Origin of the sequence: Streptomyces sp. KMM 9044 (assembly GCF_024701375.2) — a bacterium.
Lineage (GTDB): Bacteria > Actinomycetota > Actinomycetes > Streptomycetales > Streptomycetaceae > Streptomyces.
Map to the genome: position 1 here is coordinate 3,277,162 of NZ_CP113910.1, position 56,153 is coordinate 3,333,314.

The 56,153-nt window shown below is 68.8% G+C and carries 53 protein-coding genes and 8 pseudogenes (2 of these 61 only partly in view); 31 read left to right on the forward strand and 30 right to left on the reverse strand.

All coding sequences use genetic code 11. The features are described 5' to 3' along the window. Positions 1-193, forward strand: the 3' portion of a protein-coding gene (locus tag HUV60_RS14655; protein ID WP_257850817.1) for an inorganic diphosphatase. Its footprint begins 299 nt before the window's first position; the window shows 193 of its 492 coding nt (coding positions 300-492); the start codon falls outside the window, past its left edge; the stop codon is at positions 191-193. A gap of 151 nt (positions 194-344) precedes the next feature. Then, positions 345-2,054: a threonine/serine ThrE exporter family protein gene (locus tag HUV60_RS14660; protein ID WP_257850816.1), complete on the forward strand. Its 1,710-nt coding sequence runs from the start codon at positions 345-347 to the stop codon at positions 2,052-2,054. 96 nt (positions 2,055-2,150) lie between these two features. Here HUV60_RS14660 and HUV60_RS14665 read toward each other — a convergent pair whose 3' ends face one another. After that, positions 2,151-3,149 (reverse strand): DedA family protein, encoded by a 999-nt coding sequence (locus tag HUV60_RS14665; protein WP_257850815.1) that lies wholly within the window; start codon positions 3,147-3,149, stop codon positions 2,151-2,153. Positions 3,150-3,285: 136 nt separating this feature from the next. Here HUV60_RS14665 and HUV60_RS14670 point away from each other — a divergent pair, with 136 nt between their 5' ends. Next, positions 3,286-3,651: a YbjQ family protein gene (locus tag HUV60_RS14670; RefSeq protein WP_257850814.1), complete on the forward strand. Its 366-nt coding sequence runs from the start codon at positions 3,286-3,288 to the stop codon at positions 3,649-3,651. Between the two features lie 61 nt (positions 3,652-3,712). Here HUV60_RS14670 and HUV60_RS14675 read toward each other — a convergent pair whose 3' ends face one another. Beyond that, positions 3,713-4,474 carry a MerR family transcriptional regulator gene (locus HUV60_RS14675; RefSeq protein WP_257850813.1) on the reverse strand — a complete coding sequence of 254 codons (762 nt, stop codon included), beginning with the start codon at positions 4,472-4,474 and terminating at the stop codon, positions 3,713-3,715. Positions 4,475-4,875: 401 nt separating this feature from the next. Between HUV60_RS14675 and HUV60_RS14680 the strand changes: the two genes are divergently transcribed. Beyond that, positions 4,876-6,285, forward strand: coding sequence for a glutamate decarboxylase (locus HUV60_RS14680; protein WP_257850812.1), 1,410 nt, complete (start codon positions 4,876-4,878; stop codon positions 6,283-6,285). Between the two features lie 186 nt (positions 6,286-6,471). Here HUV60_RS14680 and HUV60_RS14685 read toward each other — a convergent pair whose 3' ends face one another. From HUV60_RS14685 to HUV60_RS14710, 6 genes are all read right to left on the reverse strand, one after another. After that, positions 6,472-7,200: an ABC transporter permease gene (locus tag HUV60_RS14685; protein ID WP_257851723.1), complete on the reverse strand. Its 729-nt coding sequence runs from the start codon at positions 7,198-7,200 to the stop codon at positions 6,472-6,474. An 89-nt stretch (positions 7,201-7,289) separates the two neighbouring features. After that, complete coding sequence (locus HUV60_RS14690) at positions 7,290-8,306, reverse strand: ATP-binding cassette domain-containing protein (RefSeq protein ID WP_257850811.1); 1,017 nt, start codon at positions 8,304-8,306, stop codon at positions 7,290-7,292. 119 nt (positions 8,307-8,425) lie between these two features. Beyond that, positions 8,426-9,067 (reverse strand): PadR family transcriptional regulator, encoded by a 642-nt coding sequence (locus HUV60_RS14695; protein ID WP_257850810.1) that lies wholly within the window; start codon positions 9,065-9,067, stop codon positions 8,426-8,428. Between the two features lie 49 nt (positions 9,068-9,116). After that, positions 9,117-9,641, reverse strand: coding sequence for a DinB family protein (locus HUV60_RS14700; RefSeq protein WP_257850809.1), 525 nt, complete (start codon positions 9,639-9,641; stop codon positions 9,117-9,119). A gap of 125 nt (positions 9,642-9,766) precedes the next feature. Next, positions 9,767-11,227 (reverse strand): aldehyde dehydrogenase family protein, encoded by a 1,461-nt coding sequence (locus HUV60_RS14705; protein WP_257850808.1) that lies wholly within the window; start codon positions 11,225-11,227, stop codon positions 9,767-9,769. A gap of 129 nt (positions 11,228-11,356) precedes the next feature. Beyond that, positions 11,357-12,181: a helix-turn-helix domain-containing protein gene (locus HUV60_RS14710; protein ID WP_257851722.1), complete on the reverse strand. Its 825-nt coding sequence runs from the start codon at positions 12,179-12,181 to the stop codon at positions 11,357-11,359. 343 nt (positions 12,182-12,524) lie between these two features. On the opposite strand from HUV60_RS14710, the gene HUV60_RS14715 reads away from it, so the two are divergent. Further along, positions 12,525-13,025, forward strand: coding sequence for an ATP-binding protein (locus tag HUV60_RS14715; RefSeq protein WP_257850807.1), 501 nt, complete (start codon positions 12,525-12,527; stop codon positions 13,023-13,025). 144 nt (positions 13,026-13,169) lie between these two features. Here the strand turns inward: HUV60_RS14715 and HUV60_RS14720 are convergent, their stop codons facing one another. Then, positions 13,170-13,469 carry a DUF397 domain-containing protein gene (locus HUV60_RS14720; protein WP_257850806.1) on the reverse strand — a complete coding sequence of 100 codons (300 nt, stop codon included), beginning with the start codon at positions 13,467-13,469 and terminating at the stop codon, positions 13,170-13,172. A gap of 283 nt (positions 13,470-13,752) precedes the next feature. On the opposite strand from HUV60_RS14720, the gene HUV60_RS14725 reads away from it, so the two are divergent. Beyond that, a complete protein-coding gene (locus HUV60_RS14725; RefSeq protein ID WP_331461988.1) occupies positions 13,753-13,971 on the forward strand; it encodes a hypothetical protein in 219 nt (72 codons plus the stop codon). A gap of 94 nt (positions 13,972-14,065) precedes the next feature. Next, the gene (locus HUV60_RS14730; protein WP_257850805.1) at positions 14,066-14,605 is read left to right on the forward strand and encodes a DUF4232 domain-containing protein; all 540 of its coding nucleotides are present in this window, start codon (positions 14,066-14,068) and stop codon (positions 14,603-14,605) included. 271 nt (positions 14,606-14,876) lie between these two features. Here the strand turns inward: HUV60_RS14730 and HUV60_RS14735 are convergent, their stop codons facing one another. Next, positions 14,877-16,073: a DUF2786 domain-containing protein gene (locus HUV60_RS14735; protein ID WP_257850804.1), complete on the reverse strand. Its 1,197-nt coding sequence runs from the start codon at positions 16,071-16,073 to the stop codon at positions 14,877-14,879. Between the two features lie 94 nt (positions 16,074-16,167). Between HUV60_RS14735 and HUV60_RS14740 the strand changes: the two genes are divergently transcribed. Beyond that, on the forward strand, positions 16,168-16,947 hold the full coding sequence (locus HUV60_RS14740) for a Clp protease N-terminal domain-containing protein (RefSeq protein WP_257850803.1): 780 nt from the start codon (positions 16,168-16,170) through the stop codon (positions 16,945-16,947). 102 nt (positions 16,948-17,049) lie between these two features. After that, positions 17,050-17,621: pseudogene (locus tag HUV60_RS14745) on the forward strand (bifunctional 3'-5' exonuclease/DNA polymerase); the annotation flags it as partial. A gap of 81 nt (positions 17,622-17,702) precedes the next feature. Here the strand turns inward: HUV60_RS14745 and HUV60_RS14750 are convergent. From HUV60_RS14750 to HUV60_RS14770, 5 genes are all read right to left on the reverse strand, one after another. Continuing rightward, complete coding sequence (locus HUV60_RS14750) at positions 17,703-18,989, reverse strand: TIGR02679 family protein (RefSeq protein WP_257850802.1); 1,287 nt, start codon at positions 18,987-18,989, stop codon at positions 17,703-17,705. Then, positions 18,979-23,112: a TIGR02680 family protein gene (locus tag HUV60_RS14755; protein WP_257850801.1), complete on the reverse strand. Its 4,134-nt coding sequence runs from the start codon at positions 23,110-23,112 to the stop codon at positions 18,979-18,981. Before HUV60_RS14755 ends, HUV60_RS14750 begins: the two co-directional genes overlap by 11 nt. Next, positions 23,109-24,539 (reverse strand): TIGR02678 family protein, encoded by a 1,431-nt coding sequence (locus tag HUV60_RS14760; protein WP_257850800.1) that lies wholly within the window; start codon positions 24,537-24,539, stop codon positions 23,109-23,111. The genes HUV60_RS14755 and HUV60_RS14760 overlap by 4 nt, the downstream gene beginning before the upstream one ends. 13 nt (positions 24,540-24,552) lie before the next feature. Beyond that, positions 24,553-26,100 (reverse strand): TIGR02677 family protein, encoded by a 1,548-nt coding sequence (locus HUV60_RS14765; RefSeq protein WP_257850799.1) that lies wholly within the window; start codon positions 26,098-26,100, stop codon positions 24,553-24,555. Between the two features lie 188 nt (positions 26,101-26,288). After that, positions 26,289-26,690, reverse strand: coding sequence for a hypothetical protein (locus tag HUV60_RS14770; protein ID WP_257850798.1), 402 nt, complete (start codon positions 26,688-26,690; stop codon positions 26,289-26,291). Positions 26,691-27,476: 786 nt separating this feature from the next. On the opposite strand from HUV60_RS14770, the gene ltrA (HUV60_RS14775) reads away from it, so the two are divergent. The 3 genes and pseudogenes from ltrA (HUV60_RS14775) to HUV60_RS14785 all read left to right on the forward strand — a co-directional run bounded on the left by ltrA (HUV60_RS14775) (position 27,477) and on the right by HUV60_RS14785 (position 30,149). Then, complete coding sequence (gene ltrA / locus HUV60_RS14775; protein ID WP_269441185.1) at positions 27,477-28,931, forward strand: group II intron reverse transcriptase/maturase; 1,455 nt, start codon at positions 27,477-27,479, stop codon at positions 28,929-28,931. Between the two features lie 139 nt (positions 28,932-29,070). Beyond that, a pseudogene (locus HUV60_RS14780) lies at positions 29,071-29,418 on the forward strand (RICIN domain-containing protein); the annotation flags it as partial. Positions 29,419-29,846: 428 nt separating this feature from the next. Beyond that, positions 29,847-30,149 carry a DUF6342 family protein gene (locus HUV60_RS14785; protein WP_257850797.1) on the forward strand — a complete coding sequence of 101 codons (303 nt, stop codon included), beginning with the start codon at positions 29,847-29,849 and terminating at the stop codon, positions 30,147-30,149. Positions 30,150-30,182: 33 nt separating this feature from the next. Here the strand turns inward: HUV60_RS14785 and HUV60_RS14790 are convergent. Next, positions 30,183-30,347 (reverse strand): annotated as a pseudogene (locus HUV60_RS14790) (IS30 family transposase); the annotation flags it as partial. An 84-nt stretch (positions 30,348-30,431) separates the two neighbouring features. Between HUV60_RS14790 and HUV60_RS14795 the strand changes: the two are divergent. Next, positions 30,432-31,445, forward strand: a pseudogene (locus tag HUV60_RS14795) (IS3 family transposase); the annotation flags it as partial. 62 nt (positions 31,446-31,507) lie between these two features. Here the strand turns inward: HUV60_RS14795 and ltrA (HUV60_RS14800) are convergent. After that, on the reverse strand, positions 31,508-32,785 hold the full coding sequence (gene ltrA / locus HUV60_RS14800) for a group II intron reverse transcriptase/maturase (protein WP_257847794.1): 1,278 nt from the start codon (positions 32,783-32,785) through the stop codon (positions 31,508-31,510). Between the two features lie 587 nt (positions 32,786-33,372). On the opposite strand from ltrA (HUV60_RS14800), the pseudogene HUV60_RS14805 reads away from it, so the two are divergent. The 3 genes and pseudogenes from HUV60_RS14805 to HUV60_RS14815 form a co-directional block, all read left to right on the forward strand. Next, positions 33,373-33,576, forward strand: a pseudogene (locus HUV60_RS14805) (integrase core domain-containing protein); the annotation flags it as partial. A 56-nt stretch (positions 33,577-33,632) separates the two neighbouring features. After that, entirely contained in the window at positions 33,633-34,406 is a 774-nt protein-coding gene (locus HUV60_RS14810) for a hypothetical protein (RefSeq protein ID WP_257850796.1), read from the forward strand. Between the two features lie 79 nt (positions 34,407-34,485). Next, the gene (locus HUV60_RS14815) at positions 34,486-35,688 is read left to right on the forward strand and encodes a cytochrome P450 family protein (protein ID WP_257850795.1); all 1,203 of its coding nucleotides are present in this window, start codon (positions 34,486-34,488) and stop codon (positions 35,686-35,688) included. 51 nt (positions 35,689-35,739) lie between these two features. Here HUV60_RS14815 and HUV60_RS14820 read toward each other — a convergent pair whose 3' ends face one another. Continuing rightward, the gene (locus tag HUV60_RS14820) at positions 35,740-36,216 is read right to left on the reverse strand and encodes a hypothetical protein (RefSeq protein ID WP_257850794.1); all 477 of its coding nucleotides are present in this window, start codon (positions 36,214-36,216) and stop codon (positions 35,740-35,742) included. A gap of 365 nt (positions 36,217-36,581) precedes the next feature. Between HUV60_RS14820 and HUV60_RS14825 the strand changes: the two genes are divergently transcribed. The 8 genes and pseudogenes from HUV60_RS14825 to HUV60_RS14860 all read left to right on the forward strand — a co-directional run bounded on the left by HUV60_RS14825 (position 36,582) and on the right by HUV60_RS14860 (position 41,791). Next, entirely contained in the window at positions 36,582-37,055 is a 474-nt protein-coding gene (locus tag HUV60_RS14825; protein ID WP_257850793.1) for a hypothetical protein, read from the forward strand. 130 nt (positions 37,056-37,185) lie between these two features. Beyond that, positions 37,186-37,605, forward strand: coding sequence for a head decoration protein (locus HUV60_RS14830; protein ID WP_257850792.1), 420 nt, complete (start codon positions 37,186-37,188; stop codon positions 37,603-37,605). An 11-nt stretch (positions 37,606-37,616) separates the two neighbouring features. Beyond that, a pseudogene (locus tag HUV60_RS14835) lies at positions 37,617-38,678 on the forward strand (major capsid protein). 92 nt (positions 38,679-38,770) lie between these two features. Further along, positions 38,771-38,992 (forward strand): hypothetical protein, encoded by a 222-nt coding sequence (locus tag HUV60_RS14840; protein WP_257850791.1) that lies wholly within the window; start codon positions 38,771-38,773, stop codon positions 38,990-38,992. Positions 38,993-39,058: 66 nt separating this feature from the next. Further along, complete coding sequence (locus HUV60_RS14845) at positions 39,059-39,385, forward strand: hypothetical protein (RefSeq protein ID WP_257850790.1); 327 nt, start codon at positions 39,059-39,061, stop codon at positions 39,383-39,385. A gap of 132 nt (positions 39,386-39,517) precedes the next feature. Next, positions 39,518-40,210, forward strand: a complete 693-nt coding sequence (locus HUV60_RS14850; protein WP_257850789.1) for a DNA replication terminus site-binding protein — start codon at positions 39,518-39,520, stop codon at positions 40,208-40,210. Positions 40,211-40,266: 56 nt separating this feature from the next. Next, on the forward strand, positions 40,267-40,491 hold the full coding sequence (locus HUV60_RS14855) for a hypothetical protein (protein ID WP_269441186.1): 225 nt from the start codon (positions 40,267-40,269) through the stop codon (positions 40,489-40,491). Between the two features lie 295 nt (positions 40,492-40,786). Then, a complete protein-coding gene (locus tag HUV60_RS14860) occupies positions 40,787-41,791 on the forward strand; it encodes a hypothetical protein (protein WP_257850787.1) in 1,005 nt (334 codons plus the stop codon). Positions 41,792-41,840: 49 nt separating this feature from the next. Here HUV60_RS14860 and HUV60_RS14865 read toward each other — a convergent pair whose 3' ends face one another. Both HUV60_RS14865 and HUV60_RS14870 read right to left on the reverse strand, forming a co-directional pair. Continuing rightward, on the reverse strand, positions 41,841-42,554 hold the full coding sequence (locus tag HUV60_RS14865) for a S1 family peptidase (RefSeq protein ID WP_257850786.1): 714 nt from the start codon (positions 42,552-42,554) through the stop codon (positions 41,841-41,843). Between the two features lie 91 nt (positions 42,555-42,645). Then, complete coding sequence (locus HUV60_RS14870; RefSeq protein ID WP_257850785.1) at positions 42,646-43,398, reverse strand: phosphotransferase family protein; 753 nt, start codon at positions 43,396-43,398, stop codon at positions 42,646-42,648. Between the two features lie 89 nt (positions 43,399-43,487). Here HUV60_RS14870 and HUV60_RS14875 point away from each other — a divergent pair. Continuing rightward, positions 43,488-44,500: pseudogene (locus tag HUV60_RS14875) on the forward strand (IS3 family transposase); the annotation flags it as partial. 62 nt (positions 44,501-44,562) lie between these two features. Here HUV60_RS14875 and ltrA (HUV60_RS14880) read toward each other — a convergent pair. The 4 genes from ltrA (HUV60_RS14880) to HUV60_RS14895 form a co-directional block, all read right to left on the reverse strand. Next, positions 44,563-45,840 (reverse strand): group II intron reverse transcriptase/maturase, encoded by a 1,278-nt coding sequence (ltrA, locus tag HUV60_RS14880; protein WP_269441187.1) that lies wholly within the window; start codon positions 45,838-45,840, stop codon positions 44,563-44,565. 643 nt (positions 45,841-46,483) lie between these two features. Further along, complete coding sequence (locus HUV60_RS14885; RefSeq protein WP_257853091.1) at positions 46,484-47,263, reverse strand: transposase; 780 nt, start codon at positions 47,261-47,263, stop codon at positions 46,484-46,486. Beyond that, entirely contained in the window at positions 47,260-47,601 is a 342-nt protein-coding gene (locus HUV60_RS14890; RefSeq protein WP_257853090.1) for a transposase, read from the reverse strand. The genes HUV60_RS14885 and HUV60_RS14890 overlap by 4 nt, the downstream gene beginning before the upstream one ends. Then, entirely contained in the window at positions 47,589-47,942 is a 354-nt protein-coding gene (locus tag HUV60_RS14895; protein ID WP_257853088.1) for a hypothetical protein, read from the reverse strand. The genes HUV60_RS14890 and HUV60_RS14895 overlap by 13 nt, the downstream gene beginning before the upstream one ends. Before the next feature lie 246 nt (positions 47,943-48,188). On the opposite strand from HUV60_RS14895, the pseudogene HUV60_RS14900 reads away from it, so the two are divergent. Then, positions 48,189-48,392: pseudogene (locus tag HUV60_RS14900) on the forward strand (integrase core domain-containing protein); the annotation flags it as partial. On the opposite strand, the gene HUV60_RS14905 reads toward HUV60_RS14900, so the two are convergent. Beyond that, positions 48,370-48,654 carry a transposase gene (locus HUV60_RS14905; RefSeq protein ID WP_257850784.1) on the reverse strand — a complete coding sequence of 95 codons (285 nt, stop codon included), beginning with the start codon at positions 48,652-48,654 and terminating at the stop codon, positions 48,370-48,372. The pseudogene HUV60_RS14900 and the gene HUV60_RS14905 overlap by 23 nt on opposite strands. A gap of 212 nt (positions 48,655-48,866) precedes the next feature. Between HUV60_RS14905 and HUV60_RS14910 the strand changes: the two genes are divergently transcribed. After that, a complete protein-coding gene (locus HUV60_RS14910; protein WP_257850783.1) occupies positions 48,867-49,295 on the forward strand; it encodes a hypothetical protein in 429 nt (142 codons plus the stop codon). A 260-nt stretch (positions 49,296-49,555) separates the two neighbouring features. After that, positions 49,556-49,786 carry a hypothetical protein gene (locus tag HUV60_RS14915; RefSeq protein WP_257850782.1) on the forward strand — a complete coding sequence of 77 codons (231 nt, stop codon included), beginning with the start codon at positions 49,556-49,558 and terminating at the stop codon, positions 49,784-49,786. Between the two features lie 382 nt (positions 49,787-50,168). On the opposite strand, the gene HUV60_RS14920 is transcribed toward HUV60_RS14915, so the two are convergent. Both HUV60_RS14920 and HUV60_RS14925 read right to left on the reverse strand, forming a co-directional pair. Continuing rightward, positions 50,169-50,969, reverse strand: coding sequence for an HARBI1 family protein (locus HUV60_RS14920; protein WP_443047520.1), 801 nt, complete (start codon positions 50,967-50,969; stop codon positions 50,169-50,171). A gap of 362 nt (positions 50,970-51,331) precedes the next feature. Beyond that, on the reverse strand, positions 51,332-51,502 hold the full coding sequence (locus tag HUV60_RS14925; protein ID WP_257850781.1) for a hypothetical protein: 171 nt from the start codon (positions 51,500-51,502) through the stop codon (positions 51,332-51,334). A gap of 205 nt (positions 51,503-51,707) precedes the next feature. Here HUV60_RS14925 and HUV60_RS14930 point away from each other — a divergent pair, with 205 nt between their 5' ends. Both HUV60_RS14930 and HUV60_RS14935 read left to right on the forward strand, forming a co-directional pair. Then, positions 51,708-52,088 carry a transposase gene (locus tag HUV60_RS14930; RefSeq protein ID WP_257853085.1) on the forward strand — a complete coding sequence of 127 codons (381 nt, stop codon included), beginning with the start codon at positions 51,708-51,710 and terminating at the stop codon, positions 52,086-52,088. Next, complete coding sequence (locus tag HUV60_RS14935; protein ID WP_257853086.1) at positions 52,039-52,812, forward strand: IS3 family transposase; 774 nt, start codon at positions 52,039-52,041, stop codon at positions 52,810-52,812. Before HUV60_RS14930 ends, HUV60_RS14935 begins: the two co-directional genes overlap by 50 nt. On the opposite strand, the gene ltrA (HUV60_RS14940) is transcribed toward HUV60_RS14935, so the two are convergent. Next, positions 52,761-54,038, reverse strand: a complete 1,278-nt coding sequence (ltrA, locus tag HUV60_RS14940; RefSeq protein WP_257847794.1) for a group II intron reverse transcriptase/maturase — start codon at positions 54,036-54,038, stop codon at positions 52,761-52,763. The genes HUV60_RS14935 and ltrA (HUV60_RS14940) overlap by 52 nt on opposite strands. A 554-nt stretch (positions 54,039-54,592) precedes the next feature. Here ltrA (HUV60_RS14940) and HUV60_RS14945 point away from each other — a divergent pair. Next, complete coding sequence (locus HUV60_RS14945; RefSeq protein WP_443047521.1) at positions 54,593-54,829, forward strand: integrase core domain-containing protein; 237 nt, start codon at positions 54,593-54,595, stop codon at positions 54,827-54,829. Between the two features lie 523 nt (positions 54,830-55,352). Here the strand turns inward: HUV60_RS14945 and HUV60_RS14950 are convergent. Further along, positions 55,353-56,012, reverse strand: coding sequence for a hypothetical protein (locus HUV60_RS14950; protein ID WP_257850780.1), 660 nt, complete (start codon positions 56,010-56,012; stop codon positions 55,353-55,355). A 68-nt stretch (positions 56,013-56,080) separates the two neighbouring features. Continuing rightward, positions 56,081-56,153 carry the 3' end of an ISKra4 family transposase gene (locus tag HUV60_RS14955; RefSeq protein ID WP_257848170.1) on the reverse strand. The gene runs 1,463 nt beyond the window's last position, so 73 of the gene's 1,536 nt are visible here — the last part of the coding sequence; its start codon lies off the right edge, out of view; it ends in the stop codon at positions 56,081-56,083.

Below are 56,153 nucleotides of genomic sequence, written 5' to 3' on the forward strand. Positions count from 1 at the left end.
GCGCGTGGAGCACCTGCGGGACATCCACCACGTGTCGGAGTTCGACCGTCTGGAGATCCAGCACTTCTTCGAGGTCTACAAGGACCTGGAGCCGGGCAAGTCGGTGGAGGGCGCCAACTGGGTGGGCCGGACGGACGCCGAGATCGAGATCGAGCGGTCCTACAAGCGTTTCAAGGAGACGGACGGCCACTGAGCCGCCTGGGCACGAGACGCGAAAAGGGCCGCACGCATGGGCGTGCGGCCCTTTTCGCTGTCCGTGCGCATACTGATCCGTGGGGCCCGCCGGCCAGGCCCCACGGGGGTGCACGCAGCAGGGACATGTCGTAGCAGGGAGCGCAGCGCAGGTGACGGACGCGGAGGACCGCAAACGCCGGTCGGACGAGGCGAGGAGCGCCTTCGGCTCTCGGGTCGGACTGGCGACTCCGGTGGACACGGAGTCGTCGACGACGTCGGAGTTCGCCGTTCCGGAAGGGCTGGCGCTCATGAGGACCCAACGGGTCCCCACCGAGTCGGAGACGACGTCGGAGTTCGCCCTGCCCAAGGGCCTGGACGCGGCTCCCCATCCGCCCGCCGAGGCGGAGGGGTCGGCGTTCAACCTGCCGAACACGTACCAGGCCAAACATGCTCCGCCGGCGTTCCCCCCGCCCAACGGGATCCCGTCCGTCTCCCTGCACCGGGACGCGCCCTGGCAGGACCGGATGCGCACCATGCTGCGCATGCCGGTGACCGAACGGCCGGCGCTGGAGCAGGTGCACCGGCACGACGACGACGCCGGGCCCGCCGTGCCGCGCGTGCTCGACCTGACGCTGCGTATCGGGGAGCTGCTGCTGGCGGGCGGCGAGGGCGCGGAGGACGTGGAGGGGGCGATGTTCGCCGTCTGCCGCTCCTACGGCCTGGACCGCTGCGAGCCGACCGTCACCTTCACCCTGCTGTCGATCTCCCATCAGCCGTCGCTGGTGGAGGACCCGGTGACCGCGTCGCGCACGGTGCGCCGCCGGGGCACCGACTACACCCGCCTGGCGGCCGTGTACCAGCTGGTGGACGACCTCAGCGACGACGAGACGCACCTTTCCCTGGAGGAGTCCTACCGGCGGCTCGCGGAGATCCGCCGCAACCGGCACCCCTATCCCACCTGGGCGCTGAACGCGGCCAGCGGGCTGCTGGCGGGCTCGGCCTCGGTGCTGGTCGGCGGTGGTCTCCTGGTGTTCGTGGCCGCGGCGGTGGGCGCGATGCTCGGCGACCGGCTGGCCTGGAAGTGCGCCGACCGGGGACTGCCGGAGTTCTACCAGTTCACGGTGGCCGCGATGCCGCCGGCCGCGATGGGCATCACGCTGACGCTGGCGCACGCTGACGTGAAGGCGTCCGCGGTGATCACCGGTGGGCTGTTCGCCCTGCTGCCGGGACGGGCACTGGTGGCGGGTGTGCAGGACGGCCTGACGGGCTTCTACATCACCGCCTCCGCGCGGCTCCTGGAGGTCCTGTACTTCTTCGTGGGCATCGTGGCCGGCGTGCTGGTGGTGCTCTACTTCGGCGTGCAGCTGGGCGCCGAGCTGAACCCGGACGCGGCACTCGTCCTGTCCGAGCGGCCGCTGCTGCAGATCCTTGCGTCGCTCGGGTTGTCGCTGGCCTTCGCGGTGCTGCTCCAGCAGGAGCGGTCCACGGTGCTGCTGGTCACTCTCAACGGCGGCGTCGCCTGGGTGGTGTACGGCGCGATGCACTACGCGGGCGGCATCTCGCCGGTGGCCTCCACGGCCGCGGCGGCGGGGCTCGTGGGACTCTTCGGACAGCTGCTGTCCCGGTACCGGTTCGCTTCGGCGCTGCCGTACATCACGGCGGCGATCGGGCCCCTGCTGCCCGGTTCCGCCACGTACTTCGGTCTGCTGTCGATCGCCCAGAGCGAGGTGGACGCGGGTCTGCTGTACCTCTCGAAGGCGGTGGCGCTCGCCATGGCCATCGCGATCGGGGTGAATCTCGGTTCGGAGATCTCCCGGCTGTTCCTTCGGGTCGGCTCCGCCGAGAAGCGCAGGGCGGCGAAGCGGACACGCGGTTTCTGACCCCGGGCCGCCCGGTACACGCATCCCCGGGGTGCGCGAGCGGTCGCGTGCGCCCCGGGGACGTGTTCGGTCCGGGTTCGGGTTCGGAACGGCGGTTCAGTAACCGCCGTTGTAGGGCTGCTGCTGGTGGTGGTCCTGACCGTGCCCCTGAGGCTGCCCCTGCGCCCCGCCCTGGCCCTGGCCCTGGGGATACTGCTGCCCGCCGTAGTACTGGTCGTATCCGCCCCGGTCGCCGCCGTAGGGCTGCCGGGGCGGCTGAGGCTGCTGGAGGTGCGGGTAGCCCTGGTTGTCATGGGGCTGCTGGGGCTGTGGGGCCTGCGGCCGCTGCTGGGGCTGCGGTCCGTCCGGGGGGATGCGGCGGAGCTGGGTCGTGGCGTCGTCCACGACCGGCTGCCGGGCGTACTCGGGGGCCTGCCGGTTGCGGTACGCGTCGTACTCGCCCTGCTGCCCGGCGTCCGGGGTCTCGACGGCGCCGCGCTTCTTCTTGGCGCGCTCCCGCAGGTACTCGACGATGATCGGGACCACCGAGAGGAAGACGATCAGGATGAGGATCGACTCGACGTTGGCCTTGATGAAATCGATCTGGCCGAGCCAGTAGCCGGCGAGCGTGACGCCCGATCCCCAGGCCACGCCGCCGATGAGGTTGTACGTGAGGAACGTGCGGTACTTCATCCGGCCCGCGCCCGCCGTGATGGGGGCGAAGGTGCGCACGATCGGCACGAAGCGGGCCAGCACGATCGCCTTCGGCCCGTACTTCTCCATGAACTCGTGGGCCTTCTCCAGGTTCTCCTGTTTGAAGAGCTTGGAGTTGGGGCGGCTGAAGATCCTCGGGCCGAAGAACTTGCCGATCATGTAGCCGACTTGGTCGCCCAGGACGGCGGCGATCACGATCAGCGTGCACACCAGCCACAGCGGCTGGGTGATGTAGCTGCCCTCGGCCACGAAGAGGCCCGCCGTGAACAGCAGGGAGTCACCGGGCAGGAACGCGAAGAATCCGGACTCGGCGAAGACGATCAGCAGGATGCCGGGAAGGCTGAAGGTCTCGATCAGGTAGTCCGGGCTCAGCCACTCGGGGCCGAGCGCAAGGGTGGTCACGGGGCTGTGGCTCCTGCTGGTTGAGGGGGGCGGGCGGGGGCTGGGTGCCAAAGCTATCAACGCAGCCGTCCCGGCCCGGGTTCCACGGGGCGTACCCAGGATTGCACCGTGCCTCCTTCCCGGCGAAGCTGGGGCCATGGGCATAGAGGAGTACGGCGGTGGACAGGGCCCCGGGCCCGACGTCCTGGTGGTCACGACGAACGACGTCCCGGGGCACCGGGTGCAGGAAGTGGTCGGAGAGGTATTCGGGCTGACCGTGCGGTCCCGCCACCTCGGCAGCCAGATCGGCGCCGGTCTGAAGTCGATGGTCGGCGGGGAACTCAAGGGGCTGACCAAGACGCTCGTGGAGACCCGCAACCAGGCCATGGAGCGACTGATCGAGCAGGCCCGCGCGCGGGGCGCCAACGGGGTGCTGGCGTTCCGTTTCGACGTCACGGAGGCGGCGGACGTGGGCACCGAGGTGTGCGCGTACGGCACCGCGGTGGTCCTCGTACGCGAGTGACCGCGCGGTACGCCGCCCGGTCCCCTCCCCGGGGCCGGGCGGCGCGCCGCGCGGTACGGGCTCAGCCGCTGTGCCGGGCCGCGTTGGCGACGATCGCGTCGCGCAGGTATACCGCCAGGCCGGGGCGGATGTCCTCGTACGTCCGCGTGAAGCGCGGGTCGGCGACGTACATCTCGCCCAGGCAGGTGTGCATCTCGTGCCCGCAGTCGTAGTACGCGCGGGTGATGAAGAGCCGGTGCTCCTCCGCCGTGTCCATGGCCTCCCCGGAGTCGGCCGGGGTACCGGCGGACATCAGGTCGGCCATGCGCAGGTGGAGGGAGTCGAACTCCCCGGTGACGCGTTTCCAGTCGTCCTTGGTGTAGGACGCGGTCCGCTGCCGGGACTGCCGGTAGGCGTCGGTGTCGCCCCAGCGCTCCCGGACCTCGTCCTCGTACTGGTCCGGGTCGAGGTTCCCGAACACCTCGAACCGTTCCTCGGGCGTCAGACTGATTCCCATCGTGCGTGCCTCCATGGCGTGCTCCACGGCCGCCGCCATCTTCTGCAGCCTCTCGATCCGGGCGGTCAGCAGGTCGTGCTGCCGGCGCAGGTGCGCGCGCGGATCCGCCTCCGGGTCGTCGAGCAGGGCGGCGACCTCGTCGAGCGGGAAGCCGAGTTCCCGGTAGAACAGGATCTGCTGCAGCCGGTCGAGGTCGGCGTCGGTGTAACGCCGGTGACCCGCGCTGCTGCGCTCGCCCGGGGCGAGCAGGCCGATGTCGTCGTAGTGGTGCAGGGTGCGCACCGTGACCCCGGCGAAGCCGGCCACCTGCCCCACGGAGTGACTCACTTCCGCTCCCTCTTCGTTCTCGGTACACACTCCACCCTGGGTCCTCACGCCACGTGAGGTGCAAGCCGGTTTCCAGCGGCCGTTCACTCCGGCCGTCCATACAGACCGTTTCATACCTGTTTGCGTGCTTGATCCGTCTATCGTGTGCGTGTGGTCCGGGACAGCACACAGCAGGCCCCTCCTCCGCTTCTCCGCTTCTCCGCTTCTTCGCTCCTGCGCCCCGGGCACGCGGCCTGCTGCCGCCGGCGGGCGTGGGCCTGACCGCCGAGGAACTCCAGGACGTGCCGCGGCAGACCGTGCCGGACGCACTCGGGGCCCGGCGGGTACTGCGTGCCCCCTTCGCCCCGTGTCCGGCCCGCACGAACTCCCGGACGAATCCCCCTACGCCCCCGGAGGTATCCATGCCGCTGCACGATGCTCCCCGGCGCGATGAGCGCCCCCTGTCCGTCAACCCCTTCCTGGGGCCCGCCAGCCCTCTCGGGGACATGACCGAGGCGCCGCCCAAGCACCGGCTGCCCGACACGCCGATGGCGCCCGCGACGGCGTACCAGCTGGTGCACGACGAGCTGATGCTGGACGGCAACGCACGGCTGAACCTGGCCACCTTCGTCACCACCTGGATGGAGCCCGAGGCCGGTCTGCTGATGGCGGAGTGCCGGGACAAGAACATGATCGACAAGGACGAGTACCCGCGCACCGCCGAACTGGAGCGGCGCTGCGTGTCGATGCTCGCGGACCTGTGGCACGCGCCCGACCCGTCGGCGGCCGTGGGCTGTTCGACGACCGGGTCGAGCGAGGCGTGCATGCTCGCCGGGATGGCGCTCAAGCGCCGCTGGGCACGGCGCAACGGCGACCGGTACCCGTCGAAGGACGCCCGGCCGAACCTCGTCATGGGTGTCAACGTCCAGGTCTGCTGGGAGAAGTTCTGCACCTTCTGGGAGGTGGAGGCCCGCCAGGTACCCATGGAGGGCGACCGGTTCCATCTCGACGCGCGGGCCGCCGCCGCGATGTGCGACGAGAACACCATCGGCGTCGTCGGCGTCATGGGCTCCACCTTCGACGGGTCGTACGAGCCCGTCGCGGGCCTGTGCGCAGCGCTGGACGAGCTCCAGGAGCGCACCGGCCTCGACGTCCCGGTGCACGTCGACGGGGCGTCCGGCGCGATGATCGCCCCCTTTCTCGACGAGGACCTGGTGTGGGACTTCCGCCTCCCGCGCGTGACGTCGATCAACACCTCGGGGCACAAGTACGGGCTGGTCTACCCGGGTGTCGGCTGGGCGCTCTGGCGGAACGCGGACGCCCTGCCCGAGGAACTGGTCTTCCGGGTGAACTACCTGGGCGGCGACATGCCGACGTTCGCCCTGAACTTCTCCCGTCCGGGCGCCCAGGTGGTGGCGCAGTACTACACGTTCCTGCGGCTGGGCCGCGACGGCTACCGCGCGGTGCAGCAGGCCGCGCGGGACGTGGCGCGCGGGCTCGCCGGACGGATCGGGGAGACCGGCGACTTCCGGCTGCTGACCCGGGGCGACGAGCTGCCGGTGTTCGCGTTCACGACCGCGCCCGGGGTCACGGCGTTCGACGTCTTCGACGTGTCCCGGCGGATGCGGGAGAACGGCTGGCTGGTGCCCGCGTACACCTTCCCGGCGAACCGTCAGGACCTGTCGGTGCTGCGGGTGGTGTGCCGCAACGGTTTCTCCGAGGACCTCGCCGACCTGTTCGCCGAGGACCTGGCCCGGCTCCTCCCGGAGCTGCGCCGGCAGCAGCGGCCCCTCACTCGCGACAGGAACGCGGCCACCGGCTTCCATCACTGAGCGGGCCGCGGGGCCCGCTAGCCCCGTCCTCCGCAGGTCACCCGTTCGGGAAGATCAACTGATCACAGCTGGTCAGCCACCGATCAGCGCAGCGGTCCGCGGTGCAGAACCCGCCGAAGCACGATCGCTTCAGGACCGTGATCCAGCCCGGAGGCTGTGCAAAAGAGTGACCCGCGGAGGACGGAGCTAGCGGCCCAGCCGCGCGAACCGCCGTACCGACAGCGGGAAGAAGACCGCGAGCAGCGCCAGGGGCCAGACGACGGCGGCCCACACGTGCCCCGGCTCCCCGCCGGGGCTGCCGAAGAGGTCGCGTACGGCCGCGGCCGTCTGGGAGAGCGGGTTCCACTGGACGACCGTGCCGAGCCAGTCCGGCATGGACTCGGGCGCGGCGAAGGCGGTGGACAGGAAGCCGACCGGCCAGACCAGGATCTGCACGGCCTGCACCAGCTCGGGCCTCCCCGCCACCAGTGCCAGGTGGATGCCGATCCACAGCATGGCGAAGCGGAACAGCAGGAGCAGTCCCACGGCGCCCAGGAAGCCGGCCGGGCCGCCGTCGCCGCGCCAGCCGAGCGCGGCAGCGACGGCCAGGAGCACCGCGAGGCCGAGCGTCGACTGAAGCATGTCGGCGGCGGCCCGGCCCACCAGGACCGCGCCGTTCGCCATGGGCATCGAGCGGAAGCGGTCGATGACACCCTTGTCGAGGTCCTGGGTGACGGCGACCATCGTGCCTTCCAGGCCGAAGGCCATGGTGAGCGCGAGCATGCCGGGGACCAGGTAGTCGAGGTAGTCGCCGCTCACGCCCCGGCCGCCACCGACCAGGTAGCCGAACATCAGCAGCAGCATCACCGGGAAGACCAGGCCGACCACCACCGCGACCGGCTGCCGCCGCCAGCGGGAGAGTTCACGGCGGGTCATGGTCCAGGAGTCGGTCAGGGTGTGGACGGTCCGTGCGTGGCCGGCCCCCGTACGGGCGGCCGTCGTGTGCGTGAGCGGCGCGTGGGTGGTCATGCGGACCTGCCTTCTCGAGTGCGTCCTACGAGTTCGCCGGCCCGGCCGGCCCGGTCGTCGTCGGATCCGGTGAGCCGCAGGAACACCTCGTCGAGCGTGGGCCTGCGCAGGGCGATGTCCTCGGCCCGGATGCCCGCCTCCTCCAGTGCGCGCACGACCCCGGCCAGGGCCGCCATGCGGTCGGTGACCGGGGCGCTGAGCAGCCTGCGGTCGGTGTCCACGGTGATCTCGTCCTTCGGTACGGGCAGCAGGGCGACGGCCGCGCCCAACTGCCCGGCGTCGCGCAGGACGACGTCGATGCGGTCGCCGCCGGTGGCCGCCTTGAGTGCGTCCGCCGTGCCGTCGGCGACGACCCGGCCGGCGTCCACGACACAGACGCGGTCGGCGAGCTGGTCGGCCTCCTCCAGGTACTGGGTGGTGAGCAGGACGGTCGTACCGCCGCCGACCAGGGAGCGGACCGAGGCCCACACCTCCGCGCGGCCGCGGGGGTCGAGACCGGTGGTCGGTTCGTCCAGGAAGAGCACCTCCGGCTCGGTGATCAGGGAGGCGGCCAGGTCCAGGCGGCGGCGCATGCCCCCGCTGTACTGCCGTACCGCCTTGCTCCCGGTGTCGGCGAGGCCGAAGCGCGCCAGGAGTTCGTCGGCACGCGCGCGTGCCCGTCGCGTTCCCAGGTGGTGCAGGCGGCCGAACAGTTCGAGGTTCTGCCGGCCGCCGAGTTCCTCGTCGAGCGCCGCGTGCTGGCCCAGGAGGCCGATGCGCAGCCGCACGGCGTACGCCTCGCGCACCACGTCGTGGCCCGCGACCTCGATCCGGCCCGCGTCGGGCCGCAGCAGGGTGGCCAGGACGCGGACCAGGGTGGTCTTGCCCGCGCCGTTCGGGCCGAGCACCGCGTGCACCGTGCCGCGCGCGACCGTGAGGTCGAGCCCGTCCAGCGCGGGCCTGCCGCTCCGGCCGCCTCTCGCCGCGCCGTACGTCTTCCGTGCGTCCTCGACGGTGATCACCGCGTCGGTCATGGGGAGGATCCCCCCTCTCTAGTCAAAGTTGACTACATACTTCACGGTAGGCCGGGGAAGGTCATTGGTCAAACTTGATTAATATGTGGGGGTCGACCGGTGATCAGTACGCGGACGCCTCAGCGGTTGTCCCCCGGGTGGTGTTCCCCCGTCGCGTACGGGTTCTCCTGGTCCTCGGCCAGGATGCCGACGAACGGCTCGCCCTCCCCGGCGAAGGTGTAGGAACCGGCCTCGATCCGTCCGACCAGACCCCTGGCCCACTCGGCCTCGGCATCGGCCGTGTGCACCCACAGGTTCATGATCTCGCCGATGTGGCCCAGCGGCTCGGGACCGCCCTCGGGCACGTAGTGCTCGGTGACCGCGGTCCGCCACTCCTCGATGCGCCGGATCCGCTCCTTGAGCAACGCCGCCGCCTCCTGCCTCGGCAGGTCGACGACGAAGCCGATGGCCGCCGACTTCATGTCCGTCTTCTGGTCGTAGGCGACGAGGGCCTCGCGCAGCAGCGTGAAGTACTCCTCGTTCCCCGCCGCGGTGATCTCGTACTCGGTGCGCGGCGGGCCGCCGGCCGTCGAGGGCGCGCTCTCGTGCGCGTGCACCAGCCCTTGCTTCGCCATCTGTTTCAGGGCGTGGTAGATCGAGCCGGGCTTGGCGTTGGACCACTCGTGCGCGCCCCAGTACTCCAGGTCGTTGCGCACCTGGTAACCGTGGGCCCGCCCGTGCTGGCGCACCGCGCCGAGCACGAGGAGACGGATCGCTGACATGGGCTCCAGCGTAGGCCGCGGGCGGTCACCCCCAGGAGTTGCCCTGCTCCTACGCGACCAGCTCGAACGCGGTGGCGCCGTCCAGGGACTCGCGGACGATGTCGGCGTGGCCGGCGTGCCGGGCGGCCTCGCGGATCAGGTGGGAACACAGCCAGCGCATCGAGAGCCGCTCGTCCTTCGGGTTCCAGGACGTCCTCGCCAGCAGGAAGGTGCCGTCGAGGCTGGGCACCGCGCGGAGGAACGACTCCGTCTCGGCGGCCACCTTCCCGTAGGACGCGAGGAAGGACTCCACGGTTTCGTCACCGACCAGCAGGAAGCACTCGTGCCCGTTCGACTCGTCCCGGTGGACGGCCGGCGGCTCTCCCCTGGCGCGGGCGACCCAGCCCTGCTCCATCTCGGCGACGTGCTTGAGCAACCCGGCCGGGGACAGCTCACTGACGCTGGGGCGCGACGCGGCCTGCTCGTCGGTGAGGCCGAGCACCGACCGGCGGACGCCCCCGCGCTGCTCCTCGATGGACGCCAGCAGCGCCCCGCGCTCGTCGCCCCGGGGCTCCGCGGGAACGTGAGTGACCATGACGGCCGCCTTCGCCGGTGAGGGCTTTCGCCCCGGTTTCCCCGACACCGACGACGCTACGGGCCCGTGCGGTCAGATGCTGTCCGCACGGGCCCGGGAGAGAGGAGCGAGTCAGAAGGGGCGGATCAGAAGGGGAACCCGCTGCGGCCGTGCTGCACCGAGATCCACTTGACCGTGGTGAAGGCGTCCAGCATCGCCTCTCCGTTCAGCCGGCCGCTGCCGGAGTTCTTCTCGCCGCCGAAGGGGACGATCGGCTCGTCGTGCACGGTGCCGTCGTTCACGTGGAACATGCCGGTGTCGATCTGCTTGGCGAAGTTCACCCCGCGCTCGACGTCCCCGGTGTGCACGGCGCCGCTCAGACCGTACGGGGTGTCGTTGACGAGGCGTACGGCCTCCTCCTCGCCGTCGAACGGGACGAGGAAGGCGACCGGTCCGAAGACCTCCTGCCGCAGCAGGGCGGAGTCTGCGGGGAGGCCGGTGAGCACGGACGGCTCGACCAGGTTGTCGGTCCGGGCGCCGCGCACCAGGGCGGTCGCGCCCTCGGCGAGCGCCTGTTCGACGACACCGGCCAGGGAGTCGGCCTGCTGGGAGTTGATCACCGGGCCGATGACCGTCCCGGGGTCACGCGGGTCGCCGGCCTTGAGGGACTTGACCTTGGTGACGAACTTCCCGGTGAACTCGTCGGCCACCGAGCGGTCCACCAGCACGCGGTTGGCGGCCATGCAGACCTGGCCCTGGTGGACGTACCGGCTGAACACGGCCGCGTCGACCGCGTAGTCGATGTCGGCGTCGTCGAGGACCACCAGCGCGCTGTTGCCGCCGAGTTCGAGGACCGAGCGCTTGAAGAGGCGGGCGCAGACGGTTGCCACGTGACGGCCGACCGCGTCGGAGCCGGTGAAGGAGATGACCTTCGGGACCGGGTGCTCGAGGAAGGCGTCGCCGATCTCCGCGATGTCCGTGATGACGACGTTCAGCAGACCGCCCGGCAGGCCCGCGTCCTCGAAGATCTTCGCGATCAGTGCCCCGCCCACGATCGGGGTGTTCTGGTGCGGCTTGAGCACCACTCCGTTGCCGAGCGCGAGCGCCGGGGCGACCGACTTCAGCGACAGCAGGAACGGGAAGTTGAACGGGCTGATCACACCGACGACACCGACGGGCACGCGGTAGACGCGGTTCTCCTTGCCGTCCACCGGCGACGGGATGATCCGGCCCTCGGGGCGCAGCGCCAGGTGCACCGACTCGCGGAGGAACTCCTTGGCGAGGTGGAGCTCGAAGGCGGCCTTCAGGCGCGTGCCGCCGAGTTCGGCGATGATCGCCTCGGTGATCTCCTCCTCGCGCTCCTCGACCAGCGCGAGCGCCTTCTCGAGCACCGTGCGGCGGGCGTACGGGTTGGTCACCGCCCACTGCTTCTGCGCGCGGGCCGCCGCCCGGTAGGCCTCGTCGACCTCGTCGACGGTGGCTGTCGTGACCGATGCCAGTTTCTCGTCGTCGTACGGGTTGAAGTCGATGATGTCCCAGGAGCCGGTGCCCGGACGCCACTCACCGTCGATGTACTGCTGGGCCAGGTCGGTGAAGTACGACGACATGTGATCCCTCAACCCCTCAATCCCTCGCCGCCGAGGCGGGCCCACCCCGCATCGGCCTCACAGCCCGGCCGCACGGGCCGGTATCCGTCCGGTCCGCGCGGCCTGATCGAACATCATCGTACTTATTTTTCAGGAGAGTTGGAGGAGACCTCGCAGAAGATCCCGGCTCTCCGAGGGCCCCGGGCTGTCCTGCTGGAGCTCCTTGAGCGCCTTCTCGTACTGGGCCACGTCCTCGGCCTTGTCGAGGTACAGCGCGCTCGTCAACTGCTCCATGTACACCACGTCCGACAGGTCGGACTCGGGGAAGCCGAGGATGGTGAACGCGCCGGACTCACCGGAGTGGCCGCCGAACCCGAACGGCATGACCTGCAGCCGGATGTTGGGCCACTCGGAGACCTCGACCAGATGCTGGAGCTGCCTCCGCATCACCTCGCGGTCGCCGTACGGCCGGCGCAGCGCGGCCTCGTCGAGCACGACATGGAACTCGGGCGCGCTCTCGGAGACCAGGTACTTCTGCCGCTCCAGGCGCAGCGCCACCCGTCGTTCGACGTCGGCCTCGCTCGCGCCCGCCATGCCGCGCCGGACCACCGCGCGCGCGTACTCCTCGGTCTGCAACAGGCCGTGCACGAACTGCACCTCGTACGCCCTGATGAGTGCGGCGGCGCCCTCGAGACCCACGTAGGTGGGGAACCAGCTGGGCAGCACGTCCGAGTAACTGTGCCACCAGCCGGCGACATTGGCCTCTCTGGCCAGGGAGAGCAGTGAGGCGCGCTCCTGCTCGTCCGCGATGCCGTACAGCGTCAGCAGGTCCTCGACGTCCCTGGTCTTGAAGCTCACCCGGCCCAGCTCCATCCGGCTGATCTTCGATTCCGAGGCGCGGATCGAATAGCCCGCCGCCTCGCGCGTGATCCCCCGAGCCTCACGCAGTCGCCTGAGTTGTGATCCGAGCAGCATGCGCCGCACCACCGATCCCGGCTCTCCCGCGCTCACGTTCGCCAGCCTCCCCAACGTCTGCCAGAGGCCGAAGTCTGCCACTAAAACACTCCGAGCAGTACTCACCCGGTTACGGAAACGGAATCAGGGTCGGTGTTTTGACCAGGGGAAAGTAGAGAGCAGGCCACGGAAGTGACCGGAGGGACGTGAATATGGCGGAAAAATTGACCAACAAGCGGTACGGGAAGGCTCATTTCGGTCAGCTGCACGTGCATCTGCCCTTGCATCTGCCGTACGCATCCGAAACCATGGCCTTCGCACCACCGCCGTATCGCTACGACCGCGAATCCCGGGAGTGCCTCGCATGGGGACGAATGGATCGACCATGCTCCAGCCGTTACGGCAGGGCCTTCCGCCACTGGACCCCGCGGCCGTGTCCGACGCCGTCTCCTGCTCCCTCCCCGCCCGCTACGAAGCGGTCCGCGAGGCGCGGCAGTTCACCCAGACGACCTGCGACCAGTGGGACGCGGGCGACCGCTTCGACGACGTGTGCCTGGTCGTCTCCGAACTGGTCACCAACGCCCTGCGGCACGGCCTGCCGGTCCGCGCGTCGCGGTCGGCGGAACAGGAAGCTCCGGTGCGGCTGCATCTGATGCGGTGGACCGGGCGGCTGGTGTGCGCGGTACGCGACCCGAGCCACGACAGTCCCGTCACCCGCGAGACGGACGACTTCTCCGCGGAGTCGGGCCGCGGGCTGCTCCTGGTCGAGTCGTTCAGCGACGGCTGGGGCTGGCAGCCGATGCGCGGCGGACGCGGCAAGGTGGTCTGGGCCCTGTTCCTGCTGCCGCCTCCCGGTGGCGCATGACGAGAACCGCAGGAACGACGGGAACACAGCATCTTGGCACGCCGTGTTCTACGCGCGTCACACGGGGTGCGGGGCCGCCGGGCGAGGGAGCGGCGGGCGCGGCGGCACCTTCAGGCGCGTTCGGACGCGTGGTGCGCGATCGGGTCAGCCGACGACCAGGTGGTCGAACTCGCCGTCCTTGACGCCGAGGAGCATCGCCTCGATCTCCGCCCGGGTGTAGACGAGCGCGGGCCCCTCGGGAAAGCGGGAGTTGCGCACCGCCACCTCGCCGCCCGGCAGCCGGGCGAACTCCACGCAGGAACCCTGCGAGTTGCTGTGCCGGCTCTTCTGCCAGGCCACGCCGTCCAGCCCGGCGGCAGCCATGCCGTTGTACACGCGGGACGCGTCGGCGCCGCCATACACGTCACCGTCGTACACATCGCCCTCGTACACGTCGTGGTCCACAGGTCGCTCCCCGTTGTGCACTGGCTGGTGTTGCCATCGATGCAGTGGTCAACTGACCCGGATCATAGCTTTGTTCAAATGCAAATGCATGGGCAGATGCACGTGCACGCGGGGTGTTCCCACAGTTACAGCCCTGTGGGCCGGCCTGCCGGGCCCCACGTGAGTGGAGACGCGCACGGAGGCCTTCCTGTTCCCTGATCGGAGCCCCCACGTTCCTCGTTGCCCCGTCTGTCCTCACGCGGCCCCCTCAGAGCAGGCCGCCCTCTTCGCCACGGACGGCACCGTGTGCAGTGGCACGGCAGAGGAAGATGCCGGAATCGCGACGACGATCAGCCTCGACTGCGCGGACGGCAACGAGGACCGGGCGAACGGCACGGTCGACCCGGTGAGCGGGTCCGCCCTGAAGGTCACCTGGGAGGGCTCCCTCGGCACCGAGACGTACACGAAGGCCGAGGGCGGCCGGCTGCCGTCGGGTCTTCCGACCGCTGGGCTCGGCTCGTAACGCCTGCCTCGAGGGCCCGCCCTCCGGGGGCGCCGGGAGGACTTCCCGGGGTGTGATGATCTGTGGGCCGCTCCACGAACCCAGGGGAATCCTCATGCGCTCCATGCCGATCGCCGTCACCGTCACCACCGCCCTCCTCCTGTTGACCGCCTGCGGCGGCGAGGGCGGTGGTGACGGGGCGGAGGACAAGAACGACGCGAAGCAGGAGAGCGGGGCCTGTTCGAGCGCGACGGTGAGCCTGGAGGCCGGTCCCGCGAGCGAGGCCCCGGCCGCCGGCGACACCGGCGAGGTGCCCGTGAACCTCGTCGACCAGGGCGGCGCCTGCGTCCTGGACGGCTTCCCCGAGGTGAGCCTGGTGGTCGGGGGCGAGCCCGTCGCGCTGCCCCCGGCCGAAGGCGCCACGGCGCGGGAACTGACCCTGGCGGAGGGCGAAGCGGCCTCCTTCACGATCACCTACGTACGCGGGCCGAAGGGCGCGGACGGGAGCCTGGACGCCACGTCCCTGCGGATCGGCCTCCCCGGCGACTCCGCCACCCGGGACTTCCCCTGGATGTACGGCCCGGTGGCGGTCAAGGAACCGGCCGAGACCGCGGCCGACGCGTCCGTGAGCACCTTCCAGCGGACGGGCGACTGACTGACCGGCAGGCGGGCGGGCGGACAACCGGCCTCCGGGCAGGACGACGACCCGCGGCCCTCTCGGGCCGGAGACAACCCCCGGCGCGCGACCCGCGCGGGCTCCTGACCGGCCGGTGCAGCCGGTACAGCCGGTACAGCCGGTACAGCCGGTACAGCCGGTACAGCCGGTACAGCCGGTACAGCCGGTACAGCCGGTGCAGCCGGTGCAGCCGGTGCAGCCGGTGCAGCCGCAGAGTGCGGGCTTCCGGGCTGTGGCTGCGGGCCCCGGTTCAGCCGAGTCGTCGGCGGGCTTCGACCTGGGCGTCGTCCGCCGCCCGCGCGCCCTCCTCCCACCCCGCCGCGTCGCTCACCCCGCGCAGCCTGGTGGTCGTCGTCTCCGGGAACAGGCGGTCCAGCCGCTCGGTGACCGCGACGTCGCGGGAGGCGAGCACCGGGAGCAGGTCGTCGCTCAGCCCGCTCGTCCGGCCTTCGGCGGCAGCCGCCAGACGTGCGCCCACGCGGTGGGCGTAGGCCGCGAGGAACGACTGCCGGAAGGTCTTGGTCCGTTTGCGTCCGCCCGCCTTCTGGGCCGCCTCCGCCTTCGTCATGGCCGTACCGGCCTGCACAAGCAGTGAGGTGTAGAGCAGTTCGACCGCTTCCAGGTCGGCGGCGAAGCCGACCACGGTGGAGAAGCCGAGGGCTTCGTTCCACACGGCCCGGCAGTGGTTCGCGGTGGCGATCGCGTCGAGCAGCACGGCCTTGGTCTGCGCATAGGGGGCTTCCACCCCGATCCGGCACGCGCCCGGCGCCGTCGCCGCGTGCGTCCGCACCGCGAGGAGGGCCTCGTCGACGCTGTGCCGCGCCATCAGTTCCTGCGCCTTGGCGGTGAGTGCCTCCGCCTCCTCCGGGAAGCCGGTCGCCTCCGCCTTGGCGAGCAGCGCGCGGATGCGGCCGAGCATGCGGGACTCCGGACGCCGGTCATCTTCCCCCGAGCCCGCCCCGCAGGCCGTCCCGGCGCTCCCGGCAGTGCCGACGGCCGCCTCGTCGAGGGACTCCAGCGCGGGCAGGCGCAGCAGCAGCCGGTACAGCTCCAGTACGGCCGTGGCGTGCGAGAAGCGGTCGGCGCGCGGCGGGCGCGAGGGCGCGGGAGCGGCGCCGGTTTCACCGGTGGCCTCGAGCGCGTCGAGTTGGGCGGTCCAGCGGGGCCCCCGGGGCCGGTCGTGCGGCGCCTGCGCACGGATCAGCGCCGTGACGAGCCCCAAGTGTACATCGTGCAGTTCACGCCGGACGACGCGTACGACGTCGGCGGGCTGCCAGCCGCGCCGCCAGGCGTTCGCCACGAGCTCCTCCCCCCGCCGGGCGAGTTCGGCGTCCGCCGCCGGGTCGGCGGCGAGCAGGGACGCGCCGGTGTCGAGGGCGTCGTCGGCGGTGGCGTACAGGGTGACCCGGAAGGCGCGTTCGACGGTGCGGGACGTACTCGTACTCACGGGCCGATCGTGCCATGCCCCGGAAGTCCGTCACTTCACCCCCAAGTGTCAACTCGTGGTTGACACCCGTCTATTGTCAACCTATCGTTGACGCATGACGACGAACCCCGGCATCAAGTCATCCGTACGTCTCGACGACCTCATCGCGGCCATCAAGAAGGTCCACGAGGAACCCCTTCAGCAGCTCCAGGACGCGGTGCTCGCGGGCGAGCACCTCGGCGACGTGGCGGACCACCTGATCGGCCACTTCGTGGACCAGGCCCGGCGTTCGGGCGCCTCCTGGACGGACATCGGCAGGAGCATGGGCGTCACCCGGCAGGCGGCCCAGAAGCGTTTCGTGTCCAGGGAGTCGGCCGCCCTCGACCCGAACGAGGGCTTCAACCGCTACACACCCCGCGCCCGGGCGGTGGTGATGGCCGCACACCACGCGTCCAAGGCCGCGCGCAACGCCGAGGGCCTGCCCGAGCACCTGGTCCTCGGCCTGCTGGCCGAGCCGGGCGGCCTGGCCGCGAAGGCGATCACCGAGCAGGGCGTCACCCTGGACACGGTCCGCGCGGCCGCCACCGCGGCCCTCCCGCCGGCCGTCGAGGAGGCCCCCGAGCTGGTGCCGTACGGCCCGGCGGCCAAGAAGGTCCTCGAACTCACCTTCCGCGAGGCCCTCCGCCTCGGCCACAACTACATCGGCACCGAGCACCTCCTGCTCGCCCTCCTGGAGTACGAGAACGGCAAGGGCGTCCTCAGCGGCCTCGGCGTCGACAAGACGGCCACCGAGCGGTACGTCGCCGAACTGCTGGCGCAGGTCGTGGCGGTGTCGCAGGAGGACGACCGGGAGAAGGGCGGCGACCAGGAACAGGCACCCCCACCGGAGAACTGATCCCGGCCGGCGTCGGCCCCGTGGGCGGACACCCTGGTCGAACCCCGTGGCGGGACACCGTGGTCGGACCCCATTGTCAGACCCTCCTGCCAGACTCACGTCATGGCCGACCGGTGGGCACTCGCTCCGGCCGAGGACGGTGGCGTGGACGTCGCCCCCTCGGCCCGGACGGGCTGCCCGCCGCTCCGGTGCGGCGGGAGACGGATGCCGCCGAGGCCGTGCGGGGTCGTCCCGGTGTCACGCGGTGGGTGTGGCGGTCCACCGCCGAGGTCCATCCGCGCCTGCTCGCCACGGGGGTGCGAGTGGAGCGGTGCTACGACGTCGAGGCCGCCGAGACGCTCCTGCTCGGTCACGAAGGGCGGTACGGGCAGCCCCGTTCGGCCGGGGCCGCCCTGGCCCGGCTCCGCGGCGGCCCCGTACCGCCCGATCCGCCACAGCGTTCGGCCGAACCGGGCGCGCAGTCGCCCCTCTTCGAACCCCGGGGCGCGCACGTCCCGCTGGCGGACCTCCTGGCCGTCTACGCCGAGCAGCAGCGCCGGACCGAAGCGACCGCGCACCCGGGCCGGATGCGGCTGCTGCTGGCCGCCGAGTCGGCGGGCACGCTCGTCGCCGCCGAGATGAACCGCGCGGGAATGCCCTGGCGGGCGGACGTGCACCGCGCGGTGTTGCACGACTAACCGGAATGGGGGGGACCCCCAGGGACGGCAGAGCGGAGTCGGCCTTCGGGATCGTTCTCCTCGGGCGCTGTCGCCGGATCAGGCACGGGTGAGGTCGGACAGGAGGGCGGGCAGGAGGCGTTCCTCCATGACCGTGCTGCCCGACGCCTCCATCGCGAGGGCCAGTCCGGGGTCCCAGGGGCTGGCCGCGGGCGGTCCCGCGAGCGGTGTGGACTCGCCCTCGTCGAGTGCCGCCGTGTAGTCGGCGGCCGTCATCCGCCAGAGGCGGGCGCCGTGGCGGGCCACGGCGCCCGCGGTGATGCGCAGGCCGGCCCAGTCGAAGTCGGCGCGCCAGTGCAGCCGGGCTCCCGCGCGTACGGCGTCGCCGAGCAGTTTGTGGCAGGCGGCGGACGGGACCCCCTCGGTGCACACGAGGGCGGCGCCGGTGTCCTGGAGTTCGCCGGCGGCGGCGCGCAATACGGCCGGGTTCTCGCAGACGAAGATGGTGCGGGCGGCGGGGACGACAGGGTCGGTGGCGAGTTGGTGGAGGGTGAGCCGAAAGGGAAGGCCGAAGTCCGCGGCGTCGCGCAGCCAGTCGCAGACCACGGTGTCCCCCTCGGCACCGATGTTGAGGACGAGGACCTGGCTGGCGAGGTCGTCCGCGATGGCGCCGACGCTCTCCCACAAGGCGCGCCGCCCTGCCCGCTCGCGCGGGACGGCGCACCCGTCACCGGCGCGCTGGGCGAGAGCGCGCAGGACGAGCTGTTCCAGCGGAGCGCCGGGCACGAGGGCCTTGGTATCGCCGGTGGCCCACTCGGCGAGCACCGGAAGCGGCAGGACACCGGGGACCCGGTTCGGGGAACCCGCGGAGCGGTCCCCGCCAACGGTCAGCCTTTCCAGGACGCGCACCGCCGCGTCGAGAAGCGGCGCGTCCCCCCGGCGTACGAGACGGGTGAGAGTGCCGTCGACGGCGATCCGCTCCAGCCAGGCGGCGAACCACCCCTGCCCGGCGAGCCGGCTGGAGTGGGCTGACTTCAAGGCCTGGTCGCGGCTCGCTTCCTCGTCGGCCCGTTCGGCCGGCCGGTCACGCAGCGGGCCGTGGAGACGCCCGAGGGTCTGGAGGAGACCGGTGCCGTAGCGGCCGTACAGATACCCGTCCAGATCGCTCAGGGGTACGGCGAGGCGCTTGGCGGTCTCGGGCCGGTAGCGGCCGGTGATCCCGATGACGGTGCGGCGCTCGGCCCCGCTGGGCCCGGTGAGCCCGATGTCGCCATCGAGCGCGCCGCCGGTGCGCTCCAGCCTGCGGCGGGCGGCGGCGAGCAACCGGGTCCATCCTTCGCCCAGCAACTCGTCGTACCCGTCGTCTTCGCGCCGCTCAGTTGGCAACCGGGGTCTCCTGGAGCGTCGGGACGCGCCGGGTGCCGGGCGAGCCGAGGGCGGTGGTCAGGTCGCCGGTGTCGTCGGCGAGGAGCCGGGCGCCGTCCCAGACGAGCAGCAGCGCGGAGACGGTGTGGTCGACGGCGGTGTGCGCGAGGTCGTAGTGAGCGGCGGCGGACACGGAGGCGTGCGCGGCCCACAGGTCGTAGCCGGTCATGAACAGGTCGAGGTCGAACTGCGCGGCCAGCGACATGAGTTCGCCTCGCCCGGTGTCGTCCACGCCCGCGAACGCCTCGTCCAGGGCAAGCAGACGCGGAGCGTGCGGATCGGCGGAGTTGAGCATGGCGTGCGCGGCGGCGAACAGCGGCAGGTGCAGCGACACGGACTGCTCACCGCCGGACAGGCGACTGTGCCGGGCGCGGGTGAGCCGCTCCTCGCTCTTGCCCGGGCGTACGAGCTGGAACGCGAACTGGCGCCAGCGCCGGTAGTCGAGGGTCGTGGCGAGCAGTTCGCGGTAAGGCTGGTCGCGGTGACGGGCGCGGGCGGTCTTGATCTGTGCGGCGAAGTGGACGCGCACCCGGCCCAGCCCCTCCGGGCCGAGGCGGGCGGCGTCGGCGTCGAGGAGGGCGCAGACGGCGCGCTGCTCGTCGTCGAGGTGGTCGGCGAGCAGCCAGCTCACCCCGACCGTCGTCCCCGAGGACATCGTGCGCCGTCGCATGTCGGTGTTCATCCGCCGGATCAGGTCGCGGGCGTCGACGGTGCGGTCGTGGATCTGCTGGGCGAGCCGGGTGAGCAGGGCGTCCTCCAGGATGCGCTGCTCGGACTCGGAGAGCAGTTCGGCCTGGTCACGGCGGTGGGAGGAGATCTTCTGGGCGAAGGCGGCGACGGGCAGCGGGCCCTCCTCGTCGGCCACGCGGACGAGAATGACCCCGTCGGAGCCGTCCCATTCGGGCCGGTAGTCCTGGCCCGCGGCGGCGAGTTGCGCCTGGAGGTCGTCCAGGGCCTTGGTCAGGCGGGTGACGGACTGCTTGACGCTGGTCTCGGTGGGAGTGAGGTCACGGGTCGCGGAGAGGATCGCCTCGTGCACGGCGGCCACCGCCGACGGGAGTGTCTCGCCGACCCAGTCGGCCTCCTGGGCAGGCCAGGCGAGACCCGGCGGACAGCGCAGGATGTCGAGAAGTTCACGGGCGGCGTACGGGCGCAGGGAGCGGGCCGTGTCCTTCTCCTCCGCCGCGGCGACCGCCCCGGCCTCGGCGGCGGCCGTACGGCGGGCCTCGGCCGCGGCGGTGCCCGCGATCGCGCCGTGCTGGGCGGTGCGGGCCGCCTCGGCGTCCCCCACCAGGGCGTCGATGCCGTCCTCCGCCTCCCGCACTTGGCGCATCACCTCCTGTGCCTCGGCCCCGACGGCCTCCTGAAGGGCCCCAAGTCCCGCGGCCTCCTCCGCGTGCCGACGGCGCGCCGCGCGCTCGGTGTCCGCCGCCGCCTCCTCGTCCTCGGCGGCGGCGGTGAGCCGGTCGGCGGCTGCCTCGGCCGCCTCGCTCTGGCGGGTGTGTTCGCGGCGGCGGGCTACGAGTTCGCGGACCGCCGTCTCGAAGGCGCGGGTGGCGGTCTCGACGGCGTCGACGCGGTCGGTCTCGATGGCGTGCTCGGCCGCCGTGCGGCGCAGGGCGCGCTCGGCGACCGAGCAGGCGGCCACCGACTCGTCGTACGCGCCCTGGGCTGCGTCGGCGGCGTCGCGGTGGGCGCGTAGCCTCGCCGCGGCCCGGTCGAGTTCACGCAACGCCTGTGTGATGCCGGTGGTGCGGGGCAGGGCGGCGCGGGCGGCGGCGTACGCGTCCAGGGCAGCGTCCGTACGGGCCTGCTCGCGCGCCAACTCGTCCAACTGGTCGAAGAGTTCCGTCAGCAGCGCATCGCAGGCGGCGATCCGCGCGGCACGCCGCCGGGCGCGGGCGGTGGCGCCGACGTACTCGGCGTGCTCCTTGGTGTGGGCACCGACCAGGACACCGGCCGCGTACCGGCCGTCGGGGCTGATCTGCGGGGTGCCGGTGTCGAGGTCTCCGGTGACGGCGACCGAGCGCAGCACGGCGGTGATCCGGGCGGCGGTCGGGATCGCAGCGGCGCCCGCCGGGTTGCCGGGGTTGCCGGGATTGTCGGGCCGCAGGAGATCGGCGAGGCTCGGTCCGCTCACCGGGGCGCCGGCACGGAGGTAGCCCTCGCTCTGCCCGGCCGCCACGGGGGTGTCCTCGGCGGTGACCAAGGCGTCGAGGAGGCCCGAAGCCTCCAGGGCCGCTTCCAGGTCCGCTCGTTGACGGGCTGTCAGTGCGTCGTCGAAGTCGACGAGCCGCCACAGCGGAACACCGTCGCCGGGAACCCGGTCTGCGGTGCGGCCACGAGCCGGCGGCGGGGCGTCGTCGTGCTCGGCGGCGATCCGGTCGCGTTCGGTCTCCGTCTCCGCACGACGGTGCTCGATGTCGGCGCGCCGGGCGCGCAGGGCGGCGAGGGTGTCACGCAGTTCCTGCACAGCGGGGGCGGTGACCTCGGAGAAGGCGTCGGCGAGGGTGACCGCCTCGGCCTCGCCGATGAGTTCGAGGGCTTCGGGGAGCCGACCGACCCCCTCCTCGGTCAGGAGTACCCCGTGCGCCTCCCCCCACTGTCGTAGCGCCTCACGGACCTGCTCTCGGGAGGACTCGACAGCCGACTCCGCTGCGGTTTCCGCAGTTTCCGCCGCGGTGACGGCCTCCTGCGCGCGGTCGAGCGAGATGCGGGCGAGGCCGCGGGTCTGCTCGGCGCCGCGTGCCGTCTGCTGGGCGGCGCGCACGGCCCGGACGCCGTCGTGACGGGCGGCGGCCAGCGCGGCGGAGCGTTCGGCGAGGCGGATGGGGTCGGCGTCGGCCGGGGTCCAGGGCAGGCCGGCGGTGTGGGCGTGGTCGGCGACGGTGGCGGCGTCGCGGGAGACGGCGGCGTCGAGTTCGGCGGCGAGCCGTGCGGCGTGTTCGGCCTCGGCGCGGGCGCGGCCGGTGGCGGTGCTGCGGCGTTCGCGTTCGGCGCTCGCCTGCCGGGCGGTCTGCTCGCAGGTGCGTACCAGGCGTTCCAGGTCGGCCAGTTGCTCGACGGCCTGGTAGGCGGCGGAGGAGCGCAGCTGGTCGAGCCGGGAGCGCTGGGCGGCGAGCGCCGCGTCGGCCGCCTCGGCGCGCGTCTCGGCGGCTGCCTGCCGCTCGCGGGCCGCCGCCAGGTCCGCGGTGGCGGTGCTCAGCGCGGCGGCGCGCTCGGCGGTCTCGGTACGGCGGGCGGTGAGCCGGTCCGCGGCGGCACGGGCGTGGACCCGCAGGTAGGTGGAGTAGCTCGCGAGGAAGGCGCGGGTGGCGTCGTCGGCGGCGGCCAGCCCCTCCAGGGTGCGCTGCACGGACTCCATGTCGTCGAAGGAGCGGGCGGCCTCGGCGATCAGGTCGTCGTCCAGCGGGCGCAGACCGGCGGTGAGGGTGTCGGAGAGCTTGGCCGGGTCGAGGTTCTTGGCGAGCTGCGGGCGGCGCAGTGTGAGGATCAGGGTGAGTAGTTGCTCGTACCGCTCCGGGCCCAGGCCGAACAGGCGCTGGTCGACGGCGGCGCGGTAGTCGGCGGTGGAGGCGATCAGCTCGCGGCCGAGCTCGGCGGCGAGCTGCTTCCTCGTCATCGGCCGGTCGTCGTGGGTGAGGAGGGAGAAGTCCTCGCCGACACGGCCCTCCGCGACGAAGTGCCAGCGAGCAGGTGTGTCGCGGTGCCGCTGGGCATGCAGCCCGATGCCGCAGGTGACGGCCTGGCCGGTCTCCCGGTGGGTGAACTCGATCCAGACGTAGCCGAGCGCGCTGTCCTGCCCGCGGAAGAGCAGGTTGGACTTCATCGTGCGGTCCTCGGCAGCGAACGGGTTGAGCCGCTTGGGATCGATTCGGCCGTCGAGGACGAACGGGAAGAGGACCTCAAGGGCCTTGGTCTTGCCAGACCCGTTGGGGCCGCGCAGCACCAGCCAGCCGCCCGCGAAGGAGAACTCCTCGTCCCGGTAGTCCCACAGGTTGATGATCCCGGCACGGGTGGGGACGAACCGGGTGGCGGGGGCGCTGGCCGAGGCGTCGGCCGGAGTGGGAGCGGGCGTGCTCACGAAGTCGGATCCTTGGCGGTGGGGTCGGCGAACAGGGCGGTCTGGGCGGTTGGTCGGGGCGCCGTACGGGTCCTCACCCGCGCCGTGACTCCCCGGTAGCGGGCGAGCAGCGGGAGGGCGAGGGCCCCGCCGTCGACCCGGGTGATCAGCGACATGGAGGCCAGGAGATCGAGAGCCTGGCCGAGCAGCCGGTCCGGGTCGCCGCGCAGATCGGCGGCGAAACCCGCGCCGTACTCGGCGGTGATCTCCTTGAGCCTGCCCCGGAGCCAGGAGTCGGTGACGAAGGGGTATCGGGTCTCGCCCGGCTCCCGCCCCGCGTCGCCGGGTGCCTCGTACACCGACACCCCGTACGCCGACTCCTCGTCCTGCTCGGCGAGTTCGGCGACCAGTCCGCGTGACGGCAGGGCCGCGTCGATACGCCGGGCGCGGGCCGCGAGGCGTTCGGCGGCGGTGGGCGCAGGCAGCAGTTCGAGGGCGTGCCGTCCGGACCGCTGCACAGCGGCGCTGATCCGGGCGGCGAGGAGCAGCGCGGCCTGCGCGACGGTTCCGCCGCCGGGAAAGCGGATGTCGGACAGTCTGCCGGAGGTGTCGATGAGCGCCACGCCCTCGGCCCGCCGCTCCACCGTCAGCCCGGTCAGCCGCTCCAGGTCCTCGGCGAGGGCGGGGGCCCGCAGCTGGCCCAGGAGTTCGCTGTCGGCGTCGGCGTAGTACGCGACCGGGTTCTCCAGCACCAGGCGGCGGGCCCGGCGGGCCTGGTCACGACGCTGGGCGGCGCGGCCCGCGGACAGACCCAGCGCGCCGGAGGAGTCGAGGAGCGAGGTGACCGAGGTCAGGTGCTGGAGCACGCGGGTCGGGTGGTGGACGGCAAGGAGGATCTCGCGGTCGATGTCGTACAGGGCCTCCGCACGCTCGGGATCGCCGGCCCAGGCGGTGGCGGAACCGTCGGCGAGAGCGAGCGCGCCACGCTCGGTGAGCCAGGTGACGGCGTCGACGAAGGCGTCCCGGTCGGGTTTGCGCGCGGTGTCGAGGCCGAGTCCGTCGATGCGTACGGCGTCGGCGGCGACCGCGTCGGCCAGTTCCCCCAGCGCCACCTGCGCGCCGTGGCGGCCGAGGGCCGCGAGGGTGAGGACGAGGTAGGCGTAGCGGCGCCGGTCGAAGGGGCGGCCCGCGCGGGTGAGGGCCGGGCGGGTGGCGTCCAGGCCGTCCTGGGCGCGCTGGAGCCGGGCGGTGTCGGCGGTGGTGACCAGCCGGTACCCGAGCACCTCCATCAGATCGGCGCGCAACGGGTCGGCCCACCGGCGCACGGCCGCCAGCGCCGCCCTGTCCGGGTACCCGGGCGTGACCAGCGGGTGCCGCAGGACGAGCCGTACCGCCTTCTGATAGTCGGCGAGTTCGAGCGGGGAGACTCCCTCGGCGACACGGCTCATGCGGTGACCTCACTCATGCGGTGACCTCCAGACGCAGCCCGTCCAGATGGAGACGCCCGCGTACGGTCTCGACGGTGGTGGAGCCCTCGGCGGGGGTGAGGGTGAGCCGTACCCCGTGGGCGAAGCCGGAGGCGGCGGTGACCCGGCGGCTGGCGGGGACCCGGGCGGCGAGCGCCACGTCCAGCAGAGCCAGCAGAGCCCGGGTCTCGGGCTCGTCGAGGGTCCGACCGTACACGTCGTCCGAGGCAAGGGAGTTCGCGGCGCCCTGCCGCTCGGCCTGCTCCTTGAGCTGCTCTGCGCGGAGCAACGCCCGCCGGTCGTCGTCGCGCTCGATGCGGCCGGGGCCGTGCAGGGCGGGAGTCCGGCCGGACTGGACCAGGGTGCGGGCCAGTTCGACCGGCTCGGCCTCCCACCAGGACGTACGCCCCGGAATCCGCTCGGGGTCGGCGTACGGGACGGCGATGTGACGCGGTGCGCCGAGCCCGAAGACCGCCTGGAACAGGGCGTGCGCGTCCTCGTCGCTCTCGCAGGAGGTGAACCACTGGGCGAGATGGCGCAGTTGGCTCTCCCGGCTCACTCCGCCCCGGCGCGCCTCGGTGACCCGGCGCAGCAGGGCGAGGACGGAGCGGATCGCGGTGACGGTGGCGTCCTGCAGCCGCTCGGTCTCACTGTGCTCGCGCTCCGCGAACCAGTGGACGATGCCGTCCCACCGGTGCCGCCAGTCCGCGAGGCGCTCGGCGGGGCTGCGGAAGAGCCGCTCGTCGGCCTCGGCCGCGTACTCGATCATGCGGTCCACGCCGGTGGCCGCGGCCTTCTCGACCGCCTCGGCGAGCAGCGGAGCGTAGCGGCCGAGTTCGGCGGTGAACTCCCGCATGTGCGCGAGGAGCGTGTCCTTGTGGGCGAGGAACACCTCGGGCCGGGTGTCGTTGGTGCGCGCCAGATCGCCCAGCATGAGGTAGAAACGGGCGGCGCGCTGCGCCATCTCGTTGAGCACCGAGTCGAGACGGCCGAGCTTGCGGTACACCTCCTCGCCGTCGCCCGCGGTGTTGGCCTCGGCCAGCGCGCGCAGGTCGCCGAGGATGTCGGGGAAGACGAGGCGGGAGAGCTGGGCGTCCTCCAGGCTCGCGCCCAGCACGTCCTCCACGGCGCGGTAGGCCCGGTATCCGGCCTGAGTGAACTGGTACACGTAGTGGCGGTTGCGGTACTCGGCGAGGTTCGCGGCGCGCGTCCCGTCGTACGACCGGTCCAGGACCTGCCACTCCGCGAGCCCGTCGAGCAGCGGCTGAACGCCGGCCGACCCGCCGACAGCGCGCGCGGCGGGATGGTCTGCGGCGAGCCGCTCCAGCAGCCCCACCACGTCCGAAGCGTGCAGCAGCACCTGATAGTTGGCGCGTCCGCGGTCGAAGGCCCGCAGCAGCCACAGGTACTCGTGGCGCTTCTCGGCGGCAGCGAAGTGGAACAGCCGCAGCCGGTCGTCGAGGGAGAACGCGTCGATACCGAACGCGCCCTCGTCGACGGGGTCCGGAGCGTGGGGTTCCGGGGCATCGGGCTCGTCACTCACAGATCTTTCGGCTTCCCTTGCTTCAGCTGACACACGTCCGGCTGGAGACCATCGGATCCGCACCAGTGTGCCGTACCCCGACCGGTGTGTGTAAGCCGCACCCCGGACCGTGTCACCTGTGCTATCGTACGCACGTTTCACGCCGCTACCGGGCGGTGGCCGCCGTACAGACCCGTCCTGCGGTCGGCTCAGAGGCGGATCGCCGCGTACGCCCCGGGCCTTCCCGTCCCCAGCCGGTCCCCGCGTGTGAAGACGGCCACTCCGGTGCGCCCCGCCGACAGATCGGACGGGTCGGCGGGCGGCAGAAGCAGAGTGTTCTCCTCACCGTCGCCACTGTGCAGGGTGGTGGTCGCACCGTTCCACAGCCGGATCACCGAGCCGGGTGGAGCCGTCACCCGGGCCCGGTCCTCCCGAAGGTCCAGGCGGACGCCGGTGGCACGCTCCGCGAGCAGTGCGCGGTAGCGGTCCGGGGGCAGGGCGCAGTCGCGCGGCGGCGCTGTCCCACCCCAGTCGGGGGCGCCGACGCCACGGGCGCGGGCCGCGCGCCACATGCGGGGGACGAGGTCGGGTGCGAGCGGGGCGGTGGCCATCCGCTCGCACATCCACAGCAGCCGTCCCGCCCCTCTTCCGGGCCCCAGTGCTCACCACCGGGTGCGCTGGGCCGGGTCACCGGCGACGACGGCCGCCCACGGGTGGACCGTGCGGTTCGGAGCGACAGAGCTGCAAGGCCGCAGAGGAGAGGTCTCTACGAAACCAGGGGGTGCGCCACGAGGCGCCGTGTGATCGAGCGGAGGTGAAAGGACTCCGCCGTCTGCTCGTCGTAGCGGGCAGATGAAGCTGACGACAGCCTGACCTGGAGGAACGCCAGGAAGGGCGGCAAGCAGTCGTGACGAAGTCGGGCCGGTTCAGCATCGCCGGATGGGCCGGGCCCGGTGAGCGAGACGGGAAGGTGTACGCGAGGAACCGGTGTTGTTACGCCTCTAGATAGCGTGCCAGCTCACTCAATCCGGTGAATATGGGCTGGTTGGCGGCGCGTATCCGGCAGTCTCCCGTCCTGCCAGGACGGTGACTGTCGGTGAACTCCCGGGCAGGTTTCCCCTGCTGGGCCCGGGAGGCCACGGTGAAGGTCTACGGCGTAACCGTGGCGATGCCGCAGGGGCATAGCCGGACACCTAACCCATCGATTGATCAGCGGTGAACGTGGGAACCGTCCGCGATCCGCTCCCGACCCGAGTCGCCTCCAGCAGCACGGAACGGGATAGGCGCGTTGCCCGCCGAAGGACGTGGACGGGGCGGAGCCGCCGTAGTACTCCGAGGCCGGGAAAGCCGGCCGCACGGGGAAGGGCGGCAGCGTGACAGACAAGGAGAGGACTGCAATGTCCGAAGATGCCCTGGTGAACACCGGGGCCGGGATGGCCGCCGCTTGGCGGCCGGGTGTCCCGGTACGGAAGATGCAGCTCAAGTTGCACCAGTGGGCGCGGGCAGATGTCTCGCGCCGATTCGATGATCTGTACAACCTGGTCTACGATCCGGGGTTCCTGATCGATGCCTGGCACAGGGTCGCGGGCAACACCGGGGCGAAGACGGCTGGGATCGACGGGCTGACCGTGGCCGCGATCGAATCCGGGCCGGGAGTACAGCCGTTCCTGATGGACATCAGGGACGAGCTCAAGGCGCGGACCTACCGGCCCGCGCCGGTGCGGCGCACCCAGATCCCCAAGTCCAACGGGAAGATGCGTGATCTTGGCATTCCGACCGTGAAGGACCGGGTCGTGCAAGCCGCACTGAAGGCGGTCCTGGAGCCCATCTTCGAGGCCGACTTCCTGCCGGTCTCCTACGGGTTCCGGCCGGGCCGCCGAGCCCATGACGCCATCGCGGAGATTGTGTATCTGGCCCGCCGGGGCTACTCCGTAGTCCTGGAAGCCGACATCGAGGCGTGTTTCGACAACATCGATCACGTCGCCCTGATGGACCGGCTACGGGCCAGGATCTCTGACAAGCGCGTCCTGGCGCTGGTGAAGGCGTTCTTGAAGGCCAAGGTCATGCACCACGGCATCGCCAAGGACACCCCCACCGGCACTCCCCAGGGCGGGATCCTCTCCCCGCTGCCGGCCAACATCGCTCTGACGGCACTGGACAAGCACTTCCACGTCCAGTGGCACACCCGGATGGGCACCAGCTGGCAGCGCGAGAAGCGACGCAAGACTGGAACGGGAAACTGGAGATTGGTCCGCTACGCGGACGACTTCGTCGTCCTCGTTAGCGGCCCGGCCCACCGGGCCGAGGCCCTGCGCGAGCAGGTCGCCGAGGTCCTGGCCCCGATCGGACTGCGGCTTTCACCGGAGAAGACCCGTGTGGTCCACATCGATGACGGCTTCGACTTTCTCGGCCACCACATCCGCCGCCAGCGGAAACGCGGCACGAACAAGCTCGTCGTCTATACCCGGCCCTCGAAGAAGGCCATCAAGGCCGTCAAGGACCGAGTCTCGGAACGGACCTACAGACACACCCAGAATCAGAGTCTGGCCACCCTCCTGGAGGGCCTGAACCGGACGATGACCGGGTGGGCGACCTACTTCCGACACGGCACGGCGAAGCGGACATTCAACGCGGTCGACCACCACGCGTGGCACCGCGTCGCGATCTGGCTCCGCCGCAAACACGGCATCCCCAGCAGCCAGTTGAAGGGATTCTGTGACCAGGGATGGAGGTTCGCCGACAGCGGCACCGTGTTCCTCGGCGCATCCAGCGTCATGATCGAACGCTACCGCTACCGCGGAGCTCGGATCCCGACTCCGTGGACCATCGAACCGGCAGCCAACAACGGCTGACCGCTGGGCAAGCCACGTGGAGAGCCGGATGCGTGGCCAACACGCACGTCCGGTTCGGGTCGGCGGCCCAGAGAAACGGAACGGCAGCAATGCCGCCACCGCACTCTGGGCCGACCGCACATTGACAGTCCCTCGCCTCCCCCGGGCACACCAGCAGTGGCGGCTGATCGCGTCCGGCCAGGACGACGGCGACGTCCTGTACCGGATCGAGAACGTGCGCAGCGGGAAGGTCCTGGAGGTCGTCGGAGGAGGCACCGTCGACGGGGCGATGGTCGCGCAGCGCGCCTACGAAGGCAGCGACGCGGACCACCAGCAGTGGAGGCTGATCCCGGTCGGGTCGGTGACCGACACCCCGCGGGTGTACGAGATCGCGAACCGTAACAGCGGACTGCTGCTGCGCGTCGACACAAACGCCCCTTCGGTGATCAAGCAGTACGGAGCGCAGGGCGACCACCGCGACCGGCAGTGGCAGCTGCTCCCGGTGTGAACGCACGGATGGTCGGGGGCGCTGCCGCCCCCGACCATCCGTGGCAGATCCTGGGGATCGGTGCAACACCCGGTCTCTGACGTGTGGTGGGCAGTTTAGGCAGGTGCCGGCTGGGGTTTCCCAGCCGGCACCTGATGGTTGCGGCCAGCAACGCGCAGCGCGGCGTGGTGGTCGGAGCAGGAGTCAGCAGGTGAAGGGACGTCGCCGTCGCCGTCGCCATAAAGGTGATTCACCCGCGCCGGCTTCTCCGCGGGAGACCTTTTCCAACTTGCTGCGCAGCCACGGCTTCCGCCCGTACCGTACTGAGCGAACCCGATCGATTACGGCGTGTTCCTGCCGACTCATCGGGGGGGTAGGTGTGCCCGTGCTCTTGCACGGCACACAGATGGATGAACCGCTCACTTCGATCGCACTTCGAGGAGACGAACATGCCTGACATCGATCTCGGCGTAGCCACTGACTGGGACGAGGGCGACACCCACGGCCGCGTGAAGCTCCGGCAGAACCAGGTCTATCCGACCTCGCCGAAGAAGGACGTGCTCATCAGCTCGCCCGTCAGCATCGAGCTCTCGGTCAACACGAACTACTCCACCTCTCAGGAAGCGGACAAGATCTACTTCACCACGCACCACGGGAGCCGGAAGAAGATCATCGGCATCCTGGACTCCGAGGGCAACCTGCGCATCGCCGGGCGCCTGATCGAGGAGCAGCGCGACCTCGGCTACAACTAGCCTCACCGGCTCCGCACTCGCTGCCGCACGTGGTCACTGACGTGTGGTGGACAATCCGTGCAGGCGCTCGGCTGGGGTTTCCCAGCCGAGCGTTTTGCGTGGGCGGCCGTTCAGCGCGGCGACGACGGCGTCGAGGCGGTCGCGGCTGTGCGGCGACAGATCGGTGCCCCTGGGGAAGTAAGGCCGCAGCAGGCCGTTGAAGAGGACCGGCCGGGCCTTTCCCCCTGAGCGTGGACACCTTGGACACTGGACCTTGAGGGTCCAGAGGAAGAGATGTCACGCATGGTGATGAAGGTGTATTCGGCGGAGTTCAAGGCGGATGCTGTCGCGCTGTACCTGTCGGACCCGAAGAATACGTTCGAGGGCGTGGGCAAGGACCTGGGGATCAGCCGGGAGACGCTGCGGAATTGGGTGCGGGTCGAGCGCACCCGGCAGGGCCGTGCGGCGGCCGCGAGTCGCTCGCCGCGGGCGGTACAGGCCGTTGATGTACCCTCCGACGATGTGCTGAAAGAGGAGAACAAGCAGCTCAGGGCTCGGATCAGGGAGCTGGAGACCGAGCGGGAGATCCTGCGGAGGGCCGCGAAGTATTTCGCCGGCGAGACCAACTGGTGAGCCGTTTCCAGTTCGTTGATGATCATCGCGGCGCGTATCGGCGTCAAGCGGCTGTGCCGGGTCCTGGAGGTCTCCCGGTCCGGGTTCTACCGGTGGCTGAAGGGCGCCCCGGCCCGCATCGAGCGGGCGCGGTCCGACGCCCGCCTGGCCCGGCGGATCCGGGAGATCCACAAGGAGTCCGACGGTACCTACGGCGTCCCGCGGATCACGGCCGAGTTGTGGGACGCCGGGATCGAGGTGAACCACAAGCGGGTCGCGCGTGTGATGGCCCGGATCGGCCTGCAGGGCGTGCATCTGCGTAAGAAGGTCCGCACTACCGTCCCCGAGCCGTCCGCGACGCCGGTGCCCGATCTACTGCGGCGTGACTTCACCGCGAGCGAGCCGAACACCAGGTACGTCGGCGACATCACTTACCTGCCCATCGGCGACGGCCAATTCCTGTATTTGGCAACGGTGTTGGACCTTTGCTCGAAACGGCTGGCGGGCTGGTCGATCGCCGACCACATGCGCACCGAGCTGGTCACCGATGCGCTCCGGGCTGCGGCCCGTACCCGCGGCGGAACTCTTGACGGGGCGATATTCCACAGCGACAACGGCGCCCAGTATGCGTCGAAGGAGTTCGCGAACGTGTGCCGCGAACTCGGCGTGACCAGATCACGTGGGGCGGTCGGAACCTCGGCGGAGGTGAGTCGGCGGCGGGAATTTCACCCACCGCCGCTCTCAGAACCGTGCGTGAACCTCGCGACTCACACGGCTCCCATTGTTGAACCAGTGGGCAACGCGCCATGCTTCCAGTGAGCGAACATGCCCGGGAATGCTGAGGCAATCTCAGCCAGCCTTCTCCGGGCCTTTCTTGAAGCACGACGATACCGTTTGTACTTCCTCCGGGCCCATTTCACCAGGAACGGATTGATCTGCTGTTCCAGAAACCTGATCAACCTGGACTTGTAGAAGCGCCCATAGTAGTTGATCCATCCCGCCACGACGGGGTTGATCATCGCGGCGATCTCCTGAAAGCTCAGCTCGGTACAGCGCCCCAGTCGCCAGCTCCGGATAGTCCTCGCCATGGACTTCATGGCTGTTTCGCTCACTGCGGGAAGGAAGCCGGTCTTCAGCCTCCCATCCCGCAAGCGGGCAGCCCGAGGACGGAAGGTATACCCCAGAAACGTGAACTTCGTGACCGGGAACTCCCGTTCACGACCTTCCTGTTTGCAGTACACCACCCTGGTTTTCTCCGGATGGAGACGTAATCCGAACTGCAGCAGCCTGCCCTCGATGATGTCGCGGACGAAAATCGCCTGCTTCTCACTGGCACAGTGCACCACAGCATCGTCGCCGTACCGCTCGAATCTGATCGCCGGGTACTCCCGGACCAACCACGCGTCAAAGGCGTAGTGCATGAACAGATTCGACAACAATGGTGAAATAGCAGACCCTTGGGGAGTCCCCTTTTCCCGCCTGACGAGCGTTCCGTCGGGCTGTTGTACGGGGGCGACTAGCCACCGTTTCACATACAGCAGAACCCACGGAAGATTGGTATGCCTTTCCACTGCCGCGTTGATGGGGCCGTGCGGCACGTTGTCGAAGAAGCCCTGGATGTCAAGGTCGATCACCCAAGGATGCCTCCAGCACCGCTGCTTGCACGTCTCCACCGCATCCAGCGCGGACCGCCTCGGGCGGTAGCCATACGAGTCCTGATGGAAGATCTGCTCCACCTCAGGCTCCAATGTCATAGCCACTACCGTCTGGGCGATCCTGTCGGCCACGGTCGGAACCCCAAGGCTCCGAATCCCACCGCCGGCTTTGGGAATATCAACCGCTCTCACGGGTGGAGGGAAGTAGCTTCCCGAGGACAGCCGGTTCCACAGCTTGTACAGGTTGTTCTTCTCATCCTGCTCAAACTCCGCTAAAGACTGCCCATCCACCCCAGCCGCTCCCCTGTTGGCCTTGACCTTCAGGTATGCGTTCCAGACCAGCCGCCTCGGAATATCAAACGGCTTGTCCGCTGGCCTTGTCTCGACCATCCGATTCCTCCCATCGCTGGTTGATCGCCGATCGACACCCAACAACACGTCCCCTTCGCTCCACCCCTATTACGGAGGTTTCATCACTACTACGGGACGTTCCGCCCTCCCGACGCGCGACCGGTACTCCGGCCCTCATGACTCTTCGCCACTTGCGCCTCTCCCTCTCGCGAGCCACGTCAACCCATGGATCGCGGTTTCGCGTCGAGGAGTTCTCCAGTTCCGTTGTGAAGCCCAGACTGAGCTCGCGCCACCTTCATGCCGGACACCGCCAGACCAGTAAACAGGTTCCCGTCTGGCTTGTCCCAGGACAGCATTGAGGCCCTGGTTTTGATGTCGTCTAAGCTTTACGACACGTCATCGGCGGTTCACTTGCGTTCGCCTTCTCAGCCCACACCTGCCATATTTAGTACGGCTTTTCCATGACGCTCACCACCACGGCTCATTCACCGCAGCAGCTCATGGTGGTTTGACACCTGCACCTGCATGCCGATGCCGAAGGACCTACCTTCATCTCCACAACAGCATGGCAACTGTTCGTTCCCGTCTTCTACATCAGAACCTCACAATCACCTTCTGGACACACCAACGCCGCCGCCGAATCCTTCAACGCAAGCCTGAAACGGGAGACCTTGCAGAGAAGGAAACGCTGGTCAGGGGCGCGCGAGGCCCGCCTCGCGGTGTTCCGGTGGGTCACTCGCTACAACACGAAAAGAAGACACTCCGCACTCGGCCAGATCAGCCCGATCACCTACGAACAACGATCGATTACGCTGGCCACTGCTGCATAGCAAACGGTGTCCACGATCCGGGGTCAAGCCCCGGCCAGCCAGTAATCGCCAAGGTCATGCAGGGCCTCGACGAGCTGTCAGCGACCGACTCCGACTCCTCCTCCGCCTCCGCGACCACCGGATCACCGATCATCGGGCTCGCAGGAGCCCGGCTGCCGGTCGACCGGAAGACGGGGCAGCCGCTTCCCGTTCGCGTCCAGGCCGGCATGGTGTGGCAGCTGGATGAAGGCGGACGTATGGACGCTCTCGACACCTCTGCGCAGCTTGCCGAACTACGGTCCCGCGTCGACCACTTGCTGGACCGCATCGCGGGGAACAGCCGACTCACCTCCTCTGGCCTGGGAACACTCGACCCTGCCGCCGTTCCGTCCGGGTATGCCTTGCAACTGGCTCTCGGTCCGCTCGATTCATTGGTCAGCTCGATGCGCTTGGCGCGCGCTCACAAATACCAGCTGCTCTTCAAGATGGTGCAGCGCCTCCACCAGGCCGGCCATGCCCACGGGTGGCCTGGTGGAGAGTCCCTGCTCTCCCGACTCGCCTGGGGGCCACACACGCCCACCGACCGGGCCGCCGTCCTGGAGGAGGTGGTCAAGGGCTTCACCGCGGGCGTCCTTTCGCTGGAGACGTCCATCCGCATGCTGATCGATGCGGGTTATCCGATCGAGGACGCCCAGGAAGAGGTCGAGCGGATCCAAAAGCGCGCCTTTGATGCGGCGGCTCGCCTGGCCGACGCCACCGGCGACAACGACGCGGTGCGCGCGTATCTGGGCTTGCCGAAAGCCGACTCCGAGGTTCCGCCCGTGCCGCTCCTTCCCGCGGGCGGGCGATGAGCGGACCCCATGGCTGGGCGGCGGCGGTCGGCCTCGGGCTCTGCATGGCGGAAGGCTCCGTCTGTTTAGGGTGGAGGCCATGTCGACCACAACGCCCAGTGAATCGCCCCTTGTTGACCGTGCAGAGCTGATCGCGGACCCGTACGCGGTGTATGCGCGGCTTCGCGAGGCCGGGCCCGTCCACCGCATCACCGGAACGGACGGGCTTCCGGCCTGGTTAGTCACGCGTTACGACGACGTGCGCCAGGCCATCGCCGACCCCCGGCTCTCCCTCGACAAGCGCAACGCGAAGCCTGGCGGCTACCACGGGCTCGCGCTGCCGCCGGCGCTGGACGCGAACCTGCTGAACATGGACCCACCGGACCACACCCGCATTCGGCGCCTGGTAACCAAGGCGTTCACCCCGCGCCGTGTCGAGCTTCTGCGGGAGCCCGTCAGGAAGACCGCCGACGGGCTGCTCGACGCCATCGCACCGCTCGGCCGCGCCGACCTCATCGCCTCGTACGCCGCGCCGCTGCCGATCACCGTGATCTGCGATCTGCTGGGCGTGACCCCAGACGACCGGCAGGACTTCCGCTCCTGGACCGACGCCCTTGTCGCCCCAGACCCGGCCCACCCCGAGAAGGCGAAGGAAGCCGTCCGGGCCATGCTCGGCTTCTTCACTCAGCTCCTCGCCGCCAAGCGAGCCGCTCCCGCCGACGACCTGCTCTCCGCCCTGATCGCCGTACGCGACGACGAGGACCGGCTGACCGAGGACGAACTCATGTCCCTGGCCTTCCTCATCCTCTTCGCCGGGTACGAGAACACCGTCCACCTCATCGGCAACGCCACCCTCGCTCTGCTCACCAACCCTGGCCAACTGGACGCGCTCCGCGCCGATCCCGGCCGACTGCCCGGCGCGGTCGAGGAACTGGCCCGCTACGACGGGCCCGCGCCCCTGGCCATCCGCCGCTTCCCCACCGAGGACGTCACCATCGGCGGGGTCGGCATCCCGGCAGGCGAGACCGTCCTGTTGTCCCTGGCCGCCGCTCACCGAGACCCGCACCGTTTCACCGATCCCGACCGCCTCGACATCGGCCGCGACGCCACCGGTCACCTCGCTCTCGGGCACGGCATCCACTACTGCCTGGGCGCACCCCTGGCCCGTATGGAGACCGAGATCGCTCTTGCCGCGCTCCTCGACCGATTCCCCGAACTTGCCCTTGATGCACAGGTGGACGAACTGCGCTGGCGGCCTTCCATGCGAGCCCGCGGCCTGCTCAGCCTTCCCGTGCGCTATTGATTGTGGGCGTGGTGCGTCAGCCGACCAGGAGCTGGTCATGTCCGGAAGACGCTAGATGGTCGGCTGGCGTGCCTGTCTGAAAGCCTCGTAGACCTCTCGGCAATCCCGTGCGATGTGCCGCAGCGATGCTGACGACGTGATCTGGCTATCCGCCAGAATCTCGGCGAGATCGTCAGGGAAGCGTTCCTTGCTGAGGTGCATGACTTGCCGACTGCCAAGGAGCCACCAGCGATCACGCAGGCGGGTTGAGGCTGGCGTGGGCGGAGGTTGCCAGCCGTCAACGAAGTCGGTCGCGTGGAAGTCCTTGTTGTTCGGAGGCCGAGTGAGAAACTCCGCCAGCAGACGGACATTTACGAAGAACGACTCAGCGCAGGCCGCGCGCACGATATCTGACTGCTCCGACTCGGCGGAAGCCAGATCGACCAGCGCCTCAACCTGATCGATCGCGAACTCAACAGACCACAGCGCGCGTTGTTGCGGAGGCAACGCTTCGTTCCACCACTCAAGAGAGGGACCGTCAGTCGGCATGGGAGGAGCCTATGCCCCTCTGCGGCTGTACCCACCGCCTCAAGGCACAACGAAATGCTGTCCCTACCCAGTGAGTAAAGCCGCCCGAGGCATGTAGCCGTGCACGTTGCCGGTTTGTCTCGGTAGACTGCTGTCCGGCGCGGGGGCGTTGGAGACCACTGGGTGGTTCACGCATGACGCGCCATTCGAATCCTTCACCGCTCACACCGGTTGGGTATCGTCGCGATGGGCGGCCGGTCTACCCGATCGCTGGGGCTTCGGGTGACGATCCGTCCAACCAGCAGCCGCCCGAGGCGAAGACTTTCACGCAGGAGCAGGTCACCGCCCTGCTAGCTCGGGAGAAGCAACAGGGCGGCCGGACTGCGGTGAAGGAGCTGCTGGAGCAGACCGGGTTCCCCGATGCCGCTGCCCTGGCTGCCTTCATCCAGGACAAGAAGCAAGCAGAGGCAGACGCGCTGTCGGAGCTGGAGCGCCGCGAGCAGGCGGCCACCGACAAGGAACAGGCCGCCATCGCACGGGAGTCAGCTGCGGCGGCACGCGAGCGAGCGGCACAGTGCAGGGCCGCCCTGGTGGCCCTGGGCGCGACGGGCGCGGACCTCGCGGACGCCGAACAGTTGCTGGCGGTGCCGGACGACGCGGACGACCAGGCACTCACTGAGGCCGCCAAGGCCCTCGCGGCCCGGCGGCCGGAACTCTTCGGCACCCCGCGCGAGACTGCCCCAGCCGCGCCCGGCGGCTCTCCGGCCGGCGGACCGCCGCCGCGCAGGACCGCTCCGGCCAAGCCCGGCGCGGCCGGGCTGGAGATGGCCCGCAGGCGCGGCTACGTCACCTCCGACTGATCCACGCTCCATCCCACCGGCGGGACAAGGCCGGACAGGGGACCACGCCCCGACCCTCCTCCCGTGGACGGCACCACCAGCCCGGTGAGTGCGCGAACCTCTGCGCTCCTCATCCACGGGAGGACTGGCTGTGACCCTTCAGCCGTTCACTTCGTCGCGGTCGTACACCGCCGACCGGGCCTGGCTCGGCTCGCTGCACGGCACCGACCAGACCGAGACCATCACCCTCGACATCAGCAAGTTCACCAAGGACACCCACTGGGTGGCGTCGACCGATCCGCATCAGCCTTACAGCCGGGTCCTGTCCGGCGTCCCCGTCGGCAAGATCGGTGCGTCCGGCCTGTACGGGCCGTACGACGAGGCCGCCGTCGACGGCCGGCAGGAACTCGCCGGGGTCACCTTCGCCGAGGCGCTGTTCGCGCCCACCGCCACCCGGGTTCCGGCGGCGCTGCTGTGGCACGGCGTCGTCAAGACGTCCGCAGTACCCGGCGGCATCGACCCCTCCACGGTGATCCCGTCCTCCACGGGCGCCCAGATCCGGTTCGTGTGAGGGGCTGACCGATGACCATTCAGGACCTCGTCGAAGGCGTCACCGCCCACGACCTCACCGCATTCGCCCGAACCATCCCCACCCCGGCGGACTTCCTCCTCACCAGTACCGACGGGATCTTCCCCACGCTGGAAGTCCAGGACGTCAAGTGGCGGGTGCGCGACAACGGCCGCTATGTCAACGCCGCCAAGTACCGCGCCTACGACGCGAGCGTGCCGTTCGCCACCCGCGCGGCCTGGGAGACCACCCGCGAGGGCATGCTGCCCCCGCTCGGCCAGAAGCTACTGGTCGGCGAGCAGGAACAGCTTCTCCTCGAAGCGTCGCGCGGGGCCGACCAGGATCGGCTGATCGAGCTGCTGTACGACGACGTGGAACGGCACGTTGAAGCGATCCGGTCCCGCCTGGAACTCGCCGCCGGCGACGTGCTCACCGACGGCAAGTTCTCCCTCGTCAACGAGAACGGGCTGACGATCGAGGTCGACTGGGGTGTCCCGGCCGGGAACATGCCGACCGTCTCCGTGCTGTGGTCGGACCCGACCTCTGATCCCATCCGGGACGAGCTGGGCTGGATCGCCTACCTGGACGACCTCGGGGTGCCGGAACCGGAGTTCGTGCTGACCAGCCGCAGGGCGTACTCGTTCCTGGCGTCCAACAACGCCTACCGGGCCGCCTACTACGGATCGGTGTCCCCCTCGTCGACGCCGACCGCGTCTCTGAACCCGGAGCAGGTCAACGTGGTGCGCGGGAACTAGAACTACGGCCTTCCGCCGGTCCGCTTCTACAAGGCCCAGGTCCGTGTCGACGGCGTGCAGACGAAGGTGCTGCCCGAGGACCGCTGGATCCTCATTCCGCCGGACCGTACGAAGTGGGGCCAGGCGCAGTACGGCACGACCGTGGAGTCCCTGGTGCTCAGCCGCGGGACGAACCCGGAGATCGCCAAGGAGGACGCGCCGGGCGTCATCATCACCCGTGGTACTCAGGACGACCCTCCGCAGATCTGGACCAAGGGCGCCGCTGTCGCCATGCCGGTCCTCCACACGCCGGACGCCCACCTCGTGGCGAAGGTCATCTGATGGGCGCGCGACTGGCTGCGGCCGTACACATTCAGCACCCCGAGACCCGAGAACCGATCGTGCTCCAGCCTGGGGAGGAGCCGGAGCCGGAAGTGGCCGAGCTCATCACCAACCCGGACGCGTGGGAGGACGGCATCCTGCCCGAACTCCCCGTGCCCGAGGAGCCGGACGCTGCTCGTGCGCCCGAGCCCCAGGCCGTCGCCGAGCCAGTGCAGGAGCCAAGCCCGGCAACCGTCGACACCCCGAAGCCTGAACCGGCACCCACGCCGGCCGCAGTTCCGAGGACCCGCACCCGCAAGACCGCGCCCGAGTAACCACCCCCGAGGCCCGCCCCGTTGGAAGCAGCAGGGCGGGCTTCCCCCGCCCTGGAGACGTTCCGCATGGACCAGCCCGTCCTGTCCTGGCTGCTCGCCCAGCTCGGCACCAGCACCGACATCGCCGACCTGGAGGCCCGCTACACCAGGCTCGGCTCCGCGCGCGCCGTCGCCCTGGAAGTCCTGGCCGAACGCCGCGCGAAGCTCCTCGCTGACCCCCTGCGCCTGACGGTCGACGGGGTCGTCACCATGGACAACACGAACAACCTGACCGGTACCGAGCGGCAGATCACCGCCGTCTCGGCCGCCGTCGCTCCCGATGACAGCGCCCCGGCAGACGGGACTGCCGTGCTGGCCACCGCCCCGCTCCTGCCCGCACGGCGTACCCGGTAGCGGGGAGGCATGGCGTACGAGTGGCCACCGCTGACACCCGGAGACACGGACGAGGTCGCGCAGCGAGTAGCGGCTGTCCTGGAGGAGGCATGGCAACGGCTTGAAGCCCGTCAGCAAACCGTCATCGCGACGATGGGGAGCAACACGCGCGCCACGTACATCCTGGCGACGCTGGAGGAGTTCAAGCAGGCGATCACCGCATTCCGCGACCGCGTGGACGCCGAGGCCCGCGCCTTCGTCCAGCGCCAGCTTCCCTGGCTGTACCAGCAAGGCGCCGAGGCCGCAGCCACCGCGATCGGCTCGCCGTTCACCTGGACCCAGATCCACAAAGACGCGCTGCAGACCCTCGCCTCCGACTCCTACGCCGACCTCCTGCGCCGCTCCCAGGAAGCTGGGCGCATGGCTGAGCAGTTCTACCGCGCCGCCCGTTCGGCCGCCAGGATCGAGTTGCCGCTCCTGGCCGTCGCGGGCACGACCGACCGCCAGGCCGCGAAGGACCTTGCCAACCGACTCCTCGCCGATCACCAGCTCGCCTACGTCGTCTACCGCAACGGCGCCCGCGTCCCTGTCCGGGCCTGGGCGGAGGCGGCGACCCTCGCGAAGAGCGCCGTGGCGTACAACGCCGGAACCCTCAACCGCACCGCCGAGGCCGGCATTCGCCACGTTGAGGTCTTCGACGGGTTCGACTGCGGTTGGCTCACCCACACCGACCTCGACAAGGCGAACGGCACCGTACGGTCCGTGGACGATGCCGCCGGCGCTCCGATCTCTCACCCCCGTTGCCGAAGGGCCTTCGGTCCGCGGCCGGATCTGACGTCGGCCTGACGCGTTGGAAGGCTCACCGCGCCGCTCGCCGGTGTGCGCCGTCGTCAACCGCGTGAGTGATACCAGGGGGCAAGGCGCAGGAGCAACAGCAGGGTGCGGCGAGCGGCGTCACGGTGCTCGGCTCGGCTGGCGAAGGCGGCCCCCAGGGCCAGGACGGCCACTACTACGAGGAGCAGCCCAAGGGCAGCGGAGCACACCACCACGGTGGTGCGCCCGGCAGCGGTCGAGGCGACAACAGCCGCGACGGTCACGGTGGTGGCCGCCGCTCTGCGGCGGATTGAACGGGGCTGTGCCATTGCGGGTGCAGGTCCCTTCTCATGTGCACGGACCGGTGGCGGATGCCATCCCGGCCAGACACCCAGTCAGCCAGAGACGCGTGGCGCGTTTTGGGGACACTTCGCGGGGTTCTAAAATGGCCGTGTGACCAGGGGAAAGACGAGTGGCGCGGACCAGGAATTAATCGAGCGGCTTGCTACGCGAGAGCTGGTGGTCTCGGCGGCGCAGCTGGAACGGTGGCGCCGTGCGGGACTTTTGCCCCCACATCCGCGACGTTGGCCCGGGCGCGGTCAGGGGTCGGTGTCGGTCCTGGAAGAGCGGACGGTGGAGGTCGCCGCAGCTCTGGCCAAGCACGCGCGACAAGGACGCGACCTGCGCTGGACGGTTCTGGCCTGGTACGCCAAGGCAGGTCTGCCACAGTTGCCGGGGCGTCTGACGATTCCCGAGCCGCCGTGGTCGGCCGTACGGGAGGCGTTGCTGTGGGCGGAGGCGCGAAGCCCGGTGCAGCGCCTGCTCGACCAGGCCCGCCAGGCCCGTACGGACGCCGCTCAGGACGACTTCTACGCGAGCGCCGACCGGGTCCTGTCCCGCACCAGCGGCGGTCTTCCCGATCCGAATCAGACGCGGCAGGCCCTGCTCACGGACACCGACCTGCCGCGCTCACGCTGGGCAGGCCGGGCCCGGTTGCTGGTGCATGTGATTGCGGCCTCCGGCATAGGGGCCGAGGAGTTGGGCGGCCAGGCGGTAGCCGCGGCCCTCGCGGCTTGGATGCCAGGGCTGCCCGCCTACGCTGACCCGAAGGTATGGGCCGAGGCTCTCGAACAGGCGGAACGGGACGGCCTGTTGGCGGAATGGCTGGCCTCGCTGGAGTCATTCGACCCGCTCGCGCGCCTGGCCAAGGCGAGCGAGGCCGAGATGGCCCGGGCCCGGGAGGTGGCGCTGCGGTTGGCCGGCTTCGGCGGCTTCTACGTGATGTACGGCCTGCTCATGCCCGACACGCCTGCCCTGGCCGCCCTGCGCCAAGGGATGGATGACACGGGCATGGGCGAGTGGTTGCAGCTCATGTGTGCCGTGATGGTTCGCCCCCAGAACATCTATCAGTTCCTCGCGCCGTGCTTGGACGAGGACATGGCCGCTCTGAATACGCACCTGGAGAACTTGATCGTCGACCAGGGCGCGCGCCTTTTCCTGCGTCCTGGCCACCCGGACGATACGGCGCAGTACATGCGAGACTGGATCGCCGCCATCGAAGCTCTCGCCAATGCGCCGTCCGGCCCCGCTGGCAGCACCGACGACGCTTCGTAGGCCGGGCCGCCGGTGACGCGGCATTTTCACTGAGCTACCTGCCGTGCCGTCATGCGAAGAGAGCCGACCAGCTCTCCGCATCCTGGTCGATGTCGGCAATCCGCACCCCGTAGCCGACGAACAGGTCTCCCGGCTGGGAACGGCGTTCGCCGACATAAACGCCCACGACCTGCCAGTCGGGGCCGCCGAAGTGCCCCTGGGACCGGGCAATGAGCGGTGCGCCCGAGCAGCCCGGCCCGGCGGGTGTGCTCAGTTCGAAAAAGCGGGAGCCATGGATGCCGGGAAGGCGGTCGCTGATGCGTCGCCGAACGTGACCTTCGGAATAGATCAGGTCCGGACGCTGCAAGGCGATGCCGTCGTCGGAAACGGATTCGTAGAGCACGGCTGCGGGATAGCCCCAGAGCATGTACTGCAGCGAGGCGTGCGCCTCGCGGCGGCTGAGCACGCAGTGCGCCACGTATGTGCCGGGCTCCAGGCGCAGGAGCGCGACGTCCTGTGTGGGGTGCAACTCAATGCCTTGGACCGCAGCGGGCTGCCAGGACCCGTCTGTACCGCGGAAGAGGATCGCTGATTCCCCGGGGGTCAGCTGCTCGGCGACGTGGCGGGCGGTAACTGCTACGCCCTCGACCTGGCCTTCGGCGTGCTTGAGCAGGAAGGCGGTACCGGCGAAACCCTCGTTGCAAACGGTGTCGTCGGACGTGGCCCGGACTTTCATCACAGGAACGACGATGTTGAAGAGCATGTCGTAGTCGCGCTCGGTCATGGCGCACTGTACCCGGGACGCGAACTCTGCATCGGCTCGACGAACTCGCACGGATCTTGGTCCGAGGTGACAGGGACTCGAGTTCGGAGCCTCAGCCGACCGCCATCCAGCCCCATGGACGAGTGCCCTGCCGCCCCCGAACACAGGCGATGCGGTACTGGGCTTGGCCCAGCGTGCCCGGGTCCTGGTCCGCGATCTGCAAGGCGAACGAGACGAGGCGAAGTTCGCGAATTCCGCGCAGGATCGGATAGCCGCCCCAAGCCATGACGTCGTGCCCGTAGGCCTCGCAGTACCTTCGGTACCTGTCCTCCGGCAGTGTGCCGAACGTGTCGTGCTCGATCGCAGTGGAGAGCAGGTCCCACTCGGGTGGCCCTTCAGACGTGCGCTCGAAGTCCATCAGCACTGCTCCGTCGGCTGTGACGGCGCAGTTACCGCCCCAGGCGTCTCCGTGGATGACGCACTCCGGCTGGCCGGCGGGCAGATGGCCCCATTCCTGCCGGAGGGCATCGAGCTGGCGGAGGAGCCATTCCCGGTCGTCGTCGCTGACCGATCGAGCCGCCGCGAGTCGGTCGGTGATCCGTACGAAAGGATCCAACCTCCCGATTTGGAATGAGGGTTTGGGCAGGTCGTGCAGCTGACGTAGCAAGGGGGCGAGATCAACCTCCGTACCGTGCCGGTGCGGAGGCAGCTCCTCCCAGAACGTTGCGGCTCGCCCGCGGGCCTGTACGGGTTGCTCGATCGGCAAGGGGCGGACAGCCGGGACATCGTGCTCGGCGAGCCATCGCGTCACGGCAACCTCGCGCGCAGCCGCGGCCTCCTGCCCGGGGCGGGCGATACGGACCACGATGTTGGCCGGCAGCCGCGGGGCTTCACCCCGGATCGTAGACACCTTGGACACTGGACCTTGAGGGTCCAGAGGAAGAGATGTCACTGATGGTGATGAAGGTGTACTCGGCGGAGTTCAAGGCGGATGCTGTCGCGCTGTACCTGTCGGACCCGAAGAATACGTTCGAGGGCGTGAGCAAGGACCTGGGGATCAGCCGGGAGACGCTGCGGAATTGGGTGCGGGTCGAGCGCACCCGGCAGGGCCGTGCGGCGGCCGCGAGTCGCTCGCCGCGGGCGGTACAGGCCGTTGATGTACCCTCCGACGATGTGCTGAAAGAGGAGAACAAGCAGCTCAGGGCTCGGATCAGGGAGCTGGAGACCGAGCGGGAGATCCTGCGGAGGGCCGCGAAGTATTTCGCCGGCGAGACCAACTGGTGAGCCGTTTCCAGTTCGTTGATGATCATCGCGGCGCGTTCGGCGTCAAGCGGCTGTGCCGGGTCCTGGAGGTCTCCCGGTCCGGGTTCTACCGGTGGCTGAAGGGCGCCCCGGCCCGCATCGAGCGGGCGCGGTCCGACGCCCGCCTGGCCCGGCGGATCCGGGAGATCCACAAGGAGTCCGACGGTACCTACGGCGTCCCGCGGATCACGGCCGAGTTGTGGGACGCCGGGATCGAGGTGAACCACAAGCGGGTCGCGCGTGTGATGGCCCGGATCGGCCTGCAGGGCGTGCATCTGCGTAAGAAGGTCCGCACTACCGTCCCCGAGCCGTCCGCGACGCCGGTGCCCGATCTACTGCGGCGTGACTTCACCGCGAGCGAGCCGAACACCAGGTACGTCGGCGACATCACTTACCTGCCCATCGGCGACGGCCAATTCCTGTATTTGGCAACGGTGTTGGACCTTTGCTCGAAACGGCTGGCGGGCTGGTCGATCGCCGACCACATGCGCACCGAGCTGGTCACCGATGCGCTCCGGGCTGCGGCCCGTACCCGCGGCGGAACTCTTGACGGGGCGATATTCCACAGCGACAACGGCGCCCAGTATGCGTCGAAGGAGTTCGCGAACGTGTGCCGCGAACTCGGCGTGACCAGATCACGTGGGGCGGTCGGAACCTCGGCGGAGGTGAGTCGGCGGCGGGAATTTCACCCACCGCCGCTCTCAGAACCGTGCGTGAACCTCGCGACTCACACGGCTCCCATTGTTGAACCAGTGGGCAACGCGCCATGCTTCCAGTGAGCGAACATGCCCGGGAATGCTGAGGCAATCTCAGCCAGCCTTCTCCGGGCCTTTCTTGAAGCACGACGATACCGTTTGTACTTCCTCCGGGCCCATTTCACCAGGAACGGATTGATCTGCTGTTCCAGAAACCTGATCAACCTGGACTTGTAGAAGCGCCCATAGTAGTTGATCCATCCCGCCACGACGGGGTTGATCATCGCGGCGATCTCCTGAAAGCTCAGCTCGGTACAGCGCCCCAGTCGCCAGCTCCGGATAGTCCTCGCCATGGACTTCATGGCTGTTTCGCTCACTGCGGGAAGGAAGCCGGTCTTCAGCCTCCCATCCCGCAAGCGGGCAGCCCGAGGACGGAAGGTATACCCCAGAAACGTGAACTTCGTGACCGGGAACTCCCGTTCACGACCTTCCTGTTTGCAGTACACCACCCTGGTTTTCTCCGGATGGAGACGTAATCCGAACTGCAGCAGCCTGCCCTCGATGATGTCGCGGACGAAAATCGCCTGCTTCTCACTGGCACAGTGCACCACAGCATCGTCGCCGTACCGCTCGAATCTGATCGCCGGGTACTCCCGGACCAACCACGCGTCAAAGGCGTAGTGCATGAACAGATTCGACAACAATGGTGAAATAGCAGACCCTTGGGGAGTCCCCTTTTCCCGCCTGACGAGCGTTCCGTCGGGCTGTTGTACGGGGGCGACTAGCCACCGTTTCACATACAGCAGAACCCACGGAAGATTGGTATGCCTTTCCACTGCCGCGTTGATGGGGCCGTGCGGCACGTTGTCGAAGAAGCCCTGGATGTCAAGGTCGATCACCCAAGGATGCCTCCAGCACCGCTGCTTGCACGTCTCCACCGCATCCAGCGCGGACCGCCTCGGGCGGTAGCCATACGAGTCCTGATGGAAGATCTGCTCCACCTCAGGCTCCAATGTTATAGCCACTACCGTCTGGGCGATCCTGTCGGCCACGGTCGGAACCCCAAGGCTCCGAATCCCACCGCCGGCTTTGGGAATATCAACCGCTCTCACGGGTGGAGGGAAGTAGCTTCCCGAGGACAGCCGGTTCCACAGCTTGTACAGGTTGTTCTTCTCATCCTGCTCAAACTCCGCTAAAGACTGCCCATCCACCCCAGCCGCTCCCCTGTTGGCCTTGACCTTCAGGTATGCGTTCCAGACCAGCCGCCTCGGAATATCAAACGGCTTGTCCGCTGGCCTTGTCTCGACCATCCGATTCCTCCCATCGCTGGTTGATCGCCGATCGACACCCAACAACACGTCCCCTTCGCTCCACCCCTATTACGGAGGTTTCATCACTACTACGGGACGTTCCGCCCTCCCGACGCGCGACCGGTACTCCGGCCCTCATGACTCTTCGCCACTTGCGCCTCTCCCTCTCGCGAGCCACGTCAACCCATGGATCGCGGTTTCGCGTCGAGGAGTTCTCCAGTTCCGTTGTGAAGCCCAGACTGAGCTCGCGCCACCTTCATGCCGGACACCGCCAGACCAGTAAACAGGTTCCCGTCTGGCTTGTCCCAGGACAGCATTGAGGCCCTGGTTTTGATGTCGTCTAAGCTTTACGACACGTCATCGGCGGTTCACTTGCGTTCGCCTTCTCAGCCCACACCTGCCATATTTAGTACGGCTTTTCCATGACGCTCACCACCACGGCTCATTCACCGCAGCAGCTCATGGTGGTTTGACCTCGATTCTTCACTTGCGGTGTGACGTCGGTCGGTTCGGCGGTTTGCCCGTAATGTCCCCTGCCGTTCGAGGACGGGCCGTCGCGTGACGCTGCGGGGCGTCGGGTTCCACGGGCCCGAGGGTGCTGCGGGTCCTCTCCTCTCCGCTGTCGTCGGGGCGGGGCCGACCGTCAGGTGTGGGCCGGAAGCTGGGTGGCCCGCTGCCAGGCGGTGGCGAACGCCGGCGCCCAGGGCCAGGTGCGGTCGAGGTGGAGGGTGCGTCTGCGTGCGTGGGCGGTGAGCCGGGCGGGCAGGTGGTAGAGCCTCCTGCGGATCGTCTCCGGTTCGGCGGCGGCGAGTTCGGGCTCGTCATGCAGGAGAAGGAGCCTGGTCCATGCGTCGAGGTCCGCGGCGATAGTGGCAGCCAGCACCCAGGCGGCGTTCAGCTGCCAGGACTTCGAGGGCAGCAGCCCGAGGCCGATCCGCTTGATCGCCTTGACACGATCCTCGACCTCGGCATGATCACGGTAGAGAGCATCGACGAACCACACCTGCCCGGAGCCGGACACCCCGGAAAGCCCCTGGTGGGCGGGGATGTTCGTGGCGACGATCTGGTAACGCCAGCCGGTGCGCTGCTCGAACGCGGTCAGCTTCTTCAGATCGCGGCGCGAGGGCTTGACCCGGCGCACGATCAGCCGCATCCCCTCGGGCCAGCCGCTCAGGTCGCGCACCCCGGTCAGCTCGGCGACCTGGTAGGTGACCTTCTGTCCGTCCGGGCCCTTGATCTCGTGGACCTCGCCGTCCTGCCGCAGCGCGTCGTTCCACACGTCCGCGGGCAGCAGTGCGATCGCGGCCTCGTCGGCGGTATTGATGGCCCAGCCGGTCACCCAGCGCACTCGGCGGCGGCTGGTGGTCAGCGCCTGCAGATGCTCAAGGAGGCCGTGGCTGAAGGCCGCGCCGTCGATCCTCACCAGCAGCTTCGACCACAGCGGCAGCGGAGTTGCCGCAGCGCGGCGGCCAGCACCGTCTTGTGGTCGGCGACGTCGTTGGACGCCGCGTTGCCCGGCCGTAGCAGCATGGTCACGCACTCGCGGGTATTGGCCAGCCAGGCGCCCAGCGGGTGATGTCCGTAGCCGCCCTTGAACGTGCCGGCCGCGCCGTCCTTCTTGCTGGTGCAGGTCACCAAGGTGGCATCGAGATCCAGGACGTACCAGTTGGTGAGCGTGCGCCCGCATACCGAGATCCACGGGAACCCACCGGGCCGCAGGGCGAGCAGCGTCCACACCCCACGCCGTATCACGGCGCGCACGCGCTCCACCCGGGCTCCGACAGGGCCGTCGATGGCTTCCAGCGTGCGCCACAGGGTGCTGTCCGAGACCGGACGGGGAAGAACGGCCTCCAGTGCTGCTGCAGTTGCTCGGCCTGCAGGACATTCCTCGCGCCGAGGACGATCGCGCAGGCCAGCTGGACCAGGGCCATCCCGCGATCCCGCCACCCCGGCCCGACGCCGCGGGGCAGCGCGGCGGCCAGGGCGCGGGTCAGCCCGACCCGGTCCGCGATCCGGTGCAGCAGCACCACGCCCGCATGCCCGACCAGGTTCTTGCCGTCGGCCCGCACAACGAGCCGACGATCCCATTCGGTAGCCTGCACCTGTTGGGTGCCCCCACTCTGCGACGTTCTTGATCTAGGAAGTTCAGATCATCGCAGGTCAGGGGCACCCTTCCGCTATCAGGGCGTCACATCACTGACGGACGGCCCTCGTAGCTGAATACACGAGGTTGACACCTGCACCTGCATGCCGATGCCGAAGGACCTACCTTCATCTCCACAACAGCATGGCAACTGTTCGTTCCCGTCTTCTACATCAGAACCTCACAATCACCTTCTGGACACACCAACGCCGCCGCCGAATCCTTCAACGCAAGCCTGAAACGGGAGACCTTGCAGAGAAGGAAACGCTGGTCAGGGGCGCGCGAGGCCCGCCTCGCGGTGTTCCGGTGGGTCACTCGCTACAACACGAAAAGAAGACACTCCGCACTCGGCCAGATCAGCCCGATCACCTACGAACAACGATCGATTACGCTGGCCACTGCTGCATAGCAAACGGTGTCCACGATCCGGGGTCAAGCCCCTCCATCACCTGCTGGAAGATGCCCCGCTTCGCCCAGATCCGGAAGCGGTCGTACGCACTCTGCCAGGGCCCAAACTCGGTCGGCAGATCACGCCAGGGAGCCCCGGTGCGGAACCGCCACATCGCCGCGTTGAAGTACTTTCGCAGATCAGGGATGGGCCCGACCGCGGCATACGGGAGATGGGGTTCAACCAGGGACCACTGCTCATCGGTGAGATCGCCTCGCGCCATGACTCATGACCTATCAAGACCGAGCCTCCGCGCGCAGGCGATCCACCTAACTCATGATCTGAATCTCAGACAGGACCTAGCTGAGACCATGTCCCCAGTTGCGCTCTCGACCCCAGATTCCCGCAGGGATCAAGAGGCCCGGCAGGGCCACACGTGGTGAACGGCCCTCGTTCCAGGACGGGTTGTCAGACCGGCGTGAGACGCTCCCACACATGGCATCCACACAGATCCCGGGCCCTTGCCTGCCCCCATACCGCGCCCGGTCAGCCATGGCGCTCCTCGACCCCCAAGAACACGCCTCCGAACTCGCAGACTGGGTGGAACGGATCCCTGCTTCCTCCGAGCCGGCCGAGCGCAAGGCGTGGGACAACGTCTACACCTGGCTCCGCCTGGCGAGCGGCCTCCGCGCTGTCACGTTCGACATGGCGTACGAAGACGGCGGCATGTGCGCAGCGGGCGATGACTTCGACTACGTCTGGTCGAACATGATGGGCGAGTGGCAGTTGCACCAGGTACGCCTCGGCTACACTCGGGCGGCGCTGGAAGCGCTCGTACGAGTCCTCCGTCCGGATCTTCCCACTCCCGGCCCGGCCATTGAAGCTGGGTGTGGCTCCTTTGGAGGGACGGCCCTAGCTGCGTGAACTGCGGCTTGAGGCACGCCCGAGTGATCGACTCGACCACGACAGCGGGTCACGCGGTGACCGGCACCCTCCGCGCTGTCGATCTTGATGCGACGCGCGGGCGTGACCTGCTGGTTCCGAAAGGATCTCCACGACCGGCAGTCGAGCCCAACCGGCAAATGCCCAGCTCAGCCTGTCCCTCCAAAGGAGCCACACCCATTGAAGCTGCAGAGCAGCGCCTCGCGCAGGGGGGCCAGGAGCCCCCGCTGCATGCCCCCGAGGTGACCCGGCACTTCCTGGACCACGCCATGGGAAGCTCCGAGCCCGCTTCGCTCGCCGCCGCGGTCACCCAGGCCATCGGCGTACACGAGCTGGCAGCTCACGGGTTCACTCATATTCCCCAGCCAGCACACGACGACGATATGCAGGCGTTCCTCGCTGGCCACGACGAGATCTGTACGGCCAAGGAGGCGACTTCCATCGGGTGTGGCTCCTTTGGAGGGACAGGCTGAGCTGGGCATTTGCCGGTTGGGCTCGACTGCCGGTCGTGGAGATCCTTTCGGAACCAGCAGGTCACGCCCGCGCGTCGCATCAAGATCGACAGCGCGGAGGGTGCCGGTCACCGCGTGACCCGCTGTCGTGGTCGAGTCGATCACTCGGGCGTGCCTCAAGCCGCAGTTCACGCAGCTAGGGCCGTCCCTCCAAAGGAGCCACACCCACTTCCATCCTTCTCCTGGGCACTCAGGCTCTCCTCGCCTGGGCGGTGGAGGAGCAGCACATCGTTGCCCCCAACGAGGACAAGTTCTTGTACGAAGGGATGTGGGTCCCTGACGCTGCGGGAGGCAGCCAGTGAACCCTTCTCGGTAACGTCTCGTGACGGTTTGTGATCTTCGTTCAGGTGGTGCGGCCGTGTTCCATCTGGAGCAGGACGAGGGCGGCTCGGGCGATCCGGGTGATGCTGCCAGGGTCGAGGCTGACCCGGCGCAGAGCCTTGAACGTGACTTTGAGCAGGGCATTCGCGCGCTCGGCGACGCCGTGGATGCCACGAATCACCTTGTTGAACGTCTGCTGTTCGAGGTCGAGTTCGCCGCCCTGCGGCTTCTTGACCGGGTGGCGGAAGCCGTCGCCGGCGTTCTCGTAGCCGAGATCGGTCAGAGTCGGGATGTCCAGAGTGGCGGCGAGCCGGTTCAGCGCGCCGATCAGGCCGTGGGTGCGCGCGCAGGTGGTGTCGTGCTCGCGGCCGGGGCGGACCGGGGACACCCAGAGCGGCCAGCCGTCCGGGGCGGAGATGACCTGCACATTCCCGCCATGATGCTTGTGCTTCCCGGACCACCAGAGATCTGCCCCGTTGGGACCGGGGGCGGCGACGCGGTCGGTGCGGATGACAGTGCCGTCCAGGTTGAGGTGGGTGTACCCGGCGGCCGCCGCCCGCTCCAGTGCGGTGGCCAGGTCCGGGGCGTGGTCGGCGAGCACGGTCAGCCCCTCGTGGAGATAGCGGTAGGCGGTCGGCACCGAGATCCGGCTGTCCCGGGCGAGTTGGGCCAGCCGGGTTCCGTCGACGAACCACCGCAGGACGAGGATCCCCTGCTTGAAGACGCCCAGGGCGCGGGTGTTCTTGCGGGTGCCGAGCCGGTCGCGGTGCTCGCGCAGGAGCCGGGCCAGGGTCTCGGCGGTCTCCCTGCCGACATCGAGCACGGCGGTGTAGGTGATACTGGTCAACGTGTGAAGCCTCTGGCCGTACGGAACTTGATTTTCGCAGACCTGTTCCTACCAGGGGCTTCACCCATATCTGACAGCGGGGCACTCGACGCGGTCCGGCTCACCCCGCACGCGGTCACGCACCGCAACCGTCACGTTGCCGAGAAGACCTCAGTGGGTGGATCAGAAGATTGCCTACGGTGACTACCTCGCCGTGCTGCAGCTGGATCACGGGGATCCACCGGATCTGTAGCTGACAGGCGAAGAGGGGCGCCGCTTCCGAAACGGACGGTCGATGCGTGGAAGGGCGGGGCCTGTCCGGCCCCGCCCTTCCACAGTGCTGCACTCCCTTACGGAAGTCAGGTCATGCACCAGCCGGAGTCGCAGCTTCCGTCTCCGGTGTCATCGTTGCCGCGCGCCTTGCCGGGGTCCGTGATGGCCTCGGCGAGAGGACGACCGTACCGGCTGAGGTAGACGGGATCCCGTCCGAGCGCGGCGCGGCGCTCGTTGATCGTTTCCTCCAGTTGCACCGACTTGATGAACAGCTCTGGTTCGTCCTGCCGCTGCTGCCGCCATGCTCCGACGGTACGAAAGGGGCAGAAAAAGCAGGAACTCTTGGGCGGGACGGGCAGCCCTGCTTCCTTGATGATGTGCTCGCAGTCTGTTCTGCGAAGCCGGAGTGAGGTGCCCCGGAGTTTCCGGACAGGGACCCAATAGGGTTGTTCTGTCAAGGAAATGAGGAAGTTCGAAGTGGCGCCACCCAGCAAGTACACCCCGGAGTTTCGTGAGGAAGCCGTCCAGATGGCACTCCGGTCCAGCAAGACCATCTCGGAGACGGCCCGCGAGCTCGAATTGAACTCGGAGACACTCCGGGGCTGGGTGAAGAAACACCAGAAACGGAACGAGCCAGCTGCCGGTGCACCGTTGACGCTCGATGAGCGGGCGCGCTTGAAGGAACAGGACCGGCGCATCCGTGAACTGGAGGCGGAAGTCTCCTTCTTGAAAAAGCCGCAGCGTACTTCGCGAAGGATCCCCGGTAGCGAGCAAGTACGAGTTCATCGAAACGATGCGGCTCGGCACAGCGGAGTGCGCGTATTCCGTCGAGTTCATGTGTGAACGGCTCGGCGTGTCCAAGTCTGGCTATTACGAATGGCGGAACCGTCCCAATTCTGCGACGGTCCAGCGGCGCGAGGAACTGAAACTGCTCATCAAGAAGGCATTCGACATGTCCGACAGCACCTACGGCTACCGGCGCATCCACGCCCAGCTCGCCCGCTGGGGCCACACCGCCGGCCTGGAGCTGATCCGTATGCTGATGCGTGAACTGGGCCTGGTGCCCTGCCAGCCGAAGCCGAAGCGGTGGTCGCTCACCAAGGCCGCCGCGGGCGCCGTGCCGGATCTCGTCGGCCGCAACTTCACCGCCGACGCCCCCGGCGAGAAACTCGTCGGCGACATCACTTACATCAAGACCGGAGAAGGGTGGCTGTATCTCGCGACCGTCATCGACTGCTGCACGAAGGAAGTCATCGGCTACGCGATGGACGACCACTATCAAACTCCCCTCATATCCCAGGCAATTCGCAACGCGGCACGGAACAGGAAACTCGCCGACGGCGCGATATTTCACTCCGATCGCGGGTCGAACTACATGTCAGCAGAGTTCGCGGCGACGCTGAAGCGGTTCAGGCTCCGCAGATCTTCCGGGCGTACCGGGGTCTGCTTCGAGGTGAGTCGGCGGCGGGAATTTCACCCACCGCCGCTCTCAGAACCGTGCGTGAACCTCGCGACTCACACGGCTCCCATTGTTGAACCAGTGGGCAACGCGCCATGCTTCCAGTGAGCGAACATGCCCGGGAATGCTGAGGCAATCTCAGCCAGCCTTCTCCGGGCCTTTCTTGAAGCACGACGATACCGTTTGTACTTCCTCCGGGCCCATTTCACCAGGAACGGATTGATCTGCTGTTCCAGAAACCTGATCAACCTGGACTTGTAGAAGCGCCCATAGTAGTTGATCCATCCCGCCACGACGGGGTTGATCATCGCGGCGATCTCCTGAAAGCTCAGCTCGGTACAGCGCCCCAGTCGCCAGCTCCGGATAGTCCTCGCCATGGACTTCATGGCTGTTTCGCTCACTGCGGGAAGGAAGCCGGTCTTCAGCCTCCCATCCCGCAAGCGGGCAGCCCGAGGACGGAAGGTATACCCCAGAAACGTGAACTTCGTGACCGGGAACTCCCGTTCACGACCTTCCTGTTTGCAGTACACCACCCTGGTTTTCTCCGGATGGAGACGTAATCCGAACTGCAGCAGCCTGCCCTCGATGATGTCGCGGACGAAAATCGCCTGCTTCTCACTGGCACAGTGCACCACAGCATCGTCGCCGTACCGCTCGAATCTGATCGCCGGGTACTCCCGGACCAACCACGCGTCAAAGGCGTAGTGCATGAACAGATTCGACAACAATGGTGAAATAGCAGACCCTTGGGGAGTCCCCTTTTCCCGCCTGACGAGCGTTCCGTCGGGCTGTTGTACGGGGGCGACTAGCCACCGTTTCACATACAGCAGAACCCACGGAAGATTGGTATGCCTTTCCACTGCCGCGTTGATGGGGCCGTGCGGCACGTTGTCGAAGAAGCCCTGGATGTCAAGGTCGATCACCCAAGGATGCCTCCAGCACCGCTGCTTGCACGTCTCCACCGCATCCAGCGCGGACCGCCTCGGGCGGTAGCCATACGAGTCCTGATGGAAGATCTGCTCCACCTCAGGCTCCAATGTCATAGCCACTACCGTCTGGGCGATCCTGTCGGCCACGGTCGGAACCCCAAGGCTCCGAATCCCACCGCCGGCTTTGGGAATATCAACCGCTCTCACGGGTGGAGGGAAGTAGCTTCCCGAGGACAGCCGGTTCCACAGCTTGTACAGGTTGTTCTTCTCATCCTGCTCAAACTCCGCTAAAGACTGCCCATCCACCCCAGCCGCTCCCCTGTTGGCCTTGACCTTCAGGTATGCGTTCCAGACCAGCCGCCTCGGAATATCAAACGGCTTGTCCGCTGGCCTTGTCTCGACCATCCGATTCCTCCCATCGCTGGTTGATCGCCGATCGACACCCAACAACACGTCCCCTTCGCTCCACCCCTATTACGGAGGTTTCATCACTACTACGGGACGTTCCGCCCTCCCGACGCGCGACCGGTACTCCGGCCCTCATGACTCTTCGCCACTTGCGCCTCTCCCTCTCGCGAGCCACGTCAACCCATGGATCGCGGTTTCGCGTCGAGGAGTTCTCCAGTTCCGTTGTGAAGCCCAGACTGAGCTCGCGCCACCTTCATGCCGGACACCGCCAGACCAGTAAACAGGTTCCCGTCTGGCTTGTCCCAGGACAGCATTGAGGCCCTGGTTTTGGTGTCGTCTAAGCTTTACGACACGTCATCGGCGGTTCACTTGCGTTCGCCTTCTCAGCCCACACCTGCCATATTTAGTACGGCTTTTCCATGACGCTCACCACCACGGCTCATTCACCGCAGCAGCTCATGGTGGTTTGACACCTGCACCTGCATGCCGATGCCGAAGGACCTACCTTCATCTCCACAACAGCATGGCAACTGTTCGTTCCCGTCTTCTACATCAGAACCTCACAATCACCTTCTGGACACACCAACGCCATGGCAGAATCGTTCTTCGGGGCCTTGAAGAACGAGCGGGTTTCCCGCGTGACTTACCTGACCCGAGAGGCCGCCCGACAGGACATCACTCGATACATCGAACTCTGGTACAATCACAAGCGCCTCCACTCGGCTGTTGGTTACCGCCCGCCGCGAGAAGTCCACGCCGAATACACGGAGTTGCACATAGCCGCGTGAAATAGACGGTCAGCTCACTGTCCGGAAAACGCGAGGCCCCTCACTCGGCGTGTCCGAGGAGATACGGCTTGCGTACCGCCGTCATGCGCCGCACCTTTTCGATCATCCTGGCGAGTCAGGGCCCCGCGGCTGACTACGGGGGGCTGCTAAGGATATCTCTCACTCGTCCCTCGGAGCCGGGCACTGATGGGCTGCCGAAGGTCGTGCCGCTGGCTGGTGCAGGCGCTTCCGCGCGCACCAGCCCGGGGCTCTCGTCACCTGATCTCTTTGCCCTGGCGGATCTCCCAGGGGCCGACGGGTACGAGGTAGACCTCGTCGGGTGTGGCTCCTTTGGAGGGACGGCCCTAGCTGCGTGAACTGCGGCTTGAGGCACGCCCGAGTGATCGACTCGACCACGACAGCGGGTCACGCGGTGACCGGCACCCTCCGCGCTGTCGATCTTGATGCGACGCGCGGGCGTGACCTGCTGGTTCCGAAAGGATCTCCACGACCGGCAGTCGAGCCCAACCGGCAAATGCCCAGCTCAGCCTGTCCCTCCAAAGGAGCCACACCCGACCTCGTCGAAGTAGCTCAGCCATTTGGCGATCGTTTCCACCGCCCGCTGCGCCTGATCTGGCGTGTGGAGCCCGTCGGCGATCAGTGCCCGCTTCGCGTCGTCAAGATTCAGGGCCCCGCTCTCGTTCAGTGTGCGGACTTCGGTCAGGGACCGCAGTCGGAGGAGGGCTGCGGCCCCGAAGTCTTGCTCGGACAGCCCCGGAGGGATGTCCATATGGACGAGGTCTCGCAGGACACCGGCGAGCACGTCGCTGGAGATGTTCCCGTGTCGACCGTTGTATACCCGGTAGAGGCGCTCAGGGTTCCGGGTCTCTGGCAACCAGCGAGACTGCGCCTCGGTCTCGCCCACCACCAGCATCTGCGGGGCGTCCTCGTCGGCCCGCACGAGGTCAGCCTGCTCGCGGATCTGGCGAGCGAGCTGCACCGTACCGGGTACGGAGACTTCGTCGATGGCGTCCAGGACCCGACACACCTCAGGGTGCGCAAGCTCGGCTTCGATGAGCAGCTCGATGTTCGGAGCCGGCACTCGTCCAGTTGCCTTGCCGGTCAGGTTGGCAGACCCGACGAGGCAACGGCCATCAGCGGCATACAACTTGGCGTGCAGGTTATGGCAAAGCGAGATGTCCACCCGCCCGTCCGCTTCGGCCAGTTCCGCGATTTCCGGAGGGTGTGGCTCTGTCTGAGTGAGATCCCGAGTCAGGCTTGAAGTGCGTATATGTGCTGGTCGGGTAAGGGATGGAGTCGTTCGTGCTCCTTCCGCGTGTGGAAG

What these genes read in the sequence shown, in the direction of transcription:
- HUV60_RS14715 (WP_257850807.1), top strand. Translation starts at nt 12,525, where the DNA reads ATGGGGACGAATGGATCGACCATGCTCCAGCCGTTACGGCAGGGCCTT.
- HUV60_RS14845 (WP_257850790.1), top strand. Translation starts at nt 39,059, where the DNA reads ATGGACCAGCCCGTCCTGTCCTGGCTGCTCGCCCAGCTCGGCACCAGC.
- HUV60_RS14905 (WP_257850784.1), bottom strand. Translation starts at nt 48,654, where the DNA reads ATGGCGCGAGGCGATCTCACCGATGAGCAGTGGTCCCTGGTTGAACCC.
- HUV60_RS14930 (WP_257853085.1), top strand. Translation starts at nt 51,708, where the DNA reads ATGAGGAAGTTCGAAGTGGCGCCACCCAGCAAGTACACCCCGGAGTTT.
- HUV60_RS14685 (WP_257851723.1), bottom strand. Translation starts at nt 7,200, where the DNA reads ATGACCCGCCGTGAACTCTCCCGCTGGCGGCGGCAGCCGGTCGCGGTG.
- HUV60_RS14700 (WP_257850809.1), bottom strand. Translation starts at nt 9,641, where the DNA reads ATGGTCACTCACGTTCCCGCGGAGCCCCGGGGCGACGAGCGCGGGGCG.
- ltrA (WP_257847794.1), bottom strand. Translation starts at nt 54,038, where the DNA reads ATGGTCGAGACAAGGCCAGCGGACAAGCCGTTTGATATTCCGAGGCGG.
- HUV60_RS14760 (WP_257850800.1), bottom strand. Translation starts at nt 24,539, where the DNA reads ATGAGCCGTGTCGCCGAGGGAGTCTCCCCGCTCGAACTCGCCGACTAT.
- ltrA (WP_269441185.1), top strand. Translation starts at nt 27,477, where the DNA reads ATGTCCGAAGATGCCCTGGTGAACACCGGGGCCGGGATGGCCGCCGCT.
- HUV60_RS14710 (WP_257851722.1), bottom strand. Translation starts at nt 12,181, where the DNA reads ATGCTGCTCGGATCACAACTCAGGCGACTGCGTGAGGCTCGGGGGATC.
- HUV60_RS14730 (WP_257850805.1), top strand. Translation starts at nt 14,066, where the DNA reads ATGCGCTCCATGCCGATCGCCGTCACCGTCACCACCGCCCTCCTCCTG.
- HUV60_RS14670 (WP_257850814.1), top strand. Translation starts at nt 3,286, where the DNA reads ATGGGCATAGAGGAGTACGGCGGTGGACAGGGCCCCGGGCCCGACGTC.
- HUV60_RS14695 (WP_257850810.1), bottom strand. Translation starts at nt 9,067, where the DNA reads ATGTCAGCGATCCGTCTCCTCGTGCTCGGCGCGGTGCGCCAGCACGGG.
- HUV60_RS14740 (WP_257850803.1), top strand. Translation starts at nt 16,168, where the DNA reads ATGACGACGAACCCCGGCATCAAGTCATCCGTACGTCTCGACGACCTC.
- HUV60_RS14770 (WP_257850798.1), bottom strand. Translation starts at nt 26,690, where the DNA reads ATGGCCACCGCCCCGCTCGCACCCGACCTCGTCCCCCGCATGTGGCGC.
- HUV60_RS14820 (WP_257850794.1), bottom strand. Translation starts at nt 36,216, where the DNA reads ATGCCGACTGACGGTCCCTCTCTTGAGTGGTGGAACGAAGCGTTGCCT.
- HUV60_RS14910 (WP_257850783.1), top strand. Translation starts at nt 48,867, where the DNA reads ATGGCATCCACACAGATCCCGGGCCCTTGCCTGCCCCCATACCGCGCC.
- HUV60_RS14815 (WP_257850795.1), top strand. Translation starts at nt 34,486, where the DNA reads ATGTCGACCACAACGCCCAGTGAATCGCCCCTTGTTGACCGTGCAGAG.
- HUV60_RS14785 (WP_257850797.1), top strand. Translation starts at nt 29,847, where the DNA reads ATGCCTGACATCGATCTCGGCGTAGCCACTGACTGGGACGAGGGCGAC.
- HUV60_RS14850 (WP_257850789.1), top strand. Translation starts at nt 39,518, where the DNA reads ATGGGGAGCAACACGCGCGCCACGTACATCCTGGCGACGCTGGAGGAG.
- ltrA (WP_269441187.1), bottom strand. Translation starts at nt 45,840, where the DNA reads ATGGTCGAGACAAGGCCAGCGGACAAGCCGTTTGATATTCCGAGGCGG.
- HUV60_RS14705 (WP_257850808.1), bottom strand. Translation starts at nt 11,227, where the DNA reads ATGTCGTCGTACTTCACCGACCTGGCCCAGCAGTACATCGACGGTGAG.
- HUV60_RS14935 (WP_257853086.1), top strand. Translation starts at nt 52,039, where the DNA reads ATGCGGCTCGGCACAGCGGAGTGCGCGTATTCCGTCGAGTTCATGTGT.
- HUV60_RS14680 (WP_257850812.1), top strand. Translation starts at nt 4,876, where the DNA reads ATGCCGCTGCACGATGCTCCCCGGCGCGATGAGCGCCCCCTGTCCGTC.
- ltrA (WP_257847794.1), bottom strand. Translation starts at nt 32,785, where the DNA reads ATGGTCGAGACAAGGCCAGCGGACAAGCCGTTTGATATTCCGAGGCGG.
- HUV60_RS14865 (WP_257850786.1), bottom strand. Translation starts at nt 42,554, where the DNA reads ATGACCGAGCGCGACTACGACATGCTCTTCAACATCGTCGTTCCTGTG.
- HUV60_RS14810 (WP_257850796.1), top strand. Translation starts at nt 33,633, where the DNA reads ATGCAGGGCCTCGACGAGCTGTCAGCGACCGACTCCGACTCCTCCTCC.
- HUV60_RS14690 (WP_257850811.1), bottom strand. Translation starts at nt 8,306, where the DNA reads ATGACCGACGCGGTGATCACCGTCGAGGACGCACGGAAGACGTACGGC.